A 57,671-nucleotide genomic window follows, 5' to 3' on the forward strand; every position below is an offset into this window, starting at 1 on the left:
TCTTAGTAACAATTAAAGAGTTACTAGAAGACCCAACGCGTCTGCTTTTAGATATTTAATTACTAAGCATAGTTATTCAGCTTAGTTACTAAATATTATTTAGATCGAGACTATAGTATTAGCTCTAAGGACTACCGTCCTTAGAGCTTTTGTACTATAATCGGTCGACTTTTCACGGTGGTGGCTTGAAGACCAAGGCGCTACCATAATCATTCACAAGTAAATGGATAAAACACCATGAATTTGCATGAGTATCAAGCGAAGCAATTATTCGCTGAATATGGTTTACCAGTTTCTGAAGGTTTCGCTTGCGATACCCCTCAAGAAGCTGCTGAAGCTGCTGACAAAATTGGCGGCGATATGTGGGTTGTCAAGGCACAGGTTCATGCCGGTGGCCGTGGTAAAGCTGGCGGTGTTAAGCTAGTTAAATCTAAAGAAGAAATCAAAGAATTCGCACAACACTGGTTAGGTAAAAACTTAGTTACTTATCAAACAGATGCGAATGGTCAGCCAGTTGCTAAAATCTTAGTAGAAAGCTGCACAGACATCGCTAACGAACTATATTTAGGTGCGGTTGTTGACCGTGGTACACGTCGCGTTGTATTCATGGCGTCTACTGAAGGCGGTGTTGACATCGAAACAGTAGCGGAAGAAACTCCTCATTTAATTCACAAAGCGGCGATCGACCCATTAGTAGGTCCTCAAGCTTACCAAGCACGTGAATTAGGTTTCAAATTAGGTTTAAACCCTACACAAATGAAGCAATTCGTGAAGATCTTCTTAGGTCTTGGCAACATGTTCATCGATCACGATTTCGCGTTATTAGAAATCAACCCATTAGTTATCACTGAAGCGGGTAACTTACACTGTCTAGACGGCAAAATCGGTGTTGACTCAAACGCGTTATACCGTCAACCAAAAATCCGCGCGATGCACGATCCATCTCAAGAAGATGAGCGTGAAGCACATGCTGCACAGTGGGAATTAAACTACGTAGCATTAGACGGTAACGTAGGTTGTATGGTTAACGGTGCTGGCCTTGCAATGGGTACGATGGACATCGTTAACTTACACGGCGGCAAGCCAGCTAACTTCCTTGATGTTGGTGGTGGGGCAACTAAAGAGCGAGTATCAGAAGCATTCAAAATCATTCTTTCTGATGACAACGTAAAAGCGGTATTAGTTAACATCTTTGGTGGTATCGTTCGTTGTGACATGATCGCTGAAGGTATCATTGGTGCCGTTAAAGAAGTAGGTGTTGAAGTACCAGTAGTTGTGCGTTTAGAAGGTACTAACGCTGAAGCTGGTCGTGAAGTATTAGCTAACTCTGGCTTAGCAATCATCGCTGCTGAATCTTTAACTGACGCTGCAACTAAAGTTGTTGCTGCTGCGGAGGGCAAATAATGTCTGTATTAATTAACAAAGATACTAAAGTTATCTGTCAAGGTTTCACTGGTGGTCAAGGTACTTTCCACTCAGAGCAAGCTATTGCATACGGTACGCAAATGGTTGGTGGTGTATCACCAGGTAAAGGCGGCCAAGAGCACTTAGGTCTTCCAGTATTTAACACTGTACGTGAAGCTGTAGAAGCAACTGGTGCAACTGCAACAGTAATCTACGTACCAGCGCCATTCTGTAAAGACGCTATTTTAGAAGCAATCGATGCTGGTATCGAGTTAATCGTAACGATTACTGAGGGTATCCCTACGCTTGATATGCTTGACGTTAAAGTGAAGCTTGAAGAAACTGGCGTTCGCATGATTGGTCCTAACTGTCCAGGTGTTATCACTCCGGGCGAAACTAAGATCGGTATCATGCCAGGTCACATTCACAAGCCAGGTAAAGTAGGTATCGTATCTCGTTCAGGTACATTAACTTACGAAGCAGTTAAACAAACAACTGACGCTGGTTTCGGTCAATCAACATGTGTTGGTATCGGTGGTGATCCAATCCCTGGTACTAACTTCATTGACGTGTTAGAAATGTTCGAAAACGACCCACAAACTGAAGCAATCGTAATGATTGGTGAAATTGGTGGTACAGCAGAAGAAGAAGCAGCTGAGTACATTAAAGCAAATGTTACTAAGCCTGTAGTTTCTTACATCGCTGGTGTTACTGCTCCTCCAGGTAAGCGTATGGGTCACGCTGGTGCGATCATCGCTGGTGGTAAAGGTACAGCTGATGAGAAATTCGCAGCATTAGAAGCGGCTGGTGTTAAGACTGTTCGTTCTTTAGCGGATATCGGTGTAGCGCTTAAAGAGAAAGCGGGTTGGTAAGCTAACCGCCTTGCGACGTTAAGTCGTCATTCCGTACTTGATACGGAATCTCAAGATTTGAAAAACCCGCCTTTAGGCGGGTTTTTTGTGTTATAAATTTGAGGAAACACTCACGCTAGGGATATTAGGAAAATGGATGCTATTAAGCTTTTGGAGAATATTCAAACTAGTGAAATAATAGTCGAAGCTCTTGAAGTTGATTATAAAAATCGACCTTTATATGTTCTTAACCCTATTTTAGATATAACTTTTTCTGTTAATCGTTGCGATGGAGGAGACTACGAACGGGTTGTACTAGATAAAAATTTGCTTTGGCATTGGGAACACAACGAACATTATCCAGAATATTATGTAGCTCAACATTGGAGAGATAATTATCCAGAATGTCTTAACTGGTGGCACAGTGGTCCGCCATCAGATTATCATGGTTGGATTAGTGATGAATGTCCCATTTATGGCAAAGATGTTAACTCTCTGTGCTGGTATAAACATTACAGTTCATTTTTTCGACTCTTGGCTGACAATCAAATCTATGCAGAAAAAGTTATCAAAGAAGGAGCTATTTTTATTAATGGGCAGAAAGCTATGTCCTATGAATTGAAAGCATTTGTTAATAATGATGTTAAACAGTTTTCGCCAAGTAAAATTATTTGTTGTGAGACTTTATCTCGACCTGAACGTGTAAGAAAAGGTTATAAGCACTGGTTAAATGTTGGAACTGAAGAAAGTAACCCATTAATCAAAGTTTACTACCCATTGAATGCGGATAAGGATATTAAAGTTCTTACTAGCTTTAAAGGACAAGATAAATATTTTAACTGGTATCATGGGCGGTTGGGACTTTTTTCTGAAATATATTCTTATTATCGTGATAAAACGCCACTTTTAGAATTTTGCTCTGATGAGTTTAAAAGGCTGGTATTTAAAATTTGTATAGATGTGGAGAAACATTACAAATTAATGGGTAAGAGTAAATAATTTCTTAAAATACTTTTAATCGTCGGTTTTATCTTTTTTTATTGTCGAGGGTGCTCGACGGCACCCAAGAGGACGGTTATAAAATACATCGATGTATTTTACCTTTCAGGCCATCTTCGACGTTCAAATTCGTTCCAGACGAATTTGTGCGCCGCTGTCCCCTTGGAATCCCATGGCGCTGCTCGCAATTGCTGTTCTTCATTCAATTGATTTAACTTCGATGTAACAGCAATGAACGCGCGTCCTGCGCTACATTGCTTTTGCCATCATCCGTGATGGCAATACATGGTTAAATCAATTTAATTCAGGCAGTTGCTAAAGCAGATTTATGCTTCGTTCGAGTGTGGAGTAGACTGGCGATTAATTTCGATGTACTTGATTTTTGGGGTACGTCATTCCGGCGCAGGCCGGAATCTCATAATAATTAGCCGAGGTTTTGGTTTAGCGGTAGGAGATCCCGTGTCGTAGAACGGGATGACGCAACTTTTCAGATATCTAAAAAGAAGTGAGCCTTGAATTTAACAGTTGCTAAAGTAGATTAATGCTTCGTTCGAGTTTGGTGTGGGCGGTGGCTGGTTTCTCTGTATGTTGTTTTTAGTAACGTCATTCCGGCGGAGGCCGGAATCTCATAATAATTAGCCGAGGTTTTGGTTTAGCGGTAGGAGAGCCCATGTCGTAGCACGGGATGACGTTACCCATCAAAGCTTAGTTTATAGAAAATAAAGTGAGCGTTGAATTCAACACCAGTTCCCATCTCAGCATCGAAAGTGAAATTTAGAAAGCGGGTTGGCGACGCGAGATTGGACATCGAGCGCTTGCGCTAAGGTAGGACGCCTTATCGCAAGGCATCGGCATAATCGCCTAAATTTCACTTGAGGATTTATGCTGAGCTGGGCGTCGGTGGGATTCCAAAGGGCGGCACGGCGATACGCCGCCCTTTGGGTGCTGCGGCCACCGCCGCAATCTAAAGTAACAAAAAGCCAAATCTGAAAGTATTTCCCCAAAAAAAGACACTACTATCCAAAATAGGAATTCAGTAAAATACTAACCACATAAACAATTCCTAAAGGCCAATCATGAAACGTGTTGTTTTATATATCACCGATAAATGCCCTCACTGTAAAGAAGCGCAAAAGTACCTTGACGATAACGGCATTCAATACCGATTAACCAATGCAAAAATGCAACGAGGCAGAAAAGAACTCGACGCTATTGGCGCGCGCTCAATACCGGTACTTAAAATTGGCAATGAGGTGATGATAGGCTGGAACTTGAAAAACTTTAAAAAACTATACGATTCGAAATAGCCTTGATTGGTTTTAACTACCTAATTTAGATGACGTTATGAAACGCTTACCAAGCCATTCGATAATAAAAACACTCAGTAGTTGCTTGTTGGCGCTGTGTTTACTGAGCAGTTGTGGCGGTGGAAATGGATCAACTGTAAGCGATTCGGATAACTCGAACAACAAAACGCTAACGGTAGAGCAATTGCTGAGTAAAGCGGTTGATGATGGGGTAAATGGCATTTTGGTTTATGCGCAAAAAGGTGACAGTGCAGCAACGGTTTATCATGCTGGTGTTGATGACAGAGTGCAGTAAACCCCGATAAACCCAGAGGCATTACTTAAAATTGCCAGTATTAGCAAACTGTTTATTGCCGTGAGCGTAGTCAAAGTACATCACCAAAATCTATTGTCGTTAGACGATAGCTTAGCATTTTGGTTACCAGAACTTAGCAGTCAAATTGCCAATGCCGAACAAATCACCATGCGGATGCTGGTGCAACATTGTAGCGGTATTACTGATTTTGATAGTCAGCAAGGTTTTAGCTGGGAAAATCCGCATACTGATATTGATGAAACATTAGTCTTTGCCCTTGATAAACCCGCTAATTTCTCGCCAAATGCCAAGTACGAATATTCCAATACCAACTATTTACTGCTAGCAAAAATACTCGCTAAAGCGCTGGGTTATGATCATGGCATTTTTATTAGAGAGCAGATTTTAGTGCCGCTAGAATTAACCAGTACCTATGTTTACCCGAATGAAATTGACTTATCGTTGTTGGCTAAAGGTTATTGGCATAATATCGAGCGCAGTGAGCAAGCTTACATGATCCCAGGTGGCGCTATGATATCAACCATTGATGATATTGGGAGATTTATTAGGGCGCTGAATAAAGGTGCATTATTAAGCGATGAAGAACGGGCGACGTACACACAGGTTTATAGCTTTGATCATTCAGGTTGGTTACCCGGCTATCAAAGTATTGCTCGTTATTATCAGGCGAAAGATTTGGTGCTTGTACAATTTGTTAATACCACGGGTGGTAGCAGTGAACAAATAGCTAGCGACACGTTTGCGGCTATTTATCAGCGTTTGTAGTTAGTTACTTTTACAGTTTAAAAGCCCTTAAAAAATATCCGCTTAAGGTTAAATTTATCCATTAGTTTATTCATTAATTCTAGGTCTGATACGCGATCATCTAACATTTCCATTTTTAGTTCATGGCTTACCAGCTTTTTATCTTGTACGCGATCTAAACCACCACTGGCGATAAAATTGCGGATACTCTGTAATTCGTCTTTATCTAACCAAATTCCGCAATGCAGACATGAATCAATCAATACGCCAGAGATGGATTTAAAATTACGTCTCGACATCATTTGCTGGCAATTGGCACAAGGTAGGTATGCTTCACTTTTAGGCAAGCCTGGTCGGCTAAATGCTGGATTACTGGTATCATCGCGATAAACATCAAACTCTGAAGTTAATACCGCAAATTCATCGGGCTGTAGCCACAAACCTTCACATTGCTCGCATTTATCTAGCTCATGGTTCCGATAGTGATGAATGGTTAAGGGGATTGCACAACGAGGACATTTTTTCGCGTTACCTTGCTTGGTGCTATTTTGTTGAATAACCGTCATGCTGCCATTGCATAGTGGGCAATGGCGCACTTTACCTTTTACCGTGTGCTGGCAAGCACTACATTGAGACTCAACCATAAAAATCCTTATTGGCAACTAGAACTATTAGTTTTCTACTATAGGGTATTTTGCTGGGGTGTTGCTAGAAAAGCATAAGGCGAGTTAATTTTTCGTCTTAAATAAAAACTCGACCGTAATTAGCTAGTTGCCAATTTAACTAAATTTAAGCTGAGACTAGTTAATAAAGCTATCGAATAATTGCGATTACTGCAGTAATCGCACTTAATGCTAGTATCCATTTGCGGGCAAGGTGTGCTTGAATTACTCCTTGCATTTTAGTCGATGTATAAAGCCCTAAAACAACGCCCGGGGCGGCCAAGCAAACAATCACTATGGTTTCTAAGGTAATTTGCCCAACAGCAATCAAGGTTACTATGGCTATAGCGTTTAGAAATAAGAAAAATGCGGTTAAGTTGGCAACAATATTTTTAATGTCGCCATGTTGGTAAAGCAACGCAATTGGTGGGCCACCAACTGCAGTTAATGTGCCCATTAAACCTGAAGCAAAACCGGCAATGGTATTAGTGAGTTTATTTACTTTAGGTTTAATTCCTAAAAGTGAAATTAATACGGCAATTAGAATTAAAATGCCAAAGCTGAGCTCAAATTGCTCTTTTGTTGCAATGGTTAATATAATACCGGCTAATATGACACCAACCAGCCCGCCTTTCATCGCCCATTTAATTTGATTGAACTGTAGATGACTTTTATCTCGAAGCATCATCAAAACGGTTAACAGCGACGACATTAAAATTAATGGCGCTGGGACTAAACTGGGGTTAATTAAAAACAATAGCGGTGCGCAAAACATACCAATGCCATAGCCAATAAGGCCTTGCAGCAAGCTGCCAAAAAATACAACAATATTGATAAGTAAAATGGTTACAAGGGTATATTCCAAAATTTGGCTCTTAGTATTTTTGCAAGAGATTTTTTGCTTCGTTTTACATTAACAATAAAAGAAACATTTGATTAAGCTGTATATTTTAACAATTCAATATAGCTTACTAAAGCGTTAAGTCTTTACTTTCAACAAATCTAGCTTATTGCTTGGCTACATTAGTTAGTTTCGTCTGTGACTGAGGTAGCAGGTTTCATTCTTTCCAGTCGTTGCTTAATAAACTCATTAACAGGCGGTTGATCTTCGCACTCAATTGTTCCCCCTAAAAGTCCACTAACGGTAGCAATACCTTTATTTACTGCGCTAGTGCATACAACGTTGATTTTCTTGACTATTTTCTCTTCATTGAATTGGCTTTTTGAAACGGGAATTTGCTGTTGTTGTGAAATTCGATTTTGATTAAAAGTTTCGGCGGCAATTACTTGATTTTGTGAAGCGATATTAGCGCGTAATTGCGACAAACTTTTATTGGCATCAATCGTTACTGGCGCTTGGCGTTCTTGGGTTGAAATTGGCTGAGCCGGAAGGTTATCAAAGGTGGTACTACTGGCGACTTCACGCTCCAGCGGCTTATCGGTGGTGTTTTCAGTTAATGGTTCTACTACTATATCGTTATGTACTAAGCGGGGCCCAGTATTATGACTATCAGTGGTTACTATTTGTGCTGGAGCCGGTGTTGGTGTGTTTTTGGTTGCACTATCGGCAACATCTAATTTTTCTTCTTTTATTGAGCTTTTTACTCGGTCGTTAGTAGGGGGTTGATACAAGTAACTGTTTACGACTTTCGTTTTTGTTTCTGTTTGGCTTTTAATATTAACTTTTTGAAAACTCAGTGCAATTAACAAAGCCAAATGAAGCATTATCGAAATGGTAATGGTATTTAAGTACTTAGCAGACACAAAGTTATATAAATTATAAGATCAGAGAAATTTATAGACTGTAAGTAACTTATTTGGTTCAAGTTTAATTGGGTTCAATTGTTTGTCGACCTGAATATTTACCTATGCCTAAATGAAAAAGTGATTAATCCAGCAAAATACGTTCAGTGGTAGCATAGCGATATCATTAAATTGTCTTAAATTTAAACTTGTTCATTTATAACTAGTTACAGTTAAGTGCTTGAAAACTGCTTGGCTAGGGCATATAACTAAGGTATCGGTAGTAGTACAAAGGCATTTGTTAAGGCATAAGCGTGTTCCGATTTATTTTTGCTAGTTTATTATTGTTATTGTCAGCAACTGTGTTTGCTGGCGGTGATGATTTTATTGGCGAAAATGCGCAAATTGCCAATATTAACGGCTATGCTGATATAACTGCCGATGAACTTGATAATGATGATACGTTTGATCTTGCCGTATTTAGTAGTCCGTTCGAGTTATCAAATCAGCCATTGGTTGTCGATGTTGTGCCAAGCAGCTCGAATAGCCAGCACCTTCGATTAACACCACATCAAAGAGCACCACCAACGGCAAATGTAATTTAACCCCATTTTTTTAATTACATTGATCCAGCAGAGGTTGCTATGAAAACACTAAATTTATTTGATATCGAACAAGTCGATCATATTATTTCGCCTGAAAAATTTATCCAAACTACATTAGACTCACCAGCTACAGACGTTTTTACTGATTTTAAAAATCATCGAGCACTGGTTATTGAAGGTAATACTTCTGCGGCAGTTGCTTTAGAGATGATGAAACAAGAACACGTAAAAATGAAAATTGTTATATCACCATCTGAAGAATTTCTTGGTGTTATTAGCACCAACGAGTTGACCGAGCGTCGCATTGTCAGTGAAGTGGCAAAAGGTACTTCGCGTAATGATGTGTTGGTAAGTGATTTAATGGTACCACGTGATGAGCTAAGAGCTTTTGAGTTTAAAGAGCTACATCATGCCAAAGTAAGTGAGGTAATACAGGCACTTAAAGATAATGGTTTAAGACATTGCTTGGTAATAGATCGTAGTTATCACCATATTCGTGGTGTTATATCTTCAAGTGATATTGCTCGTAAGTTACATTTACCTATTGAAATTGATTCGGTTGTGTCATTTAAGAAAATATTTGAGGTGGTACGCGGTTATCGCCATGCCAGCTAACATTATTAATTTTACAGATGGCTAATGGCTCAATTAAACCCAGATAATATTTCGGTATTATTTGGGTTTTTGTTTTTGGCGTTAATAGTTACAGGTAAGGTAGATATTTTAATTAAGCTGCAGTACCTAAAAATAAGCACCCAAAATATAAGTAACCAAAAAATAAGTAACCAAAAAGATAAGTACCCAAAAATAAGTAACCAAAGAGCGGCAACTAAAGCTGCAGTAACAAGTTAAATATCGATATACTATCGCTTTGTGACATAAATTAACGGTAGTTGTAATTACATGAATCCAATTATTGAATTACTTAAAGAACAAAATATCAGCCAAGAGCAAACGGCAGCAATATTTAAAGAGTTAACCGAAAATCCATTAATGGCGATGAATACTATAGCAAGTCTTGGTATTGCACCTGAAAAGTTGCAAGCGGTGATGATGCAGGTGATGACCAATCCGACATTAATTAAAGATGCGGTAGAAGAGCTTGGTTTAGACTTTTCAGCAGTTGAAAAAGCTAAACAGCAAATAGACCAGCAAAAATAACTAAAACAGTTATTGAGTTGTTATTAAAAAGCGAGCTTATGCTCGCTTTTTAATTCAACGCCCATGGTTGTAAAAATACCGATATAAAGTAGACGCACCTTAAGTCAAATTTAACTTACTTTAACTGACTTTATTTAGGCATTGCGCTAACCATTGCTTCATTTGCATAGGGTTTAATGCCCCTGAAATACGCTCAATCTCTTGCCCTTGGTGGAAAAATATTAGCGTTGGAATACTGCGAATATTAGCATTTGCTGAAATTTCTTGTGCTTGCTCGGTATTAAGTTTTGCAAAGCGAATAGCGGTGGTGCTGGCGGCAAGCTCGTTAAAGACCGGTGCCATAGTTTGGCAAGGGCCGCACCAACTCGCCCAAAAGTCTATGACAATAGGTAGGTCATTACGCTCAATAAATGGGTAAAAAGTATTGTTGGCCAAATTTATTGGCTGTGCTTGGTAAATAGCTTGTTTGCATTTACCACACTTTGCTTTTGTAAAGTCTTTATCTGCTGGAATTCTATTGGTGGTAAAACATTGGGAACAGGTGATATTCATAAGTGCTCTTGCAGTTTAATTTAAATTATTGATGATGCCGTATTGCGTTTTTAATTTAGTGTAATCTTCACTTTTTTGATAGCGGGCAAACGCTTGATTAAATAGCGGTACATATTCGTGGTTTTTAAAGGCAACATGATAATCTGACTGAGGAAATATTGTGTGTATGTTAACGGATGAATTATCTATGTCACTAGCATAGTGTGACAGGTAGTAGTTGAAAATATTAATGTCCATAATAATGACATCCACCCGTTTCTTAACCAACATATCAAGTTGTATTTTCTGATTAGCGACCTGAATATAATTAGGGCTATTTAACGCTGCCTGTGCAAATTCACCACCTAAGATATGATGTGCAGACTGAAATGTTGCTAACGAATAGCGGCTAAGATCTTTGATTGTGTTTATCTGCAGCTGGCGATCAGCCAGAGAAATCGCAACATTTTGATAAACGATATACACATCCGTTAATGCCTTTTTATCTTTAATTATGTTGCTATTGGCCGTTAAAATTGCATCAATTCCTTCTGTTCTTAGCATTTTTTCTGAACGCCCAAACGGTACAAAAATGTAGTTGGGCGAAGCATTCATCATATTTAGTACATTACGAACCAATTCTAATTCAAAGCCATTCTTTTGATTTTCAGCAACATAGGGCGGTTTTGCTAAGCCCACAACCACATCAAGCTCGGTTTGAGCATATACAACATGGCTAACTAATAAATATTGAAGTAAAAGCGTTGAAAGTTTGAATGAAATGTTTTTGAAGAAATCCATAATACCGCCGGATGCTGAGGTTTACTGTGCTTACAAAAGTTGTGCAGATTTAATGCTTTCGGCATAAATCAGCAAAGCTTTAGCTAACCGTAGGCCGAAACAAGGAGTTTATTTGTTGCGCCTTTACACCCTTATAATAACTTATTGTGTGGCCATTGCTAAATACACCTGAAAAATTCACAGTTATAAATAACGCGATTTAATGATTTTTTATAGTTAAAGTGGGCGGTTTAAAGGTTAAGTTGGCTGCGTAAGTAGATCAGCCAAGAACTTTGAAATCGTTTAATTTTATTAAATATTTATAATAAATATCATGTTATGAATTTATTTTGAAATATTTTTAATTGTCATAAACATGTAATAAAAATATGCTAACGCCATAAAGTGTAGCTTTGATAATATAATCCTACATTAAACTTAAAGGGTATGAATATGTTAAAAGCTATGCTAAATGCTAAGTTAAAAACATTAGTGACTGTGGTAGCCACTTTAAGTGTCAGTTTAGCGGCACAAGCGGCTAATAATGATATTTGGCAGTGTGTGGATGCTAAAACATTAAATGCTGAGCAACAATGTGTTGCTAGTACGTTAGAAAATAATGTTGATAACGCTGAGTTTTTTAAAGAGCTTGCCCACAAGGATTTTACAGCAGAGCGTCCAGTGTTTGCTACGGTTACTTTATATCAAGAGCGTCACTTAATTGAAGTCGTGGCACTAGAAAAAGCTGAAACGGCCGGATTAACGGCAAGTCGATAGCTTGGCGAGTCTTTAATCTGTTACAAATAAAAAGCGCTAATGTTGATTAGCGCTTTTTTAGTTTTAATAGTTTGTAAGTTTATTGCAAATTGGCCGTTAAATTCGGCAGCTAATTGGTGCATGTGATATCGCATCAATTTAACAATAATTTTGCTACTAGCATTGCTCCAGCGCAAATTATGCGAGTTCAATGATAGTCAAATAAAAATCAAATACGCTATAATTGCCAGCCAGTTTATTAATGCATGTTGTTAGCCCATGAAGTTTCCCGGTCGTCGCCAACATAAACACTATTTTCCTGTAGATAATAAAAACCCATTAACTAACCAAATTAATGTGCCTGACTTTTTGGTGAGAAATTACATTGTTGGGATTGATCAAATTCTTGTTGATATAGAAGCGAAGGTGGATCAAGCGTTTTTGGATGAATTTGATCTGCAACGGGGCATGTCGCAAGTCATTTCAGATGAAACCACGGAAAAGCTGTACCAGCGTATGAAAAGTGAGTCGTTAGTTAATTATGAATTTGCTGGCGGAACGATTGGCAATACCATGCATAACTATTCTGTTTTAGCTGATGATAGATCGGTTTTATTGGGGGTTATGTCTTCTAATATACAGGTTGGTGATTACGCCTATCGTTACTTAAGTAATACTTCATCTCGAGTCGATTTAAACTACCTACAACCCGTTGATGGGCCAATTGGTCGGTGCTTTACCTTAATTGATGAAACAGGAGAGCGTACATTTGGCATTAATGCCGGTTTAATTAACCAATTACACCCTTATTCAATTGATGAGTCTTTGATCAGCAATGCTTCTGCGTTAGTTATCAGCTCTTATTTGATGCGCACACAAGCTGGCGATACCATGACCGAGGCAACAATAAAAGCGGTTAAAGTAGCTAATGAAGCTGGCGTGCCAGTAGTGCTTACGCTTGGCACTAAACATTTAATTGAAAAAGAACCTGAGTTTTGGCGAAAGTTTGTGCAAAAGCACGTCAATGTGCTTACCATGAACGAAGAAGAGGCTGAGGCGATTACCGGTATTAGTGATCCATTGCAGGCCGCCGATAAGTGTTTAGATTGGGTTGATATGGTGATTTGTACTGCCGGGGCAGAAGGGCTTTATATGGCCGGCTATGTTGATGACGTATTTAAACGAGAAACAGAATATCCGTTATTATCAGGCGCTATCACTGACTTTAACCAGTATGAATATTCTCGCCCTATGTTGCTGAAAGATTGCCAACAACCATTGCGAATCTATACTCATACTGCGCCATATATGGGGGGGCCTGATAGTATAAAAAATACTAATGGTGCGGGTGATGCCGCGCTGGCTGCGGTATTACATGATTTAAGTGCCAATGTTTATCATAAACACAATGTCGCAAAATCCAGTAAACACCAACAACCGGCATTAACTTATTCATCGCTTTCTCAAATGAGTAAATATGCTAACCGTGTTAGCTACGAAGTGTTGATGCAGCATTCACCGCGATTATCACGTGGTTTGCCTGAGCGCGAAGACAGCTTAGAGGTTGCTTATTGGGCTAATTCTTAATTTTGTTTCAAAACTCAGATTTTCTAGAACAAGCGTTTTTAAAATCAAGAGTTTTTAAATTAAGAGTTTTCAATTTCTAGCGCTTAAATATCTAGCGTTAAAATATAGTTGCAGCTTAGTAGGCGTATTTTGAAAGGGATATCGGCGAACATAAATACTTGTTCGCCGTTTTTATAAACCTAGCTATCAGAGCAGGTTTAGCGGTTAGGCCTTACTATTTTCTGTAGCTTGTATTGATTTTGCTACCGCTTGAACATCATCAAGTACCCTGAGTAAATTGCCACCCCAAAGCTTTTCAATATCTTGTTCACTGTAACCACGTTTGACTAATTCTAAGGTCACATTAAAGGTTTCAGAGGCGTCATTCCAACCATTAACGCCACCGCCACCATCAAAGTCTGAACTTATACCAACATGGTTAATACCAATCAGTTTGACCATATAATCAATATGATCGACAAAGTCACTGACATTAACTTGCGCGATACCTTTGCCTAGCTCTTGAACTTCAGGCTCTGCTTGGTTGGCAATTTCTGTTACTTTTGCCCAGTAAGTTTCTGCGTCGGTTGGCGAAAGCTTTTTACGCTCGGCTGGTGCTAATATTTCAAAATCTTGTTGTTGGGCTATTTTTTTGTAAACCGCCATTTTGGCATCAGCAAATGCTTTAGATTTTTCACCATCAATATACGAACGAAATGCAACGGTTTGTATAACGCCGCCGTTTTTCTTTAGCGCCAATAATTCTTCATCATCTAGGTTACGGCTGTGGTCATACATGGCACGACTTGCTGAATGCGAAGCAATTACTGGTGCTTTTGATAATGCCATGGTTTGCATATTGGCGGTTTTAGACGGGTGGGAGATATCAATCATAATTCCCCATTTGTTCATTTCTACAATTACTTGGCGACCTAGGTCACTTAAGCCATTGTGCAGCCACTGCTGTTCTTTATCGCCGGTATTGGAGTCACTTAACTGACTATGGCCGTTATGAGCTAGTGACATATAACGTGCCCCAAGATCATAAAACTTTTTAACATTACTAATGTCAGTGCCAATAGGGTAGCCATTTTCAACACCAATCATTGCCACTTTTTTACCTGACTTGAGAATGCGTCTAACATCATCCGAGCTAAGTGCTAGCTCAATTTTATCAGGTGCTATCTCTGTGGTTAATCGATGAATCGCATCAAATTTTGCCATGGCTTGCTGATAAGCTGTGGCGTAACCTTCAGTGGTTAGTTCGCCTTGGCCGGTATAAACAATTAACCAAGAAACATCTAAACCACCTTCGTCCATTTTGGGTAAGTTCACCTGGCTTTTCAGGCGCATGGTATAGTTTTTATCTTCAGTAAAGTTGGCAACGCTAAAATCGTTATGGGTATCTAACACGATCACTTTTTCGTGAATAGCTTTCGCTTTTTTTATTAAACTTGGGCTGAGCTCAGTATTGTTAACACTAGCGGCATTGACGCCAATACTAGTGAATGTGAGGAAAGGTAAAGCAACAGCAATAGCGCTTTTCTTAAGAGGTTTTAGTTGTTTTTTTGTTGTTATCATTTAGCCGTTACTCACAAAATTATTTATTTAAAGAATTTAGGGTTTGTTTATCTTTCAGTTTATAACTCTGTTGTTTTTGAAAAAGCGGTCAATCGCGGCGCTTAATATAAAGTTTGGTTGTTCCAAATGCAGATTAAGCAACAAAGAGTGATAATTTTTCAAAACAACCCAAAAGGCTATGGCTAATTTTCAACCTAACTGCGTTGAAAATCGTTAATGTAGCATAACTACATGACACTCAGTTCGCCTTGTCACCTTAAAAATTAGCCTATAGCAGAGACTAAAATGAAAGATCAACAGACCCTAGAGTCATTAAGCTAGCACATTCTTTTCTTTAATTTTATCTTTTTAACGGCTGTATTTTTCTGCTTTAGATATTAAATCCTACTAACAACAGGTGCTAGCGTTAACGCGGTGAATTTGCATAAGGATCGCTGTTATCACTACTAGCAGCTTGATCAGAGGCCTTAGTTTTCGCATTAGTAGAGTGTTGCGACTTTTTATCGGGACTACCAGCAGTACTTTGTTGATTGCGATAATTACCAAAACTTTTAGGTTGACCCTTTTGATCTGCACGATCTTTAGGGATAGGTGCCTGACCTAACTTAAGATTTTTAGGTTGGCCTGGCTTATGGTGACTAGGAATTATTCTATCACGCGGTGGTACTTCAAATTCATCAAATGGTGCCGGTGGTAAATTTTTAAACTCATATAAATAAAAACGCTCAATTTTTTCACGTGCCCATTGAGTTTTCTTAAAAAACTTTAAACTTGATGCCATGCTAGGGTTATTTTTAAAGCACTGAATACGGGTATATTCCGCCAAAATTTCCCAGCCGTAATGTGTGACTAACTGCTCAAGCAAGTCTTCTAGTTTTAAACCATGTAATGGGTTATTTAAATAATCGATCGATTCTGACATAGATATATTCTTAAAATTTTAAAACGCTTAGTGCCGAAAAGGGCAATCGCTAATCGTTAAATGAGTCTTGCCGTTATTATACACTAGGGTAAAACAGAGGTTGTGGTTTTATTGGCAATGTAATGCTTTTTTGAGCTAAAAGTTCGGTATTGCTAACAAGTTGATTTTAGATATTTTGTATCTGTCTTTTAGCTGAGTTTTAACTTGACGACAAATTATCGAAAATAACCCGGTTTTACGCTATCTAAAACGTAAGAGCTATTGCTATAATGCCGCCAATTATCTTTTTATTTTCTTTGTTTAGAGGTCTTATTGGATGTCGGAAGCAGAAAACCGTCCAACTAACTTTATTCGTCAAATTATTGATGCCGATTTAGCCAGTGGCAAACATGATCATGTCCAAACGCGATTCCCACCAGAGCCAAATGGCTATTTACATATTGGTCACGCGAAATCAATTTGCTTAAATTTTGGAATAGCTCAAGATTACAACGGCTTATGTAATCTGCGCTTTGACGACACTAACCCTGAAAAAGAAGATATCGATTATGTACGTTCTATTCAGGAAGATGTGAAGTGGTTAGGTTTTCAGTGGGCTGGCGATATTCGCTATTCATCTGATTATTTCGACCGTCTTCATGGCTATGCCGTTGAATTAATTGAAAAAGGTTTGGCGTATGTTTGTTTCTTAAATGGTGAACAAACTCGCGAATATCGCGGCACGCTAAATGCGCCAGGTAAAAATAGCCCATACCGAGATACATCGGTTGAAGAAAATCTTGCGCTTTTTGCCAAAATGAAAAATGGTGAGTTTAAAGAAGGCGAGTGCTCTTTACGTGCAAAAATCGACATGAGCTCTAGCTTTATGTGTATGCGCGATCCGGTTATTTATCGTGTTAAGTTCGCTCATCATCACCAAACTGGCGACAAGTGGTGCATCTACCCTATGTACGACTTTACCCATTGTTTATCTGATGCCATCGAAGGAATTACTCATTCATTGTGTACGTTGGAATTTCAAGATAACCGCCGTTTATACGACTGGGTAATTGATAACGTCAGCATTGAAGCTAAGCCTCATCAGTATGAATTCTCGCGTTTAAACCTTGAATACACGGTAATGAGTAAACGTAAACTAAATACGCTTGTTGAAGAGAAGTTGGTTTCCGGCTGGGATGATCCACGCATGCCAACCATCGCAGGTTTCCGTCGTCGTGGTTACACTCCGGCATCAATTCGTGAATTTGCAAAGCGTATTGGTGTCACTAAAATGGATAACACCATTGAAATGGGCGTGTTAGAAGCGTGTATTCGTGAAGACTTAAATGATACTGCTCCGCGCGCAATGGCGGTACTTGACCCGATTAAACTAGTGATTGAAAACTATGATGAGGGGAAAGTTGAAGAGCTTGATGTGAAAAATCACCCAAGTGATGACAGCCAAGGTAGCCGCATTGTACCGTTTAGCAAAGAGCTTTATATTGAAGCGGAAGACTTCCGTGAAGAAGCGAATAAAAAATACAAACGTTTAGTATTAGGTAAAGCAGTGCGCTTACGTGGTGCGTATGTGGTGACGGCAACTGGTTGTGATAAAGACGAGCAGGGCAATATCACCACAGTGTACTGTCAATATGATCCAAATACGTTAGGTAAAAACCCTGAAGACGGCACTAAACCTAAAGGCGTTATTCACTGGGTAAGCGCGGAACAAGCGATTAACGCAGAAGTGCGCTTATACGATCGCTTATTTAATGTGCCAAACCCTGGTGCTGCTGACGATTTTCACTTGGTATTAAATCCTGAATCTTTAACGGTCATTAGCAATGCGAAGGTTGAACCGTATTTAGCTCAGGCTAAGCCAGAAGTGGTATTTCAGTTCGAGCGTCAAGGTTATTTCTGTTTAGATAACAAAGATGCGACTGAAGGTAAATTAGTGTTTAACCGTACCGTTGGTTTACGTGATACTTGGGCAAAAATTGCTGACTAGATATTACTAGGGCGTGTTGATCTTTTCTGTTTGATTTTTGTTCGAGATAAAAGCGTTTTAATCGCGGCGTGAGGTGTGACGCCTAGTCATCTAAGCAAACCACCTCACAACCTTTTCTTTTAATAAAAAGAGTAAAACGCTTTTAGCCGAACCTTTTAGGCAGCGTTTGTTGTCATTTCTACTGTGTTAGCACTTTATCATGGGGAATCACCACACATCAAAAGTGCTGTCGTGTATAAATTTCCAATAAGCTGCTGCAAAAACAATTTTGAAAGATCAACACGCCCTAATCTTATGTAAATAAAAAGCCCGCGATTTGCGGGCTTTTTTAGTTGTTCATTTAAATGTTTATTTAAAAACGTATGAACTAAGTAGATAGTTTATTGATTCTCTTTACGATAAATCTCGCAAGCTTCTTGATCTTCACACTCGCCATACAAATATAAACTATGGTTGGTTAGTTTAATATTGTGAGACTTGGCAATATCTAACTGGCGTTGTTCGATAGTTTCATCTTCAAACTCAACTACTTTTCCACACTTTAAACATACTAAATGATCGTGATGTTTTTTATGGGAAAGTTCAAAAACGGATTTGCCGCCTTCAAAGTGGTGGCGAGTAACAATGCCCGCATCATCGAATTGGTTTAATACGCGGTACACAGTAGCAAGACCAATTTCTTCTTGCTGTTCTAGTAGGATTTTATAAACATCTTCTGCACTAATGTGCTGATTATTAGGATCTTGCAAGATGCTTAAAATCTTCACTCGAGGTAACGTTATTTTTAGACCGGCGCGTTTTAATTCTTCGTTTTGTTCGGACATATTTCTCACGTTCTTAATTTCAATTGGCAAAAATTATAGAAGTTTATTGCTCATGTTGAAAGCCCTAGTTAATTACTCGGGTAATTTTCTTTGCAATTTTAATAAAATAGCTGAATAATTAACTGGTACGATGTGTTGGTGATTATGTTAAACATCAGTATTTAGTTGGTTTATTGAGCACTTGTTTAGAGTAGTAGTATGAATTTAATGTTTTCTAGGGCTTGGCTATTTAAGTTAATGATTAATTTATGGCCGCCACTATTTTTTGCCCGCATCAAATTAGTTTCACTAAGTGACGATTTTCGAGAAGCAAAAGCACAAATGAAATTAAGTGCATGGAATAGTAATGGTGTCGGTACCTTATTTGGTGGTGCCTTGTTTTCAATGACCGATCCGTTTTATATGTTAATGCTAATGGCACGGCTAAGAGATGAGTATATTATTTGGGATAAACAAGCCGATATTGATTTTATAAAGCCTGGCAAGGGGAAAGTCACCGCGGAATTCTTAATTACTGATCAGTTACTTGCCGATATCGAGCGCCATACTGCTGACGGCGATAAGTATTTGCCGGAAGTGATCACTTATATCAAAGATGAATCTGGGGATGTTGTCGCTAAAATTAATCGAACGTTATATATTCGCAGGAAGAAACGCTTTCGCTAATACGACTAAGGTTGATTAAATTTGACTTCCAAACGTTAGATAAAAATCGTTTAAATAAGCAAATAAAAAGACCAATAGGTAAAAACGTTATTGGTCTTTTTTGTTATTGCTCGGAGCTTTCTAGTGCGTCCAAAATGCTAACAACTAAAGTAGTTGTCATTGTATTTAACCAGTTATAACTTAAAGCGTTTTACCTGTTCTTCAAGGGTATAGGCTAATTCTAATAAGTGTACGCTGACGGTTTTCCCTCGAATAACATCTTCGCTCGATTGCTCGGCAATATCTTTAATATTAACAATGTGCTGATTAATTTCTTCAGCGGCTAGATTTTGCTGTTTAGCCGCGCTATCTATTAAGCAGTTCATGTCATCTAATGCAGATATTTGCTCGGTGATTTCAATAAGTAATGTCGCAACATTATCAACATCTTCAGCTTTGAGATTCGCGGTTTCACAAGTTTGATTCATCGAACTTACCGCGTCTTCGGCATTAGTTTGTAAGCTAGAGATGGTTTGTTGGATCTGACCAATGGCATTTTGTGTGCGAATAGCGAGAGATCGCACTTCTTCAGCAACTACTGCAAAACCGCGACCTTGCTCTCCGGCACGCGCCGCTTCAATTGCCGCATTTAACGCGAGCAAATTGGTTTGTTCGGCAATGCCAGTGATCATATCCAAGACAATATTAACTTCTTTAGTTTGATCATTAAGCTGCAAAATCATCTCGGCATTGACGGCAATTTGGTCTTTAAGTTGGTGAATACCTTGATTGGCATTTTGCGCGAGTGTATGACCTTGTTTGGTTAAATTATTGGTATCGAGTGCCTGTTTTGCCGCATTGGTGGCATTAACTTCAATTTCTGATGCTGACATATCAAGCTCATTGATTGCAGCCGCAACCGACTCAGTCGCTTGCTTTTGAGATAGCACGGCGTTTTTACTAATGTCAGCGATATTATCCACTTCTTGAGCTGAGTTAATCATATTCTCAGCAGCCGAAGAGACGGTCTCAAAGCTTGATTTAAAGTTAGACATCATATGATTAAGTGCTTGGCTGACTGAGCCTAATTCGTCATGGTGATGAACTTTGATTTCGGTACTTAAATCTAAATTATCGGCAAAGCTGTTAATGGTATTGCGTAAACGTTTGAGCCTAAACAGTACCAGTTTATAAACCACTAAGCCTAGTGCGCCAAAACCAAGCACTGAGATGATGATTTGAATAACGGCAGCATGTAACATCGACGAGAAAATATCGCCATCAACCTCAGAGAGGTCATAGCTAATTTTAACCGCGCCGAGAATGTCACCCTCGTTTGCTTGGTGGCAACCTAAGCAATTGGTGCCGCGGTAATCTTCACTTGCTTGAATGGGCATAACATATTGCATTAACCGTTTATTGTCTTTGGTAATAACTTCGATAATGTTTTCACCTAACAACCCGCGTTTTTCTGCGTCAGTAGAAGGTGCTTGATCGTCAAAACCTGGGCCATATACATCAATGACTTTTTGACCGCGGATAATACGTGCATCGACAATACCATCTTGCTCTTTTAATTTATGTTGAACAATTTGTCGGTTGGCGATGGTGCCGGTTAACATCATGGTATTGACGGCATCAAAATAGCTTTGCGCTGTACTGGCGAGGTTTTTTTCTATTAATTGCTCAGCAAGCGCTTTTTCATCGCGGTAAATAAAGGTCAGAGTTGCAACTAGTAGGGTAATACTTGTTATAACAATAGCGCTATATGTTTTCTGGGCGATAGTTAAGTTCATTGGCTAGCCTTTATGCTTAGTAATTCTGAATGAGAGTGTAGTTCTTGTATTTGTTTAATTAAGCTGTCGGCATCAACAGGTTTTCCATATAGGTAGCCTTGATGGTGCTTACAGTGATTATTGGTCAAAAATGCCTGTTGAGCTAAATTTTCGACCCCTTCAGCTAACACATTTAACCCCAAACCGTTGGCCATATTAATAATGGTTTTAACCAACTGACAGTCTTTGACATTATTTGGGGTGCCGTAAATAAAACTGGCATCAATTTTTATGGTGTCAATGGTGAGCTTGGTTAAGTAACTTAATGAGGAAAACCCTGTACCAAAATCATCGAGCGCAATTTTTATCCCTAGTTGCCTAATTTCATCTAACGTAGCCTTCGCTTCATCAATATTCTCTATAAAACATGATTCAGTGATTTCTATTTCGAGGTATTCAGCGGGTAATTGAGTGTTAACAAGCGTAGTTTTAATCGATTCAACTAAGTCACCATTAAAGTGCATCGCCGATACATTTACCGCAATACGACCTAACGATAAACCTTTGTTTAGCCAAATTTTTCGTTGCATACAAGCTTGATGCAATACCCACTTTTCAATATCTACCATCAAACCTAGTTCTTCGGCTAATGGAATAAAAGCCGCCGGTGAAACACTACCTAACTCGGGCTGATACCAACGTAATAAGGCTTCAATGCCAACAACTTGCTGGTTATCACTATTGACCTGAAGTTGATAGTTAAGCGTAAACTCCTGTTGCTTTAGTGCCATTCTCAACAAGTTTTGTAATTGTAGCTTACTATTGTGTTGTTCGTTCATTTGGTGATGATAAAACAGGTAGCCATTTCGCCCTTGTTGCTTTGCTTGGTACATAGCGATATCAGCATGTTTGATTAATTCATCAGGCTCAATGCCATCAGTTGGGTAGACCGCAGCGCCAATTTATGCCGTTACATAGTTTGTAAGACCATTTAGTAAAAAGGGCTCATTAAAAGCATTAGCAATGCGTTTGATAACCGATTCAATATCATTGGCGCTATTCATTTCTGTTAACAAGACTACAAATTCGTCGCCACCAAAGCGGGCAACTGTGTCACCTTCTTTTACTGATTGTTCAATGCGAGTAGCTGCAGATATTAGCAGTTCATCACCAAACTTATGGCCTAAGGCGTCATTAATTTGCTTAAACCTGTCTAAATCAAGAAATAGAACAGCGGCAAGTTGCTGATTTCTATGGGCGGTTGAGATTGCGATATCGAGACGATCTTGAAATAACCGGCGATTAGGTAAATTGGTGAGGTCGTCATAAAAGGCCATTGAACGAATTTTGGCTTCATCTCGCTTTCTGTTGGTGATATCGGTGAAAATACCGGCGTAATGAATTTCATTGTCAATATCGTTACCAATTTTTATTATGGTTAACCATTCAGGATAAATTTCACCTGATTTTCTACGATTCCATATTTCCCCTTGCCACTTTCCAGTTTCCTCAATGGTTTGCCACATTTCTTGATAAAATAGCTTGCCGTGATAACCGGAATTTAAGACATTGGCATTTTTTCCGATAACTTCTCTGGCTTTGTAACCCGTTACTGCAGAAAATGCCGGATTGACGGAAATAATATTGGCTGATTTATCTGCCACCATCACTGCATCTAATGAGTATTCGATAACTTTTTCAGCTAAAAATAGGTGTTTTTGCGACATCATTAATGCTTTGTCGCGCTGAGAAATAATTTGCTCTAACTCTTGGAAATATGAATGCTCGACACCGGATAAAATATTTTGCTGGGCTAAAACACCGACCAATTCGCCTTGGTTGTCGATAACGCCTAAATGGCGTATACGATACTGCTGCAGCATTACAAAGCCTTGTAACAACGATTCATTGCTGCCAATTGTAATGAGTGGATGCGCGGCGTATGTCCATAGTGGCAGTTCGGGGCTTTCTGCTTTGGCTAAAATTTTTAATAAATTACGCTCGGTAATAATGCCGTATTCATTAGTTACGTGGTTTTTAATTAATACCGAAGAGTGTTTCTGTTGAGCCATGGCTTGCGCGACATCATTTAAGCTGTCAGAAGCATTTAAAATTGGCACAAGAGGGTTAAAATTGTCTTCAACCGTTCTTAATTGTAAATAATGTTCAATACCTTGGCGCTTTACGACATCCGTTTGGCTGATGATACCAATAACTTGGTTTTGCTGTTTTACCAGTAAGTGTCGAACCTTGTACTGGCTAAATGCTCTAATAATATCCTTATATTCAGTATCATGAGCAATTGAAATTACCGGTGAACTCATAAATGCTGAAATAGGGCGATTAAACACCTGCTTATCAACAAATTGAATTCGGGTGCAGTCTGCTTCCGTTAAAATACCAATAATGTCATTTTCTTGTTTAATCACGATTGAGCTGGTTTTGTGTTTACAGATGAGTTCAGCTGCACGACTAATAGGGGTATTTGGCGGACAAGATAAAATATCTGTTTGGATAATATCGGCAGCAATGATTAACTTTTTGAAAAACAAGGTAAGAATTCTTAGCTATTCTTAAAATTGGCGTACTTATAGCAAATAGCACAGGGTAAATATTTGATTTGAATCAAGACAAAGTAGCTTTCAATGAATGCTAATAAATTATTAACGCTTTTGTTACAAAGATATCGAAAACAATTGATTCATTGACTAAAAATTATATAGCGGTAATTTGCCTTGCGAAGGTGATTAACGTTTTTTGGTGGCATAGGTTTAAGTGTCATTGCCCTTCATAGATAACGTATCGAAACAATAGAAAACACCAATGCTGAATAAGTTTGCTTTATGGTAAAAATTTTATCGTTAATACCCGTTATAATTACCACTATACGCCACTTTATGATACAACGACTATCCGAGGTTTTAGTTGTATTTTGGAGGTAACCCTATGGCACAAACGCTTAAGTCACTCACTTATGAGGATGTTAAATTATTTTGTGAGCAATCCCTCCAAGCAGATCTCCCGGTTACTTTAGAACGTTTGCTTGCAGAATTTCCTGAAGACTCGATTGATGTTGTTGCCTATTTTCATCAGTGGCGCCAAGATCGAATGAGCCAATCATTAGCCACTTCTTCACAAAGTTCAGAAAATAAACCTGTAATTCCGCCTAGCATTACCCAAATACTGCAAGAGGAAATAGCTAAGCTTCAAGCCAGCCAAGCTAAAGAGCAACAAACCTTACTTGCTCAGCAACAAGATATAGAACAATTTCTAATTGCTAAAAGCCAAGAGCTACAGGCAAACCTCGACAGTCAATCGAAATTTGCTGACGAAACTAAGCAGCAACTTGATCAACAATCGCTGCAATTTCAGGAGCAATTGCACCAGGTAATTAATGACCATGGCAATGAAATTGAAGCATTAAAGCAACAACATCAACAGTCGTTAATTGCCCAGCAACAAGAGCATCAATCAGCCATTGAAATTGTGATTAATGAAAATGCCGCGCAACTCGCAAGCTTAAGCGAACAGGTAACGACATTAATTGAAAGTAATACATTACTAGAGGCACAAGCTGAGCAATATTTAGCAAGTCAGCAGCAATTGGGTGAGTTGCAATCAACAATTACACAACTTGAACAGCAACTAGCAGAAGAAAAAACGCAGCAAGCACAATATATTGAAGCGGCCAAAAAACAGTATCAAGGAAACCTCAATACATTGCGTGAGACACAGCAGCAGGAACTCGTTGAATTACAATCAACAATTACACAACTAGAACAGCAGCTAGCAGAAGAAAAATTAGATCAAGAACACGATATCGCAGCAGCTAAAAAGCAATATCAAGAAAACCTCAATACATTGCGTGATGCACACCAACAAGAAATAAATGAGTTAACCGGCGCTCACCAAAATGATATTGCTCAACAATTATCTCACAGTGTGCAACCAAGCGATGATAGCCGTGAGCAATTGAGCAAAATACAACAAGAAAATCAAATTCTCGAACAACAACTCGCACAAGAACAATCAAAATCTGCTCAGTTACAAACTCGCCTTGTTAATGTCAGTAACGACGCTAACAAAGACAAGGAAACTAATATTAAATTAGTGGCATTGCTAGAGAAAGCAAACACTAAAACTACAACTTTAGAGCAGCAATTATCTCAACAAAAAACCGGCTTAACCCTAGAAAGTGATTTAAATGCCCTTGAAAAAGCTGAGCGAATGATCACGGTTTTACGCAGTGAAAATACCAAATTAGCTAATCAACTTGATCTGATCAAAACAAATTCAATTTCGACAATTGAACGGTTAACAGATAAGTCTGACCAAGCAATGACCCGGATTAAAGAGCTTGAATCTCAGCTGAGTTTAGAAGTAAGTGCAAATAGCTCGGTCAAAGAAGAAAGAGCAAAACTCAAAGAACAGCTAGAGTTAATGAGACATAATCAAGTATCAACTTTTGAACGATTAACCAACAACGTCGAGAAAGCCAATGCAAAAATAAAAGCGTTAGAGCAACAGCTTGCTGAGGTTAAGTCTTAAGCGCCTAACGTATTAACGGCATAACGTGGCGCAGTTCTGTTATTAGGTTTAGCTCTATTATTAGGCGCAGAGTAATCAATTATATATAAATACCTAAACTTGAGGTTGCATGAAGTCGCCGACTGTACTTCATGCAACATATTTTCATCTTTTGTTTAACTTGGAGCTTATTAGGCAGCGCTTTTACCAAGTACATATCGCTTAAAAACATATCCCCAAGGCACTGCAAAAATAGGTAAAATAACCAAAGCAAATGCAAAAACTGTTTCTTCAGTACCCGAACCAACAAGCTCGTTAGCTTGCCAGAGTGGGTATGCAACCAATATTAGCCACAGCACTTTGTAGAAAATTTCCAGCAATAGAATGGGGATCATTTCAACTGTTCTGAATATTCCCAATAGCGCTAACGCAGAAAATGCTGCCCATACGCTCCAAGCCATCGCCTCGTTTTCATCCCAGCTGCCAGAATAAGATAAAATATAGCTCAAGACATCCTTTCCTAAAACAAAGAACATTAAAATATAAATCAGCCGCATGAAATAAATGTTTATCGGCCTGATGCCATCAAATTTTGAATTCTTGGTAAATAAATTTTTTAACATTATCGAAACATCCATATTAATATTTTCGTTTAGCTGGTTTGGCCTAATCATCCACTTTATTTATAGCCCAATACTGCCTTTAAGGTTAGGTCGCAACTTCAAAGCTAAAATCTCATATCAGTAATAAGCTCATACATTTTACGCATGCTTAGATGTCATATCCTGCTTGTAGTATTCACGGTACTTGCTTTTTATTTACGTCATTCCGACGTAAGTCGGAATCTTTTAATCATTTGCTTGGGTTGGTAATATTTCCGATAGATTCCACATCAAGTGTGGAATGACGAGGTGAGGTGTGTAGGCGCTATAAACATTTAGCAGTAAAGCTTGGTGTCATTGGTGGTGATTTTCGCGGTACTTGCCTTTTATTAATGTCATTCCGGTGTAGACCGGAATCTTTTAATCACTTTCTTGGGCTTGTAGTAGTTGGCAGGTTCCACTTCAAGTGTGGAATGACTAGATGTGTTGAACCGGCTAGCGTTTAAACGTTCAGTTTAAGCATTGAGAGTAAATCGTCGAACACTTAGATATATTCACCCATTTGCTAATGTGCTTTGTCACCCTCTGTGATGGCAAGCATTGTTACTTTGTTGATATTCGGTGTTATTTTAAGCAGAGCTCTGCAATGTTCAGGCTTGGTGTCATTGGTGGTGATTTTCGCGATACATGCTTGTTATTCACGTCATTCCGGTGTAGACCGGAATCGTTTAATCACTTTCTTGGGCTTGTAGTACTTGGCAGATTCCACTTCAAGTGTGGAATGACGAGGTAGGGAGTGTAGGACTGTATCAACATTTTCGTATAATAGCGAAAGAACTCATTTTGCTTATTACTATTAAATTTTTAGCATTAAATTTTCACTATTAAACTTTTAGCATTAAACATAGCCCATAAAAAAGCCGACGTAATTGTCGGCTTTGTCGATATTGTAAATTGTTAGTTAGCAATGAATTAGTCGGCTAATTCCGCTAAACACATTTCGTCGTAAATTTGTGCAACCCATTTGTCAACGCGCTCTTCGGTTAACTCTGGTTGGCGGTCTTCATCGATACATAAACCGATAAAGGTATTTTCATCAATTAATGCTTTAGAGGCTTCAAATTCATAACCGTCAGTTGGCCACTGACCCACTAAAATTGCACCTTTTGATTCAGCAATTTCTTTAAGTGGTAACATGGCATCGCAGAAATATTCTGAATAGTCTTCTTGATCACCTAAACCAAAAATTGCCACTAATTTGTCTGTAAAGTCGATTTCTTCAAGCTCAGGTAAGAAGTCATCCCAATCACATTGGTTTTCACCGTAGTACCAAGTTGGGATACCTAGGATGATCAAATCGAATTCAGCGATTTCTTCTTTAGTGCTTTTAGCGATATCTTTTACTTCCACCATTTTCTTCCCCAGTTTTTTCTGGATCATTTTACTAACGGCTTCAGTATTGCCTGTATCGCTACCGAAAAATAAACCTACAATTGCCATTTAATTTAACCTTTAACTCAAAAAATTATAACTTGTCTTCGGCTAGCGATTTAACCAGTAAACGTTCGATCAGTTCACCACGACTCACGCCTTGTTCTTTCGCTAACGCATCTAATTGTTCAAACAAACTCGTATGAATTTTAAACTCTACGCGTTTTAATCCTTTGTTTTTATCTCTTTTAACTTGGTTGCGTTTATTAATTTTGATTTGGACATTCCGCGGGTGCGGATTGGTTTTTGGGCGTCCTGGCCGTTTGTCTTCACCAAATAAATCTATGGTTGTTAAATCTGAAGCTTCTTTGGCCATTTATCAAATTCCCTGACTTTCCCAAATCACCTGAATAATGCCTTTAGCAATAAAGCCTAAACAACCAAGAAATAATACGAAGTAGACAACCATTTGTCCCATTTTAGGAACGTCGTTTTTTTTCATGACATCGTTTATCGATAAGCCTATGAAAATAAAGATAAAAGCAAAAAACAAATTGAGACCAATAGTCTCTATTAATTCAAAATGTTCTGCTAGCATTTTACTACCCCGAAAAATCTGGCGGCACTATACCACAAGGTGGAAAAGCTATCGACTTATCTGGTTAAAAAATCTGTAACTATTTTATTAAATGCCACGGTTTTTTCTGCATGTAACCAATGACCTGCGCCGGCAATTATTTTTGCTGAGCTGTTAGGGAAGTGCTTAGTAATAATGTCACGGTGTTCACTGGTGATGTAATTTGAATTGCCGCCCTTAATAAATAAGGTCTCGCCGTTAAATATTAACGATGACTCATAGGCCTGCATTATTTGTGAATAGCAATTGGCAATATATTCTACTTGGCATTTAAAGGTGAGTTCATTGCCATTTACGGCTAAATTTCTTAATAAAAACTGACGAACGCCAACTTCTGGCACATAGTCACTTAGCAGGCTGTCTGCTTGTTTTCGGCTTTCAAGTTTAGTGTGGTAAAGCTTAAGCAGACCTTCAATAATTTTTTGATGATGGGCTGGGTAGGCAACGGGTGCTATGTCGGCAACAACTAGTTTATTGACATACTCTGGGTAGCTAAAGGCAATTTGCATGGCAATTTTTCCACCCATGGAATGGCCTAAAATGTCTGCTTGTTTAATATTCAGATGATCGAGTAGCGAAATGACATCTTGCGCCAATTCCTCATATGTCATGCTATTTTGATGAAACGAACTGCCATGGTTTCGCACATCAACACTAATGACTTGAAAATGTTCAGATAATGGCTTTGCTACCATGCCCAAATTTTCTAAACTGCCAAATAGGCCGTGTATCAGTACTAGTGGTTGGCCATTACCGCGAATTTGATGATTTAATTGGTTAGCTACGAGTGTCATTATGCCTCCTGTGCGAGCGGCGCAAATTTTCTCCAACTTAAAGACGACATGCAAGTGAAGATTATAAATAACTGGCAGAAAATTGAGTCAATTCTGGGATTTGCTCTAGAGAGATTTGGTTCAGATGAGTATAATCACCTCGCGTAGTAAATACTTATGGAATATGAATGAAAACCATCGAAATAGACGAAGAGCTATATCAATACATTGCCAGCCAAACACAATTTATTGGTGAAAGTGCATCATCCATCTTACGTCGCTTATTAGCCGTTAATACGCAAGAAAATGTTGCGGCACAGCCGTCTAGCGCATCAAATTCGGCATTATCACCAGCAGATGAAGACTCTGCCACTGTAACTAATGAAGCCGAAGTAAAACCTGCCAAAGTTAACCATCAACCATCAGGCTCAGTGTTTGATCATATCAATCGTGAAGAGTTAGCTATTCAGCGTGGCGCTGTTGGTCGTTTCTTGTTGATACTACAAGCGTTATATCGCGTTCATCAAAATAACTTTGATGTTGTTCATAACATTAGAGGCCGTGATCGTTTATATTTTGCAGATAATGAAAGTGCGTTAGCTGAAAGTGGTAGTAGTACTAAGCCACGTCAAATTCCAGATAGCCCGTATTGGGTTATTACCAATTCGAATACCACACGTAAAAAAATGATGTTAACCGAAGTCGCATTAGCCTTGGGTTATACAGAACAAGACGCTGAGAAAATACGCGAATTATTATAATGATTAATTAGAGGGAAGAACTATGGCGGTTCATGAACGCGCAGGGCAGAAGTCGTTATCGAAAGATAGAATTAATATTGCACAAGTTGTTAGTGATTATTTTTTCAAACAACCTGAAAGTGAAAATGCCGGCGAGCGTGTTAGTTTTGGCACCTCTGGTCATCGTGGCAGCTCATTGAAAAGTAGTTTTAATGAATATCATATTTTGGCGATCACTCAGGCGGTAGCAGAATATCGCAAAGCTCAAGGTTTTACTGGGCCGCTCTATTTAGGTAAAGATACCCACGCATTATCAGAACCAGCATTTAATAGTGCTATTAGTGTCTTAATTGCCAATGATGTGCCTGTAGTGATTCAGCAAGATCTTGGTTTTACCCCAACGCCAGTTATTTCCCGATTAATTATTGCCCACAATAAATCACAAGATACGGTTGCTGATGGCTTAATCATTACGCCATCACACAATCCACCGCAAGATGGTGGTATTAAATACAATCCTCCACATGGTGGACCTGCGGAAGGCGAAATCACCAAGCAAATAGAAACTCGCGCCAACGAAATTTTAGCCAATGATTTAGACGATGCTTTAGACTTGCCATTGGCTGAAGCGATGGCGTCACCATTATTAACTAAGCGCGACTTTATTAGTGAATATGTCGACCAACTTAATCAAGTAGTTGATATGGAGGCAATTGCTAAAGCGGACGTTAGTCTGGGGGTTGATCCACTTGGTGGCTCAGGCATCAACTACTGGCCAGTGATCGCTGAAAAATATGGCCTTAATATTACCCTAGTTAATGACGAGGTAGACCCTAGTTTTGCTTTTATGCCACTGGATAAAGACGGCAAAATTCGCATGGATTGTTCGTCGCCTTATGCCATGGCAGGGCTTATCTCGTTAAAAGATAAATTTGATATTGCCGTAGGTAACGATCCTGATTTTGATCGCCACGGCATTGTCACTAAATCTGGCGGTTTAATGAATCCGAATCATTATTTAGCGGTTGCCATTCATTATTTAATGACGCACCGTAGTTGGCCTGAAACAGTGAAAATTGGTAAAACCTTAGTTTCAAGTTCATTGATTGATCGCGTCGCAAAATCACTAAATAAGCCGTTAGCCGAAGTGCCGGTAGGGTTTAAATGGTTTGTTGATGGTTTGCATGATGCCAGTTTTGCTTTCGGTGGTGAAGAAAGTGCTGGCGCTTCATTTTTATCTCGCGATGGTAGCTGTTGGACCACAGATAAAGACGGCTTTATTATGGCGTTATTAGCCGCTGAAATTTTAGCGGTAACCGGTAAAGACCCTTATCAGTATTATCTTGAACTTGCTGAGCAGCTAGGCACACCGTGTTATGGCCGAGTTGAAGCGGTGGCCAATACAGCCCAAAAAGCAGTGCTTAGCAATTTACAGCCTGAATCCATTGCTGCAACTACTTTAGCAGGTGAGCCGATAATTAATAAACTGAGCCATGCCCCTGGCAATAATGCCGCTATTGGTGGATTAAAAGTTGAAACAGAAAACGGCTGGTTCGCGGCAAGACCATCGGGAACCGAAGAAATATATAAAATTTACGCAGAAAGCTTTGTTGATCAGCAACACTTACAAGCCATTATTCGTGATGCTGAGCAAATAGTCAGTGACTTATTTCAACAAGCAGGTATCTAATTAAATGACACCTAAATTAAATGCAATGGCAGAAGTGGTTGCCAAGGCTAATGACCAGTTTATGGACAAACATAAACTGGTTAACACCCTTATGGGAATAATTGATAAAAACCTACGAAAGCAGGGCATGGCAGCTGATGCAATTACCATTGATGCGGTTGAGCTTGATAAGAAAATAGTATTTTTGTTACGTGACTTAGACCAAGAGTCAGTTGAAGTAGCGTTAGGTAATAAAGCCGGCGAAATATTCTCTACTCAGCAATACTTAATCAAATCTTTAGATGTTGCTGCTGTGGTGACATTGTTCGAACAAAACTTTCTTAACTAATTAATTTCTAGGCTATTAGCCTTTGATTTATTGGTTTTTTATTGTTATAAGTTGGCAAAAAAACACATTACTTGGCCTTGTTTGTTCTCGCTTGTCATAACGAAATCACTGAATAGTTATGTCAATGTTGGGTTAGGAGCAGGTTTACACTTCTGCTGATTTTAACCTGCGCTTTTATGGCTGCTAGCATGTTAGCGCTATGATTTTTATCGTATAATTTCGCCAAATTTCTCCAATAAAGCGCTCTTGTGAATCTACAGCAACAATTACAATCTACTGGCGACTTTTTAGCACTAACTAGTGCCTATGAGTGGTCGCTACCAGAAACTTTTCAATTTACCGTTCCCCACCAAGCGACGAGCAGTGAGTCTCTAGTATCGGTATTAGATACCGGTATTATTGTCTTTGAGCCACAAGGACGAGCAACTAGCAAAGATATTGTTTTATCTAGTGCTGTCCACGGCAATGAAACCGCTCCTATTGAAATTTGTGCGGATCTTATTCAACAGCTAATTACTGGCCAGTTATACCTTGCTGAGCGAGTGTTGTTTTTATTTGGTAATCCTGCGGCAATGAATATTGGCGAGCGCTTTGTTGAAGAAAATTTAAATCGATTGTTTTCTGGCGCTCATAGCGAGGGCGGTATTAGCAATAAAGAGCGAATACGAGCTGCACGATTAGAACAAGCGGTTGCAGAATTTTTTGAACAAGGTGATAAACAAGCGGGTTCTAAATTAACGCGTGAGTCTGAGCGTGAACGTTACCACTACGATTTACATACCGCTATTCGCGGCTCAAAAAATGATAAGTTTGCCGTTTATCCGTTTAGGCATGGCAAGCCATGGAAAAAGTCACAGCTAGAATTTTTGCACGCTTGTGATGTCAGTACTATTTTATTGTCGCACTCTCCAACCACGACATTTAGTTACTTTTCATCAAATAATTTTGGTGCCGATGCCTTTACCGTTGAACTCGGTAAAGTTATGCCGTTTGGTGAGAATGATATGGGCAAGTTTGAAAAAGTGCGCGATACCTTAACGCGTTTTGTTTCAGGTCAATCGTTAGCGCTAACCCCATATCAGCCGGAAAACTTTGCGATATTTGAAATTGATCAAACCATTAATAAAACCACAGAAGCGTTTAAATTACATTTTGCTGATGATGTTGAAAACTTTACCGACTTTCCTATTGGCTACGTGTTAGCTAGTGATAATGGCGTGGAATATAAAGTTCGAACTGAGGGAGAAGCAATCATTTTCCCTAATGCCAATGTTGCCATTGGTCAACGAGCGCTGTTAACGGTAAAACCGACTTCAATTGACTAGGTAGTCGTTAATGTTAAGAAAAGCGATCGTTGAATAGAATTCACCTAAAATAACTAAATGTAACTTTCTTTACATTCCTCCTCGTAAAAGCCCCTAATTTAGGGGCTTTTTTATGCAATAAAACTGCATATGTAAACTTTTATGGGCAGTTAGAACACTTGGTTACGCCCGCTAACAGAGGCTCTCTTGAATCTAAGTTTACGTGAAGGTAAAGTCTTGGCGACTTAAAACTATCAATTAGCAAATCAGTGATTGTTGGTAAGCGCACTATAATTACAACACTTACTAAGCAATATAAATGCAGAAAAGTGCAGCGAAATTTCATCGTATGCCAGATAAAGAGAACGTTATGAACACTGAAATATATAAAGAAGGGCCTGTGGTACACTCGCCAACTTTTATTGACGGTCATTCAGTAGAGATCCCTATTTTAAAAGTCTTAAAGCAAGATGGTACAGTTTATGACAATGCAGAACTACCAACCTTGCCGAAAGAAGTGGCTCAGAAGGTCTACCGAGCATTTGCTTTTCATCGAGTATTAGATGAGCGCATGATTGCCGCTCAACGTCAGGGTCGTATTAGCTTTTACATGGCGGCATTAGGTGAAGAAGCAACTACTGTTGGTGGTGCTGCAGCGTTAGCCGATGAAGATATGATCATGGGCCAATACCGCGAGCAAGGGTGTTTAATTTATCGTGGCTTTAAATTAGAAGACATCATGAATCAGCTGTTTTCTAATGAAAAAGATTTAGGCAAAGGTCGTCAAATGCCAATTCATTATGGCTCTAAAGAATTAAACTTTATGACGATTTCGTCACCATTAACCACACAAGTACCACAAGCGGCAGGTTATGCTTATGGTCAAAAATTACAAGGCAAAGATGCCATTACCGTTTGTTATTTTGGTGAAGGTGCCGCATCTGAAGGTGATTTTCATGCGGGCTTAAATATGGCTGCAGTTCATAAAGCACCGGTTATTTTCTTCTGTCGTAACAATGGTTACGCGATTTCAACACCATCAGATGAGCAATACGTGGGTAACGGTATTGCTTCACGCGGTGTTGGCTACGGCATTAAATCAATTCGCATTGATGGTAATGATGTATTAGCGGTAATTAAAGCGATGCAAGATGCACGTAAATATGCGCTTGAACATAATGAACCGGTAATTGTTGAAGCGATGTCTTACCGTTTAGGTGCCCATTCAACTTCTGATGATCCATCGGGTTATCGTACCAAAGAAGAAGAAGCGAAATGGCATGAACATGATCCAATTTCGCGCTATAAAAAATGGCTTATCGCTCAAAACTGGTGGGATGAAGATCAGGATAAAACCTTATTTGAAGGTTTACGTGAAGAAATTTTAGCGGCAGTAAAAGTGGCCGAAAAAATTGCTAAGCCACCGATCGAAGATCTTGTGACCGATGTTTATGCCGAAGTACCTCAGCACTTAGCAAAACAATTGGAAGAATTAAAAGAGCACGTTAACAAGTATCCAGAAGCTTATCCATTTACTGCGGGGAGATTCTAATCATGGCACAAATGAATTTATTACAGGCAATTAATAACGCCCTCGATATCGCCATGGCAGAAGATGATTCAACGCTATGTTTTGGTGAAGATGTTGGTCATTTTGGTGGTGTATTCCGCGCAACTTCGGGCTTACAGGAAAAATACGGTAAAGCCCGTTGTTTCAATACCCCATTAGTTGAACAAGGTATTGTTGGTTTTGCCAATGGTTTAGCGGCACAAGGTAGTCGTCCAGTTGCTGAAATTCAGTTCGCTGACTATATCTTCCCAGCGTTTGACCAAATAGTGAATGAATCAGCGAAATACCGTTACCGCAGTGGTAATGAGTTCAACGTTGGTCGGTTAACTATTCGTACGCCATACGGCGGTGGTATTGCTGGTGGTTTATATCACAGTCAATCGCCTGAAGCTTATTTTGCTCACACACCAGGTTTAAAAGTGGTTGTGCCACGTAACCCTTATCAAGCAAAGGGCTTGTTATTAGCGTCAATTCGTGATGATAACCCAGTGGTATTTTTCGAACCTAAGCGCTTATACCGTGCATCTGTAGGTGAAGTGCCAACAGATGATTACCAATTGCCACTAGGTAAAGCGGAAGTCGTCACTCAGGGCAGTGATATCTCATTACTCGCATGGGGCGCGCAAATGGAGATCATCGAGAAAGCAGCTGAACTGGCAAAAGAAGCGGGTATTTCATGTGAAATTATCGACTTACGCTCAATTCTTCCTTGGGATGTTGAAACAGTGGCCAATTCAGTAATGAAAACTGGTCGTTTGTTAATCAGCCATGAAGCACCGCTAACCGCTGGTTTTGCCGGTGAAATTGCTGCAACAATTCAACAAGAATGTTTCTTACATTTAGAGTCACCAATTGCACGTGTATGTGGCGTAGATACACCATACCCATTATCACTTGAACGTGAGCATATGGCGGATCATTTAAAAGTGTTTGAAGCAATCAAGCGTACCGTAAATTACTAGGACATTATCATGAGCATAGATTTTATTTTACCGGATATTGGCGAAGGTATTGTCGAGTGTGAACTAGTTGAATGGCTAGTTAAAGAAGGTGAGCGCATTGAAGAAGATCAGCCTGTTGCTGATGTGATGACTGATAAAGCGTTAGTGCAAATTCCAGCTATGCATGCCGGTATTGTTGATAAACTTTATTACGCTAAAGGTGATATTGCCAAAGTGCATTCGCCATTATTTGCCATGACGCCTGAAGGTGAAGATGCTGCGGCGCCCGTAGCAGAGCAAAGCGCTGCTGCTGAATCGACAGCAGCACCACAAGCAGCGGTTCAAGCAACTCAAGCAAGCAGTACCGGCAAAATAACCGAAGACTTTATTTTACCGGATATTGGTGAAGGTATTGTTGAATGTGAAATTGTTGAATGGTTAGTCGCTGAAGGTCAAGAGATCGAAGAAGATCAGCCAGTTGCTGATGTCATGACTGACAAAGCGTTAGTACAAATTCCAGCAATGCATTCAGGTACTGTGGTTAAGCTTTATTATGCCAAAGGTGAAGTTGCTAAAGTACATGCGCCGCTGTTTTCAATGTCGCGTGTAGGTGACTCTAGTGATGCCAGCCAGCCAGTAGCAAGTGCTCCGGCTGCAGTTTCAACTGAAACCTCAGCTGTAAGCGCTGCGCCAGCATCAAACCCAGCGCCAGCTCCAAACTCTGCGCCAGCAGTTGATGCGTCAAAACCTGCAAACACAGCAGTTAATGGTAAAGCATTAGCTAGCCCAGCAGTTAGACGAATAGCCCGTGAACTAGGGGTGAATATTCATCAAGTACCTGGCACTGGCAATAAAGGTCGTGTTTATAAAGAAGATGTGGTTCGTTTCCACGAATCAGGCGGGCAAGTATCAGCTGGTCAAGCAAATGCTGGTGGCAACGCGCAAGTTGCAAGTCAAACAGCTACTGGTGGTACTCGCGTTGAACCGATTCGTGGCGTAAAAGCAGCAATGGCAAAAGCCATGGTTAATTCAGTATCAACAATTCCACATTTTACTTATTGTGAAGAAATTGATTTAACTAACTTAATTGCGCTTCGCTTAAAACTTAAAGAGCAATACGCTAAGCAAGATATCAAATTAACCATGATGCCATTCTTTATGAAAGCTATGTCATTGGCGTTAAAAGAATACCCAGTGGTTAACTCGCAAACAAATGACGATTGTACTGAGTTAACCTACTTTGACGATCATAATATTGGTATGGCGGTAGACTCGAAAGTTGGTTTATTAGTACCGAATGTTAAGCAGGTACAAACTAAATCAATTATAGATTTAGCCAACGATATTACCCGCTTAACCAATGATGCTCGCTCAGGTCGTGTGTCGCCAAGTGATTTAAAAGGTGGCACTATTTCAATTTCAAATATTGGCGCAATTGGCGGTACCATTGCCACGCCAATTATTAATAAGCCAGAAGTAGCGATAGTGGCATTAGGTAAAGTACAAAGCTTGCCAAGATTTAATGATAAAGCTGAAGTGGAAGCGCGCTCAATTATGCAGGTGAGCTGGTCTGGCGATCACCGTATTATTGATGGCGGTACTATTGCTCGCTTTAGCAACCTTTGGAAGTCGTTCCTTGAACAGCCAGATAATATGCTGGTTTGTATGAGCTAGCGATTAGCTACGTAAACGAATAGCAAAAAGCATCAGAGTATCTGGTGCTTTTTTTATGGCTAATTATGGCAAATTTGTGTCGAATATCAGCTTAAAAAATTAAAAAAAAACGCCCTACAAAGTAGAGCGTCATCAAACAGCGAGAACAAAGCTGAGATAAGTATCCAGAAAGTAGCTTCTTACCGAGTAAGCGCCAGACTTTCGCGATTGGGAATCGATGAGATGAGGGATGCTCATTCAACGAGGATAATACTAATCGTGTTTTGTGACAGACAAATGACAATTTGTACCAACCATTTAAATTTAGATGAAATATTGCCTTGTGACCTAAACTAGGTTTGTGGTTACAATCAGTAATTACAATTTATTTATAACAGCGTGATTTGTGACCGAAAAAAAGCTTCAACATTTTTATATTGCCGAAGAGCAATCTATCTACTTACTCAGTCATAAAGATGCGACAAAATTAAAAAAATGGTTTCAGTTATGTGAGCAGCAACTGAAATTAATGGGCTATCAAGACATATCTTTGGTAGGTAAAGGCGCATATGGTTTTGTGTTTGCCGGTACCGACCAAAAAGGTAGTGATTATGTGTTTAAGTTTTCAAGGCTAACATTGCCACAACATGTGCAAGATCGATTAGAAGATGAAGCGCAAATTCAACAGCAACTCAATCATCCGCAAATACCCAAAGTTAAAGAATATCGCAAAATTAAACGGCAATCGATTTTACAAATGACCCGCGCACCGGGCATTGACTTAGAGCAGTATTCGTTTTTACATGGGCCATTACCACCTGAGCAGGTTGTTAACATTGCAGTGCAACTTATTGGGATATTGCGCTACTTGCGCGATAGCAAACAGCAATTAAATGAAAAACCTGTTGTCCATGGTGATATAAAACCATCGAATATTGTTTATGATCCCAACACTGACACTATTCAACTGATTGACTGGGGCTCGGCAGTGCTGGCACAGGTTGATGTGAACGGGCAAACTACGTCCAATAATGTCATGGATTTAATGAGTAGTGACCTACAACACACCAATGCGCGTTTAGGGGATGTTTATTTTATTGGACCTGAGCAAATTAGTGGTGGCTTATCTAGCCCTCGTTTTGACGAACAAGGCGCGGCTGCGACTTTATATGCGTTGGCGTCTGGTCAATCATGTCGATACGGTAAAAACGTATTACCAGCAAGCTCTTTAGGCTTGCCTAAACCGCTTGCACAAGTACTTGATGGTATGCTGAGTGAAGACGAAACAATACGCGCAAAAGCAGGGGATTTCTTTGTTAATAATTTAACCTTATTTAAGCAGTTAGTTTTATCGGCTAAAGCGACTGAGCGAGCATTTGAACCGCTAATTCCCGTTTGGGTTAAAGCCAGTGAAGAATTGATTGATACGGTAGTTTATGGCTCGCGTAAATCATTCTTGCGAGAGCAAAGTAATGATGAGGATTTATCAAGAGTCGATGATGTTCAGCTGGAGAAATATTATAAGAATTACTTAATGGGCATGGGAGATAATGAGAAAGCGTTTATTGCCGCAGTATCGCGCTTAGGGAATTTTCCTGTTGTTGGAGGACTTGCAGTACGCTGGGAAAAAGACGGCGTTTATATTGACTCGAATTTAACCTTGTTTGAACCTTCCCTTAAAAACTCATTTCAAAGTGCGGTTAATAATATGATCCGGCTGGCACAGGGCATTTTCCGTGTCGGTATGTTTAAAAGCTGTTTATTTAATGCCCGTAATACCTTACACGTTGAACGTAAAAAGCAGGAGTTGCCGTTTAAAGCGAAGCCAGATCAATTTATTCCATTTGAAGTCAGTGTCGTCCCAGAATTGGATGATATCACTAAGCTGCATTCTTACTTTGAAGATGGCAAAGATCCGGATGAATACTTGCATTTACCAGATGAGATTATGTTAGAGCTTGCTAAGCTTAATATGATCCATCATACCGGCTGCATTATTTTTGAAGTGTTACCCACGCATTTAAAAATTCACAGCTATTTAATGCTATTAAATCACCAGAAAAAGGCCGAGTTTCAAGCCTGTTTAACGAATATTCTTAACTTATTACCGACAATTGATGGGCTTGGCATTTCTGGCTTTATGAAGCTACCCTACAAAGATACACGGTTTTTTGAGCACATTAGTCAGTTGCCAGAGCAGTATTACCCGAAAAACCCTAAATTAGTCTTATAAGTTTGTAAGCAATACGAATAGGAGGCAGTGATGGAAAACGCGAAATTAGGTGAAATAGCCTGGTTAGATATTACGGTAGAAAATGCCGATGAACTTAAATCGTTTTATCAAGCGGTAATTGGCTGGCAGGCGGCAGAGGTGTCGATGGGAGATTACAATGATTACACTATGCTTTGTGCGGCAACTAATAATGCCGTTGGTGGTATTTGTCATGCTAGAGGTCCCAATGCCGAATTGCCACCCATGTGGTTGCCTTATTTCTTAGTTGAAGATGCAGATGCTGCCGCAGCACAAGTACTAGCGTTAGGCGGCAGTTTATACACCGAAGTTAAATCAATGGGCAATGATAAGTTTGTAGTGATTAAAGACCTTGCAGGAGCTGCTTGCGCGCTTTATCAAAAAGGGGATGCGAATAGTTAAGGCTTATCGCAAACACAGATCATAAATACATATTACAAACGCTTGTCATAAAGGGTTACCACAAAATTACTGCCCAAACACTGGCTGCAACCACTAAGCTAATAAAAACTGCTGCCGAGCCAAGATCTTTGGCCAGTCCTGATAGCGGGTGAATTTCTAAGCCAACCCGATCTACTACGGCCTCAATAGCGGTGTTGATCACTTCGGTAAATAAAATAAAGACCACAGATAAAATCAGCAGCAAGCGTTCAACAGCGCTTACATCAAGATTAAACGCCAAAATAGTGGCTAAAAATAATAAAACTAGTTCCTGTCTAAAAGCCGCTTCATTTTGAATTAGCCAGTTAAAGGCACGAAATGAATTTAATGTGGCTAAATACACACGGTTTATGCCAGCTGGCTTGTTGGTATTATCAAACACTAATTAACTCGCTTATTATCTTGGTGGTGCACAGAATTAGCTCGGGCTAACGTTTCTTGTGACATGCATTGCATAAAAGGCTCCGCACCTAAGTGGTGAGCTGATGATTTAACCGACATCAAACTGAGTAGGCTGTCAAAAATGATATCTTGAGTTAAATGTTTTGGCGCAGATTTGTTCACGCAATTTAAGTCAACACTTGTGTGATATTGATCTGCCCAATAAATCATTGGCACATGGGTTTGCTCTTCTGGTGAGAAAGCATAGGGTAGGCCGTGTAAATATACGCCTTTTTCACCTAGTGACTCGCCATGATCAGAAATGTATAAAAACGAAGTGTCAATGTCGCTATTTTGAGCTAATGCTGTGAGCTGGTTGATGATTTTAGCTAAGACAAAATCAGTATAGGCAATAGTGTTGTCATACGTGTTAACAAGTTGCTCATTGGTGCAGTTTTGAATATCGCTGCGTTGGCAATCTGGTGTGAATAACCGCTGGCTTTGTGGGTAACGTCGGTAATAGGTCGGGCCATGCGAACCAATCATATGTAAAACGATAAGAGTATCGTCTTTAGTTAAATTATTTAACTTATTTGCAAGTGGCGCCAATAGAGCTTCGTCATAACAATATTCACCATCACACAGTGGGTTTGATGTGTCGGTAGAAATTTTAATACTATCTACTCGGTTACAAACGCCCTTACAACTCCCATTATTATTGCTGATCCAAAGTACATCGGCACCGGCTTGACTGATTAAATCAATAGCATTTTGTTGGGCAAGGGCAACGCGTTTTTCATAATGTTTTTTGTCTAAACGTGAAAACATACAAGGTACAGAAACAGCGGTAGCGGTGCCACAGGAGCGAACATCATTAAACGAGATGACATTAAAGTTTTGGGTAAATTGATTAGTTGGGCGCGGGTAGCCATTTAGTGAAAAGTTTTGCGCACGTGCGGTTTCCCCTAACACCATAACCGTTACGTGCTTTTTATTACTGTTTCGGTTGATATGCGGATGCGGATCTAACACCTTAAATGGCAATGGGGAATAGAAGTAATTATCTCGAATGAACTTATAAGAAGAATCAATCATTTTATAAGGTGTAATGTAGCTTACTAATTCTCTATGGTTACGGCCAACTGCTGCGTAATTAGAATAAAACAGGCTGGCGATAAAAAAGACGATACCTAAGTTGGCAGTGATCAGTTTAAAGCGATTAAAAAGCTCAAAACGAATAGGTCGTAATCGAATTTTTACTTTGTATATTAAAAATGCAGGTAGTAAACCAAATAGCGTAACAAATAATATTGCCGGAATATTTAAATAAGATAGGACCTCGGCTGAGTCGGTTTCTATGGTATTTTGGATCATGCCGACATCGAAAATGATGCCGTAATTTAAGGTGGCATAACAAAGTAGCGCCGAGAGCACTACAGTGATCATTAATATAGGTTTCGTTAACCAGCGTATGACAAATACACCTTGAATGATTACGCTTAAACTAAATAAAAATAGCGGTAGCGAAAGTAAGAAAAACAGGCTGTAGTCTTCTAGCGTAGTGATAACTTGCGCACTTTTTAATAAAAAGGGCAGGTTTAACCCTAAAACTAGATAGCTACAGGTTAGTACAATTAACTGATTACTGCTGAGCGTTATGTTTTTAGGAGTTATGTTTTTAACAGACATGTTTTTAACCGAGGTTAAACTTTTTTTCATGTGAATAAGCTTCATGTGCATAAGCCTTAAAACGATTGCTTAGTGGTGACCCGAAATTCCCAGCTATCAACATTGGGATCAGAACTAATCGGTTTAATTAAATCAAAGTGCACCACCCGCGCTTCGCTTGAATGGGTTGAATATAAACGAGCACCAATGCCGATAGATGTCATCCAAGTTTCTAAGTCTTTAGTCGGGGTAGATGGTTTAAACATACGCCCAGCATCGAAGAAGGCGGCACCGCCTAATTCAATTAACTTGTATAAGTTAATGTGTGGGTAATAGCGCGCTTCAACGGTAAATTGCGTGCTGTGATCGCCATGTTGATATTGCAAAGGGTAGCCACGAACGCCAGACTCAGCACCAAGCTCTACTGGCTTATCTAAAAATTGATGTTGGCTCACCACATTAGCGTTTTTAAAATAGCCGCCCCAAGCGTCATTAAATTTATGAAAATATTCAGCGCTGGTCTTCAATAATATGCGATCATCTTGCTGGCTATTTTGATAAACCTCACCTTCGAAACTTGCGGCAAATAGCCAGTACGCTTCGTTACCTAAATCAAGGCCTTTAGACAGATAAGACTGCCAAATTAAATCGGGCGAGTAGTCATTATTATAAAAATCGTGACCAATATTAATTGAAGCAAACCAACCTAAATTAAAATCTTCTATTTGATTGATTAAGTTAACATTTTTAAGTTCTCGATAGTCTTTTTGCAGATATTGTGCGGAGAAAAATGGGTAACTGAAATCTCGATTTGATGGTAGTTGTGCATTGGGATATAAAATATCAATATCAGGATCGCTTAGCTTTCTAAAAGTGTGTTGCTCTTCGGTATAACCTAAGCCAAAGCGTAATGTTGACTTGTTTGTATTTTTATAAAGCCAGTAGCCGCTAGCCGTAGTATAGGATTGCTTATGATGGTATTCATTGGCATCTTCACCTTGTTCATACAAGGTATCAATTTGGTTAAAATTATCAAATCCAACTTTATAGGCGTATTGCGTATCGAAACTGACGAATTTTTTTTCTAAAAATATCGCTTGCGAGCTACCATCATCATTATCGGTTAAACGGATGCGAGCATTGGTATTATTGCCCATATATAGTGGGAATTCTGATTTAAACTTGTAACCGCTACGTTGATCATCACTAAAATATTCGAGCTCTGAGTCAATGCCATAACCTAACAAGTTACGTTCTAAAATGCCGATACCAAATTTATTTTTTCCGCCCTTACGGCTGATATCTATGGTGGGCAATAATGACCAGTTATCCCATGTTTCGACCAATATTTTATTATCAGCCGATCGGGTAACAATCGCATCACGAATATATTTTTTTTTGCGTAAATGACGCTCTAGTTCTTGTAAGTCATGCTCATTGATAGTGCATTTTGATATGAAAAATGCCGATTCGTTTTCAAGGGTTTTAATATTGGTTTTATTGTGAAGAAAGTTTGCCCAGCGATGGAGAAAAATAGTGTCAGCTTCTGATAAGTTGAAAACATCATTGGTCACAAAACTGATATGTTCAGATTGATCACAGGTATTGGCGTGATCGTTAATATTGCTAATTTTAGTAATGCCAGTGTCAGCATTGGCAAAGCTGTCCAAAGATACTATGCATATAACTAAGCATATAACGGGCAGTACTACTTTTGCTTTCATAAGTGTTTTGCTTTTATAAGTGACAATACTGATTAACAGATAATATTTATTATGGCTCAAGAAACTTAAGACAAACTTAAGTTTCTTAAAAATAATAAATTTTTAACTGTTGATTGGAATATTGGACCATCAGCACCTTTAACTATGGGCATCGTTAGCTGTGGGCATCATAGTTGTCGCCATGGCTGATTGGTAAAAACAGCGTTTGATAAAGCCGAGTGGCATAGCCATCCGTCATGCCAGAAACATAATCAGCAATAATTCGTTGCGGGTTTTCACCTTGTTCACAGGCCTGTCGCCAGCGTTTAACGGTATTGGTCGGCAATAAGCGCTCAGGATCTGAAGATAGTGCTTCAAACAACTCCATAACAACTTGTTGTCCTCTGTACTCTAAACGTTGAATGGAAGGCAGTTTGATAACAAATTCAAAAACAAAGTCTTTAAAAATTTGCAGGACCTGAGCGGCTGCTATTGGTAATTTAGCATTAAATTTCAGCAAATTTTCTTCAAAGGTTTGGCTTGGCGTTTCAACTTCTAAAAGCTCAATTGCGGTGATCAGGTAGTTTACTAAGCCGCCAATGGCATCTTTTTGTTTATGGTGATGCTCAGAAAACAAATTATCGGTTAAATTAGCGCAATATTCTGTCAGCCAGCTATCGCCAACATTGGCTAAGCGCTTAATAACGTGTTGTTCAAAGTCGTTGCGATTTACCACACCAGTGACTATGGCATCTTCGAGATCATGTATGCCATAAGCTATATCATCGGCGAGTTCCATAATTGAACAGTCAAGCGATTTATATAGCGTTTTAGCGTGTTGTTGTTCTTTGGTTTGAAAGCTTTGAAATAGCATTCGATCGGCGTCTGATAGTGGCGCTAAAATCCAGTCTAAAATATCGCAGTCATCGGCATAAATGCCTTTGGGAGGATGCCAGTCACTGGCTTTAAGTTGACGATAATGCACCGGAGCGCAATTGGCTTTTTTATAAATCAACTGGTCAATAGTTTGCGGATACTTCAGTAGCCCCAACAAAGTACGACGCGATAAGTTCATGCCATAGCCTTCACTAAATGGCTCTAAACGCGCAACTATACGTAATGTTTGACCGTTACCTTCAAAGCCGCCATGTTTTCGCATCATATAATGTAACGCTACTTCGCCTCCATGGCCGAAAGGGGGATGACCAATATCATGGGCTAAGCACAGGGCTTCAATTAAGGTATCGTCGTCTGGGAATAATGCTTTGGCCAATGTCGGGTATTTCGAGCGTAATTGTGCGGTGATACCAGAGCCAATTTGAGCGGCTTCTAATGAATGAGTTAAACGGGTGCGATAAAAGTCACTTTGACCTGAGCTTATTACTTGTGTTTTAGATTGTAGCCGTCGAAATGCGGCAGAATGAAGAATTCGGGCACGATCCCTTTGGTATGGCGTTCGGTGATCTTGTTGGCGTTTGCTCAGTTTTGTTAAGCGTCGTGCTAACCAGAAATTATCCATTTGACTCCTTGTTACCTGATTCTTATTTTACTTATTTCGTTTGAGATAAAAATTTATCTGAAAAAATAATATTTTTATTGAGTAGAATTACTCATTTATGTATAGAATTGCAATAGAAGTGTTCTTTTTATCTGGAAAGAATTAGTGGTAAGTTTTCGCCTTAAGCATTATTTAACCTTTGCCTTAGTGCTAATGTCTTCAGCACAACTGAGTGCGAAGCAAAACGATTTCGAAATCGCTCTAGAAAAAGATAAGCTCAAAGACAGTGGTACCATAGAAATGGTTGCTGGCCTGCCAAAACCGCCTTTTATCATAGAAGAAAATACGTCAGGCATTCAGCTGGAAATTATTAGGGAAGCACTGTCCACCGAAAATATTGAGGTTAACTTTAGTCACTTACCATTAGGGCGCAATATCACTGGATATCAACAATGGCATATTGATGGTGTCAGTATTTTGCTGTCTGACTTTCAATATCCAGGCTTATTTGTCTCTCGCCCTTATATCACCTACGAAAATGTTGCCATTACATTGGAAGATAAAAATATTACGCTGGAGAATTTCAAACAACTTAGCGGTAAAAGTGTTATTGCCTTTCAAAATGCCCGTAAATTTCTGGGTGAAGAATATGGCAATACAGTTTCATATTTAATTGATTATCGAGAGCTGGCGGATCAACAGCAACAAATAGCCATGTTATTTGCTGGCCGCACCGATGTGATTATTTTAGATATTAATATTTTTCGCTATTTTATGAAAAATCATACAGATGATAGTTACAACAAGCTATTTACCGTGCATCACTTGTTTGAAAAACGACATTATGCGGCTGGGTTTAAATCTGAGGCATTAAAAAGCGCATTTGATCGCGGCGTGCAATTAATTAAAGACAACGGTACTTATCAATATGTTTTAGATAAGTACCTGATGAATTATTAGGGTCTGTTGATCTTTCATTTTAGTCTCTGCTATCGGCTAATTTTTAAGATGACAAGTCGAAAAGCGTGTAATGTAGTTATTCTACATTAACGATTTTCAACGCAGTTAGGTTGAAAATTAGCCATAGCCCTAAGGGTTGTTCTGAAAAAAGTGTCACTCTTTGTTGCTTAAAATGCATTTAGAACAACTAAACTTTATATTAAGCGCCGCGATTGACCGCTTTTTCAAAAACAACAGAGTTATAAACTGAAAGATCAACAGACCCTAATACCTAGCTGATTTATTTATGTTAACATTGGCTACGCGTAACTTTTTGCACTGAAATATAGTGTTATTTTTTGGCAATAAAGATGGCTCGCTGCGGCGCAGGGTAACCTTCAATAGTTTTGCTGGCGTCACTTGGGTCTAAAAAGTCACTTAGCGATTCGGTATCAATCCATTCGGTTTTTCGTTGCTCATCAAAATCAGTAAAGTCACTATTAACCATTTTAACATTGGAAAAACCACAGCGTTCAAGCCAAGCGCACATCGATTTGCCACTCGGTAAGAACCAAACATTACGCATTTTTGCGTAGCGCTCGCCCGGTACTAATACCGTATTTTCATCGCCATCAACAATTAAGGTTTCTAATACCAGTTCACCACCTTTAACCAGCTGAGCTTTTAGTTGATATAAAAAGTCGATAGGTGAGCGGCGGTGGTATAACACGCCCATCGCAAAAACGGTATCAAAAGCGTTTAGTTCAGGTAGCTGCTCAACGCCAAGTGGAAGCAAATGTACTGCTTGGTCTTGGATAAAATGTTGAACCGCATTAAATTGCATGACAAAAAGTTGGGTTGGGTCGATACCAACAACAAATTTAGCGCCAGCACCGCGCATTCGCCATAAGTGATAACCACTGCCACAACCGATATCTAAGACGTATCTATTGGTTAAATCACTAATATGGGGGGCAAGACGATCCCATTTAAAATCTGAGCGCCACTCAGTGTCTATATGTAAGCCGTGAATATGATAAGGGCCTTTGCGCCAAGGTTTAAGTTTTTTTAATAAATGCTCTAAACGTTTGAGCTGACCGGGCTCAATTTCCTCTGGTTTGCCAACCGAAACACTATTGGTTAACTCAACGAATTCAGTATTAGTTACCGGTAATTGATCGAGTGCTTTTTGCCATTGCGCAAACTCGCCGTGCAAATGATTATTTTGCCAGTCGGTTAATTGTGCCGGTAGCGTGTTTAACCAATGGCTTAAACGGTTGGCGGCAATCGCTTGGTAAAAATTATTATAAAAACTCATTTAAATGCCACCATAGATAAAAAGTTAAAGCACTGAAACCATTGAGTAATATTTACAAACCCCACTTCAGTTAAACGATTGATATGGCACTCTAACGCATCTGGACGCATGACATTTTCAAGTGCGGTACGTTTTTGGGCAATTTCCAGTTCACTGTAACCATTAGCACGTTTAAAGTCGTGATGAAGGTCTATCAATAATTCGTTTGATTGAGCTGATTTGTGCGCAATTTTTTCAGAAAGCACCAAAATGCCGCCTGGTTTCAAGCCTTGATAAATTTTATTCATTAACGCCTGGCGTTTTTCTTTTTCGATAAACTGCAAAGTAAAATTGAGTATAACCATTGACGCATTTTCAATGGTGATATTCTCAATATTCTCTTGAATGATAGTTACTTCACTTTTTCCTTTAAAAGCAGCAATGTGCATTTTACAACGCTCAACCATAGCCGCTGAGTTATCAACACCGATGATATGAACATTGTCTTGATTTATTGCTCGGCGCATTGCAAGCGTTGCCGCGCCCAAAGAACAGCCCAAGTCATATACATTTGATTGCGCTTGGGCGTAACTTTGGCTGAGACGGCCAATAGTATCAATAATGGTGTTATATCCCGGCACTGAACGACTGATCATATCGGGAAATACTTCGACAACTTGAGCGTCAAAGGTAAAGTCTTTTACTTGGCTTTGTGGATTGGAAAAGATCAGATCGGTTTCAGTTTTTTGCATGAGTTACAGGAAACAATGGAAAAATTGACCTTATTTTAACTGAACAGATTGATCTTGATAAGATAATATTGCAATGTTGGTAACATTAGTGCGGTATTGGTTAAGCGTTTTAATGTGTGGTAACTATTTAAAAATCAATTGGTTGTTAGTTTTTTGTACGCTTGTTTGCAGCTCTGTGCAAAGCATGCCAAATATGCAAAGTGTGCAGGGAGCGCAGGCTATTGCTGAACCGACTACTATTTCCCCACCCAAAAAACAATTTAATATTGCTTTTAGTACTGATTCTTACCCTTATCAATTTATTGATGATCAAGGTAAGCCCGCAGGCGTCATGAAAGATGTTTGGTCACTTTGGGCGAATAAACAAGGCGTTGAAGTTAATTTTGTTACCGGCAACTGGCACCAGACATTAGAGGCGGTACTTACCAGAAAAGTTGATTTTCATGCTGGCCTTATTATTACTGATGAACGGCGACCAGTTTTTGGCTTCACTGATAAGATTTTTCCTGAATATAGTTTTATTTATTTGCATAAATCACTGACCCTTATAGACAATGTTAAGCAGTTAACTCCCTATAAAGTAGGGGTTATTAAAGGCTCAAGCCATAATGCAACTTTGGTATCAGCCAATAACAAAATAAAGCTAGAACTATTTGAAGACCGTCAAGCCTTATACGAAGCCGCGCTGAATAATGAGCTGATGGCTTTTGCTGACTTAGACAGCCCTTATAACGGCTACGATAAAATCACTCAGTTAAAGGCATTATTTCCAAAGTTTAGGCGCTTACATTATTTTTCCAGTGTGTATGTAGGTGCGGTATCAAAGCGTAATCAAGAATTGTTACCATTTATTAATCAAGGTTTAGCGCAAATAACGTCCAAAGAGCTAAGCGAAATTGAAGAGCGTTGGTTGAAAAGCGATAGGGTAGAAAACACCTTAAACTTGGGTTTTGCGGTGAGTTTATCGCCTTACATGGATTACTCTAATTCCGGCCAAGCTCAAGGATTATTTATTGATATTTGGCGTTTGTGGTCACGTTACAACGATATAGAAGTCAATTTTGTTGGTGACACTATGGCGAGAATAAACGAGCTGGTAAAAACCGGCGGCTTGGATGTTCAGATTGCGTTACCTGCCAGTGATATAACATTGCCTGGGCTTACAAAAGCAATAAAAATTTATCAATCATTATCGAAAGTTTTTGTATTAAACGATTACCCTGATATTACGTCGATGGAACAACTTGGCGGGCATACCGTTGGGCTTTTCCAAACATCGCCATACATAGAAGAATTAAAAGCTAAATATCCGCAAATTAAATTAAGTTATTTTGCCGATCATCGAGAAATGCTTCGCGCTGCGGAAAATAGACAAGTGTCGGCAGTTATTGCCGAAGTTGAAAATATGCAAGTCAAACTAGTTAATGCTAATTTACAGTCGTTATTCCATATATTAGACGCGCCAGTTTTCGATATTGATATTTTTAGCTTAGTTACAGTTGATAACCCCAAATTGGCAGAATTTATTCAAATTGGCTTTGATAAAATTCCCGTGGAGGAGCTGCAAAAACTTGAAACTGCTTGGCTCGCCGATGGTAAAGATGGTTACTTTCAAGCACAAAATACCGATATCGAACTAAGTCCTGAGCAAAAATCTTGGCTTAGAGCGCACCCTATACTAACGGTTGGAATTTCCAGTGATTGGGCACCCATGGAGTTTATAGATGAACATGGCCAGCAACAGGGGATTAATAAAGACATTATTGAAACCGTGGCTACTAGTGTTGGTTTAGGGCTTGAGTTTAAAGCGTATGACAATTGGAATTCATTGTTTAACGCATTCAGGCAAGAAGACGTAGATGTTTTACTTGGCATTTCTTCGGATGAAGATCGCAAAGCGTTAATGGAGTTTTCTGATGTTTATTGGCAAATGCCATGGAGCATTATTTATCCGCAATCTTTTAATCAGGTAAAAAGCCTAAAAGAGTTCTACGGTAAATCGTTAGCCTTGGTTAGAGGTTATCGACTGATAGAGTGGCTAAAGGAAAACCATCCTAATATTGCTATTTCAATCGTCGATAATGTTGAACAGGGCATATTAGCGGTTCAGCAAGGACTAGTTGATGGTTTCGTTGAAGCTTTACCCGTTGCAGCAAGGCATGTTAAGCGTGAAAGTATTGTGCCGCTAGCTATTGCTGTGGTGCCAGAAATACCACCAGAAAGTAACCGTATTGGTGTTCATAAAGATGATTTAACACTGTTAAGCATTATTAATAGCGGTTTAACGGTGATCTCAGATAAAACTCGGGCGGAAATATTTAATCGCTGGTTTGATGTTAATATTCAAACTGGGCTTGATCAGCGATTTGTCACAAAAATTGCCGCACAAGTTGGCTTTGTGATTTTTATTGTGATCATCATTGTGTTGTTTTGGAACCGTAAGTTACACCAAGAGGTTGCCGCAAGGAAAAAGCTTGAGTTAAAAATGAAGCATATGGCGACACATGATGAATTAACAGGCTTGGCAAACCGAACTTTAATGAAGTCGCAAATGGCAACGGCAATTGCTATGCATCAGCGCCAGTCGTTAAACTTAGCGGTGTTATTTGTTGACCTTGACGGTTTTAAAGCAATTAACGATGCTCATGGCCATGAAGTGGGCGATAAAGTGCTACAGCAGGTATCAACACGGCTAATTGAATGCGTGCGAAAATCGGACACTGTTTGCCGATTCGGTGGTGATGAGTTTGTTATTTTATTAACTGGCTTAAATAGCAAAGCTGAAGCGGCGTACATCGCCGAGAAGATTATTGAAAGTATCGAACGGCCCTTTGAAGTCTCAGACACTAGCTCATACTTAGGTGCAAGTATTGGCATTGCAATGTTTCCTGATGATGGTGATTCAGCAACAGAGTTGTTAAAAATTGCAGACACCTTAATGTACCGAGTGAAATCTAGTGGTAAGAATAACTTTATGCATAGGTAAAGTTATCAGTTTATATCAGCAATTTTCGGTTAAAATTATCAACAATCTAACGTGCTGACAGGTGACTTTACTTGTCAGTTCTATATAATATCGGCAATTTTATGTTTTATACCAATTTTATTAAATATTTAACCAGTTCAGAGCTACGTCAGGGAAGTTAGAACAAAGCAAATTGTTGCCGGTGTAGTCATTCTCCATCAAGACAATTTGTAAAGTTATCACTTTCCTGAAGAGCTGCCGAAGGGCGAGTTTAAACGGCTTATATCCTGCGTTGCTGATTTTGATAAGGGAATAACCATTACCTGCAATCAAAGCCACGCCTTCATGGATGTAGGTGCTTAGGTTTTGCAGGAGCATCAAACCTGTGCCTATAAGCGGTTTAATTCTCGCTGAAAGATCAAATATTTAATTCAATTGGTATTATCCCGCATATAGCGGGTTTTTCATTTCAGGATAATAGTTAAATGCGTAGTCTTTACTGTGGTGAGGTTAATGAATCTCACATCGGACAAGAAGTCACTTTATGTGGTTGGGTTAATCGTCGTCGTGACTTAGGTGCGGTAATTTTCTTAGATTTGCGTGATCGCGAAGGCATAGTGCAAGTGGTTTATGATCCAGACTTGCCAGAAGTATTAGAAAAAGCCAATACCTTACGTAATGAATTTTGTGTCCAAATTAAAGGTAAAGTACGCGCGCGTCCTGAAGGTCAAATCAACAAAGATATGGCAACGGGTGCGATTGAAGTATTGGGTTTAGAGCTTAATATTTTAAATAAAGCTGCGCCATTACCGTTAGATTCAAATCAAGAAAACTCAGAAGAACAGCGCCTAAAATACCGTTACTTAGATTTACGTCGTCCAGAAATGACTGAACGTTTACGTTTCCGCGCGAAAGTGACATCGGCGGTACGTGAATCATTAGAAGCTCAAGGCTTTATGGATATTGAAACGCCTATTCTTACTGCGGCAACGCCAGAAGGTGCGCGTGATTATTTAGTACCGAGCCGTACGCATAAAGGCAGTTTTTTCGCATTACCTCAATCACCACAATTGTTTAAGCAATTGCTGATGATGTCGGGCATGGAACGATACTACCAAATCGTTAAATGTTTCCGTGACGAAGATTTACGTGCTGATCGCCAACCTGAATTTACTCAAATCGATATTGAAACTTCGTTTATGTCGGCTGATCAAGTGATGGCAGTAACGGAAAAAATGATCCGAGAATTATTCATCAAATTACTTGATGTTGATTTAGGTGAATTCCCACGTATGCCATATTCTGAAGCGATGTCACGTTTTGGCTCAGACAAGCCTGACTTACGTAATCCATTAGAAATCGTTGATATTGCTGATATCGTTAAAGACGTTGAGTTTAAAGTTTTCTCAGCGCCTGCTAATGATGAAAAAGGCCGTGTAGCAGTAATCAATGTACCAGGTGCCGCGAAAGATTTTTCTCGTAAAAATATTGATGACTTAACCAAGTTTGTTGGCATTTATGGTGCTAAAGGTATGCCTTGGCTAAAAGTGAATGATATTGATGCTGGCTTAGATGGTTTACAATCACCAATACTAAAATTCTTATCGGAAAAGGCGGTTAATACCTTATTAACGCGAGTAAACGCTGCAACGGGTGATATTATTTTCTTCGGCGCTGATAACTACACAACTGTTTCAGAATCACTTGGCGCCTTACGCTTGAAGTTAGGTGAAGACTTAGGTTTAACGACTAAAGAATGGAAGCCGCTTTGGGTGGTTGACTTCCCAATGTTTGAAGAAGTTGATGGTCATTTACATGCTATCCACCATCCGTTTACGGCACCAACAGGTTTAACTCCAGAAGAGTTAAAGGCAAATCCAGCCGGCGCCTTATCTGATGCCTATGATATGGTATTAAATGGATGTGAATTAGGTGGTGGCTCAGTACGTATTCACGACCAAGCGATGCAGTCAGCGGTATTTGAAATTCTTGGTATTGGTAAAGAAGAAGCACAAGAGAAATTTGGCTTCTTACTTGAAGCGCTACAATATGGTGCGCCACCGCACGCTGGTCTTGCTTTTGGTTTAGATCGCTTAGTGATGTTAATGACCGGTGCTAGTTCTATTCGAGATGTTATGGCATTCCCGAAAACTACGACGGCGGCGTGTCCATTAACTAATGCACCAGGGCAGGCAAATCCTGCACAACTGGCTGAATTAAGTATTGCGACAATTAAAAAAGAGCAATCGGAATAATCACTAACAACCAATAAAGCGCGCACTTAGCGCGCTTTTTTATGAGGTGTCTTTTGTCAATTATATTAGGCATAGATCCAGGCTCTCGCTTTACAGGTTATGGTGTTATCCAGCAACATGGCCGAAAGTTTACCTACCTTGGTAGTGGCTGTATAAAAGCGCTATCTGCCGGTGAAGACTTAGCAAGCCGCTTGCAAACAATATTTGCTGGCGTTTCTGAATTGATCATTCAATTTCAGCCGGATTTATTTGCTATTGAACAAGTATTTATGGCGACCAACCCTGATTCGGCGTTAAAACTAGGTCAAGCTCGCGGCGCGGCAATTGTTGCTGCAACCAATGCTGGACTACCGATTGCGGAATATTCCGCCAGACAGATTAAGCAGTCGGTAGTAGGAACAGGGGCTGCAGATAAAACTCAAGTGCAGCATATGGTTAAATCTATTTTAAAATTACCCGGTACCCCACAAGCGGATGCTGCTGATGCGTTAGCCGTAGCACTTTGCCATGCTCATAGTCATGACTCATTATCGAAAATGGCAGGTCAAGTCACAAAAACTGTTCGTGGTAGGCTTCGCTAATAAAAATCGTTTACTGTATATTTATCTAGTGTTAAGCTGTGGCAAACTGATTAACGGAACAAGTTGTGATTGGACGTTTACGCGGTACATTAATCGAAAAATTACCACCTGAAATACTGATAGAATGTAATGGCGTTGGTTATGAAGTTCATGTACCAATGACCACACTTTATGCCTTACCTGAGCTAAATCAAGAAGCAATTTTATATACCCATTTTGTAGTGCGAGAAGATGCACAATTATTGTATGGCTTTGCCAATAAGGTTGATAGAAAACTATTTCGTTTATTGATTAAGGCCAGTGGTGTTGGTCCTAAATTAGCGATTGCCATTTTATCTGGTATGTCAGCTGAGCAATTTGTTAGCTGTGTAGCCCACGATGATGCCTCAACAATTGTAAAAATACCTGGTATTGGCAAAAAAACTGCAGAGCGCTTACTGATTGAAATGCGCGATAGAATAAAAGATTGGCAGCACGAAACGAGCTTTAACCCAACAGAAACACCAGATTTAGCACTTGTGAGTAGCAATGCTATGTTAATGAGTGATGGTAAAGGTGATGCAATTAATGCATTGGTGTCACTTGGCTACACTCAATCGCAAGCTGATAAAGCAATTAATGCGGTGTTTAGCAAAGAAAAATCTAGTGAAGAATTGATTAAGCAAGCGCTAAAGGCAATGATCTAGAGAGCCAGCTAGAAAAATCATATCAAAAGATAGTAAGAGCAGATTAATGATAGAAGCAGATCGACTAATACAACCCGCAGCCACTGTTGAAGACGAAGGAGTCGATCGCGCTATTCGTCCTAAACTACTGTCTGATTATACTGGCCAAGACCACGTTAAAGCACAGATGGAAATATTTATTCCTGCGGCCAAAAATCGCGGGGAGCCATTAGATCATTTGTTGATATTTGGTCCGCCGGGTTTAGGAAAAACCACGTTAGCCAATATTGTTGCTAATGAAATGGGCGTTAGCATTCGCACAACTTCAGGGCCTGTGCTGGAAAAAGCAGGAGATCTAGCCGCGTTATTAACTAACCTTGAAGAAAATGATGTGTTGTTTATTGATGAAATTCACCGGCTAAGCCCTATGGTTGAAGAGGTGCTTTATCCGGCGATGGAAGATTATCAATTAGATATTATGATAGGTGAGGGGCCAGCTGCACGATCGATTAAATTAGATTTGCCACCATTTACTTTAATTGGTGCAACTACTCGCGCTGGCGCGCTAACTTCACCGCTAAGAGATCGGTTTGGTATTGTCCAGCGCTTAGAGTTTTACTCTAGTAAAGACTTAACTGATATTGTTTTACGCTCGGCGGATTACTTAAATTTAACCATAGATGAAGCAGGAGCTTTAGAAGTGGCTAAGCGTTCTCGCGGTACTCCACGTATTGCTAACCGTTTACTTAGACGTGTGCGGGATTATGCGGATGTTAAGACCTCAGGCGTGGTAAATCTAGAAAGTGCGAGTAAAGCATTAGATATGCTTGAGGTTGACCATGAGGGCTTCGATATTATGGACAGAAAATTGCTGCAAGCGATTATCGATAAATTTATGGGCGGACCAGTAGGTTTGGATAACCTCGCGGCAGCGATTGGTGAAGAGCGTGAAACCATCGAAGATGTATTAGAGCCATTTCTTATTCAACAAGGTTTTTTACAGCGAACGCCTCGTGGCCGTATAGTGACTGAGCGTACATATCAACATTTTGGCTTAATTAAGCCTGAATAGCTCGGACTGAGTAACTCGGACTGAGTAGCTCGGTTTTACTGGCTATGCCTTTAGTGCGTAGGTGAAAGTGGCTATGGCAAGCCCATACGCATAACAAGCCCATGTCCATAAGTAGTACCGCCTAATTATTTTGCCTAAGTTGTTTGCTTAAGTAATTCACTAAAATAACTACACCCACACTTAAACAATGAAGCCCAAACAAATGTTTGGGCTTCATTGCTATATTTCTATTGATAGCAACTATTGGCCTTGCCTTACCCAAATACTATCTTTCATTTCATTTAGTGATTTACGCTGACAAGCCCCCGTTAACGCACAATCTTCGCCTATGCGTGAACCGGTAGTGCTGTTACGGCCTCTAAAATTTTTCAACAAGGTATCAAATCCTGACTCAAGCGTGCTACCGGTAACGGTAATGCGCTCATATTGTACTGGCTCAAAATTGGTTAATTTACCTTTTACTATAAATTGATTTTGTTCAATCAGGTGATTGTGCATTTGTGGAAAGTTTTGTTCGGTAAAAACGCCAATGCTGACTAACTGCTCTATAAGCTCTGGCATTTTGTAGTAATTGCGCTCAAGCGACTCTACTAGCCATTTATCTGCCTCTTGATAATCTTTATTGCCATCAATATTGGCAGCAAGTGATTTACCTAACAAAAAACCAGCATGCTTATGGCCATTTAATGCTGCGCGCTCTAACCAATATAAGCCTTGTTCAATTTCATTTAATTCAGGGTGAGTCACATAAAGCAAACCGGTCATATACTGCGCTTCCTTTATGCCTTTAACTGCCGCTTTGCGGTAGTATTTTAGCGCTTGCTCATCATTTTGTTCGGTGCCATAACCGTAATAATAAAATTTAGCGGTATTGTATTCTGCCGAAACAAACCCTTGGCGAGCCGCTTTTTTAAACTTTTCAAAATAGCTAACACACTGTTCGGTATTGCAGGAGTCAAATTTTGCAGCGGGGGCAACATTGCTTGCTAGTAGCAATGACATGGCAACTAGAGTTGGAATAACTTTCATATAGACTCCTTGTTATTGAAAATTAATATTTACCGAAGTGGTTATTAATTAACCCTACAGCCTATTGTTTGAAAGTCAAATAAAAACTACGAAGAAGTAGGTAGTTTTAAATTGCTATTAAAATATTTTAACTCTAAGTACATGAGAAATAGTGAGAAAATGAGATAAAAAAAAGCCCGCATCAAGGATGCGGGCCAACTTAGTAAAGTTGATAGAAGGAAGTTAAAAATTCCAGGAAACATGTCAGAGAGAAGAGATGGCAATCACCACCTTTTCAAAGTATCTGTGCTGTGTGAGCTTTCTCACTGCGCTAGCTCAGAAAACAAGAGTATTTTATAAAAAGGGTAAGTAATCGACAAACTAATAAAATTGAAATTTGGCATTAGAAAAACTAATGTAACTAATTGTGAACCTATATTCACCTATTTGCTATATGCACTAAATATAAAGGGTGTGTTAATTATGAATATTTATTTCATTAAATTGAATAGATTTTTTGTCGTTAAATTAAGTATGGCTAAATTAGCTGAATTGTTTATTTACTAATCTTTTACAAAATAATACGTATTTATTTATTGCTAGCCCTTGTTAGATAAGGGCAGACTGATTAAGATAACAGCCATAATAATAGTCTATAAGCATTTCATAAGTAGTCATGACGCAATCGTCTTTTACATTTCCAATACGGGTTTATTACGAAGATACCGATGCAGGTGGCATAGTCTATTATGCGAATTATTTAAAGTTCTTTGAACGAGCGCGTACTGAATGGTTAAGAGACTTAGGCATAGAGCAAGCTAATTTTCTCGAACAATCGAT

General features: G+C 39.3%; 55 protein-coding genes and 1 pseudogene (2 of these 56 cut by a window edge). 32 read left to right on the plus strand and 24 right to left on the minus strand.

What is annotated here, in order from left to right:
- The 7 genes from odhB to ACOB82_RS06875 form a co-directional block, all read left to right on the plus strand.
- Positions 1-59, plus strand: partial view of a 2-oxoglutarate dehydrogenase complex dihydrolipoyllysine-residue succinyltransferase gene (gene odhB / locus ACOB82_RS06845; protein ID WP_448212220.1) — the final stretch only. Its footprint begins 1,426 nt before the window's first position; 59 of the gene's 1,485 nt are visible here — the last part of the coding sequence; the start codon falls outside the window, past its left edge; its stop codon occupies positions 57-59.
- Between the two features lie 178 nt (positions 60-237).
- Entirely contained in the window at positions 238-1,404 is a 1,167-nt protein-coding gene (gene sucC / locus ACOB82_RS06850; protein ID WP_448212221.1) for an ADP-forming succinate--CoA ligase subunit beta, read from the plus strand.
- Entirely contained in the window at positions 1,404-2,276 is an 873-nt protein-coding gene (gene sucD, locus ACOB82_RS06855) for a succinate--CoA ligase subunit alpha (protein WP_448212222.1), read from the plus strand. Before sucC ends, sucD begins: the two co-directional genes overlap by 1 nt.
- A 132-nt stretch (positions 2,277-2,408) precedes the next feature.
- Positions 2,409-3,254: a hypothetical protein gene (locus ACOB82_RS06860; protein WP_448212223.1), complete on the plus strand. Its 846-nt coding sequence runs from the start codon at positions 2,409-2,411 to the stop codon at positions 3,252-3,254.
- Positions 3,255-4,330: 1,076 nt separating this feature from the next.
- Entirely contained in the window at positions 4,331-4,561 is a 231-nt protein-coding gene (locus ACOB82_RS06865) for a glutaredoxin family protein (protein ID WP_448212224.1), read from the plus strand.
- Between the two features lie 37 nt (positions 4,562-4,598).
- Positions 4,599-4,856: a hypothetical protein gene (locus tag ACOB82_RS06870; RefSeq protein ID WP_448212225.1), complete on the plus strand. Its 258-nt coding sequence runs from the start codon at positions 4,599-4,601 to the stop codon at positions 4,854-4,856.
- Positions 4,857-4,862: 6 nt separating this feature from the next.
- On the plus strand, positions 4,863-5,642 hold the full coding sequence (locus tag ACOB82_RS06875) for a serine hydrolase domain-containing protein (RefSeq protein WP_448212285.1): 780 nt from the start codon (positions 4,863-4,865) through the stop codon (positions 5,640-5,642).
- A gap of 17 nt (positions 5,643-5,659) precedes the next feature.
- On the opposite strand, the gene ACOB82_RS06880 is transcribed toward ACOB82_RS06875, so the two are convergent.
- From ACOB82_RS06880 to ACOB82_RS06890, 3 genes are all read right to left on the minus strand, one after another.
- A complete protein-coding gene (locus tag ACOB82_RS06880) occupies positions 5,660-6,265 on the minus strand; it encodes a zf-TFIIB domain-containing protein (protein ID WP_448212226.1) in 606 nt (201 codons plus the stop codon).
- 169 nt (positions 6,266-6,434) lie between these two features.
- Positions 6,435-7,148, minus strand: coding sequence for a sulfite exporter TauE/SafE family protein (locus ACOB82_RS06885; protein ID WP_448212227.1), 714 nt, complete (start codon positions 7,146-7,148; stop codon positions 6,435-6,437).
- 158 nt (positions 7,149-7,306) lie between these two features.
- The gene (locus ACOB82_RS06890) at positions 7,307-8,047 is read right to left on the minus strand and encodes a hypothetical protein (RefSeq protein WP_448212228.1); all 741 of its coding nucleotides are present in this window, start codon (positions 8,045-8,047) and stop codon (positions 7,307-7,309) included.
- 293 nt (positions 8,048-8,340) lie between these two features.
- Here ACOB82_RS06890 and ACOB82_RS06895 point away from each other — a divergent pair, with 293 nt between their 5' ends.
- The 4 genes from ACOB82_RS06895 to ACOB82_RS06910 are packed head-to-tail and all read left to right on the plus strand — an operon-like array spanning position 8,341 to position 9,792.
- Entirely contained in the window at positions 8,341-8,631 is a 291-nt protein-coding gene (locus ACOB82_RS06895; protein ID WP_448212229.1) for a hypothetical protein, read from the plus strand.
- Between the two features lie 39 nt (positions 8,632-8,670).
- Positions 8,671-9,246 (plus strand): CBS domain-containing protein, encoded by a 576-nt coding sequence (locus tag ACOB82_RS06900; RefSeq protein WP_448212230.1) that lies wholly within the window; start codon positions 8,671-8,673, stop codon positions 9,244-9,246.
- Positions 9,247-9,270: 24 nt separating this feature from the next.
- On the plus strand, positions 9,271-9,483 hold the full coding sequence (locus ACOB82_RS06905; RefSeq protein ID WP_448212231.1) for a hypothetical protein: 213 nt from the start codon (positions 9,271-9,273) through the stop codon (positions 9,481-9,483).
- 51 nt (positions 9,484-9,534) lie between these two features.
- Positions 9,535-9,792, plus strand: coding sequence for a DUF2999 family protein (locus ACOB82_RS06910; RefSeq protein WP_448212232.1), 258 nt, complete (start codon positions 9,535-9,537; stop codon positions 9,790-9,792).
- Between the two features lie 120 nt (positions 9,793-9,912).
- On the opposite strand, the gene trxC is transcribed toward ACOB82_RS06910, so the two are convergent.
- Both trxC and ACOB82_RS06920 read right to left on the minus strand, forming a co-directional pair.
- Entirely contained in the window at positions 9,913-10,344 is a 432-nt protein-coding gene (gene trxC / locus ACOB82_RS06915) for a thioredoxin TrxC (RefSeq protein ID WP_448212233.1), read from the minus strand.
- A gap of 15 nt (positions 10,345-10,359) precedes the next feature.
- Positions 10,360-11,124, minus strand: a complete 765-nt coding sequence (locus tag ACOB82_RS06920) for a substrate-binding periplasmic protein (RefSeq protein WP_448212234.1) — start codon at positions 11,122-11,124, stop codon at positions 10,360-10,362.
- Positions 11,125-11,556: 432 nt separating this feature from the next.
- Here ACOB82_RS06920 and ACOB82_RS06925 point away from each other — a divergent pair, with 432 nt between their 5' ends.
- Together ACOB82_RS06925 and ACOB82_RS06930 are read left to right on the plus strand one after the other, a co-directional pair.
- Positions 11,557-11,880, plus strand: coding sequence for a hypothetical protein (locus ACOB82_RS06925; RefSeq protein ID WP_448212235.1), 324 nt, complete (start codon positions 11,557-11,559; stop codon positions 11,878-11,880).
- A gap of 258 nt (positions 11,881-12,138) precedes the next feature.
- Complete coding sequence (locus ACOB82_RS06930) at positions 12,139-13,446, plus strand: inosine/guanosine kinase (protein ID WP_448212236.1); 1,308 nt, start codon at positions 12,139-12,141, stop codon at positions 13,444-13,446.
- A 204-nt stretch (positions 13,447-13,650) separates the two neighbouring features.
- Here ACOB82_RS06930 and ACOB82_RS06935 read toward each other — a convergent pair whose 3' ends face one another.
- Positions 13,651-15,006: a dipeptidase gene (locus ACOB82_RS06935; RefSeq protein ID WP_448212237.1), complete on the minus strand. Its 1,356-nt coding sequence runs from the start codon at positions 15,004-15,006 to the stop codon at positions 13,651-13,653.
- A gap of 406 nt (positions 15,007-15,412) precedes the next feature.
- Positions 15,413-15,928, minus strand: a complete 516-nt coding sequence (locus ACOB82_RS06940; protein ID WP_448212238.1) for a VF530 family protein — start codon at positions 15,926-15,928, stop codon at positions 15,413-15,415.
- A gap of 316 nt (positions 15,929-16,244) precedes the next feature.
- On the opposite strand from ACOB82_RS06940, the gene glnS reads away from it, so the two are divergent.
- Positions 16,245-17,915, plus strand: coding sequence for a glutamine--tRNA ligase (glnS, locus tag ACOB82_RS06945; RefSeq protein WP_448212239.1), 1,671 nt, complete (start codon positions 16,245-16,247; stop codon positions 17,913-17,915).
- Positions 17,916-18,295: 380 nt separating this feature from the next.
- On the opposite strand, the gene fur is transcribed toward glnS, so the two are convergent.
- The gene (gene fur, locus ACOB82_RS06950) at positions 18,296-18,739 is read right to left on the minus strand and encodes a ferric iron uptake transcriptional regulator (protein WP_448212240.1); all 444 of its coding nucleotides are present in this window, start codon (positions 18,737-18,739) and stop codon (positions 18,296-18,298) included.
- Positions 18,740-18,937: 198 nt separating this feature from the next.
- Here fur and ACOB82_RS06955 point away from each other — a divergent pair, with 198 nt between their 5' ends.
- Positions 18,938-19,405, plus strand: coding sequence for a DUF4442 domain-containing protein (locus ACOB82_RS06955; RefSeq protein WP_448212241.1), 468 nt, complete (start codon positions 18,938-18,940; stop codon positions 19,403-19,405).
- Between the two features lie 173 nt (positions 19,406-19,578).
- Here ACOB82_RS06955 and ACOB82_RS06960 read toward each other — a convergent pair whose 3' ends face one another.
- From ACOB82_RS06960 to ACOB82_RS06970, 3 genes and pseudogenes are all read right to left on the minus strand, one after another.
- Complete coding sequence (locus ACOB82_RS06960; RefSeq protein WP_448212242.1) at positions 19,579-21,180, minus strand: methyl-accepting chemotaxis protein; 1,602 nt, start codon at positions 21,178-21,180, stop codon at positions 19,579-19,581.
- Entirely contained in the window at positions 21,177-22,052 is an 876-nt protein-coding gene (locus tag ACOB82_RS06965; RefSeq protein WP_448212286.1) for a putative bifunctional diguanylate cyclase/phosphodiesterase, read from the minus strand. Before ACOB82_RS06965 ends, ACOB82_RS06960 begins: the two co-directional genes overlap by 4 nt.
- Positions 22,035-23,711, minus strand: a pseudogene (locus ACOB82_RS06970) (diguanylate cyclase domain-containing protein); the annotation flags it as partial. The pseudogene ACOB82_RS06970 and the gene ACOB82_RS06965, both read right to left, overlap by 18 nt.
- Positions 23,712-24,105: 394 nt before the next feature.
- On the opposite strand from ACOB82_RS06970, the gene ACOB82_RS06975 reads away from it, so the two are divergent.
- Positions 24,106-25,707 (plus strand): hypothetical protein, encoded by a 1,602-nt coding sequence (locus ACOB82_RS06975; RefSeq protein WP_448212243.1) that lies wholly within the window; start codon positions 24,106-24,108, stop codon positions 25,705-25,707.
- Between the two features lie 170 nt (positions 25,708-25,877).
- On the opposite strand, the gene ACOB82_RS06980 is transcribed toward ACOB82_RS06975, so the two are convergent.
- The 5 genes from ACOB82_RS06980 to ACOB82_RS07000 all read right to left on the minus strand — a co-directional run bounded on the left by ACOB82_RS06980 (position 25,878) and on the right by ACOB82_RS07000 (position 29,150).
- On the minus strand, positions 25,878-26,309 hold the full coding sequence (locus ACOB82_RS06980; protein WP_448212244.1) for a hypothetical protein: 432 nt from the start codon (positions 26,307-26,309) through the stop codon (positions 25,878-25,880).
- Between the two features lie 951 nt (positions 26,310-27,260).
- On the minus strand, positions 27,261-27,788 hold the full coding sequence (fldA, locus tag ACOB82_RS06985) for a flavodoxin FldA (RefSeq protein WP_448212245.1): 528 nt from the start codon (positions 27,786-27,788) through the stop codon (positions 27,261-27,263).
- Between the two features lie 25 nt (positions 27,789-27,813).
- Positions 27,814-28,095, minus strand: a complete 282-nt coding sequence (gene ybfE / locus ACOB82_RS06990) for a LexA regulated protein (RefSeq protein ID WP_448212246.1) — start codon at positions 28,093-28,095, stop codon at positions 27,814-27,816.
- Between the two features lie 3 nt (positions 28,096-28,098).
- A complete protein-coding gene (locus ACOB82_RS06995) occupies positions 28,099-28,317 on the minus strand; it encodes a DUF2788 domain-containing protein (RefSeq protein WP_448212247.1) in 219 nt (72 codons plus the stop codon).
- A gap of 56 nt (positions 28,318-28,373) precedes the next feature.
- Positions 28,374-29,150, minus strand: a complete 777-nt coding sequence (locus ACOB82_RS07000) for an alpha/beta fold hydrolase (RefSeq protein ID WP_448212248.1) — start codon at positions 29,148-29,150, stop codon at positions 28,374-28,376.
- A 167-nt stretch (positions 29,151-29,317) separates the two neighbouring features.
- On the opposite strand from ACOB82_RS07000, the gene seqA reads away from it, so the two are divergent.
- The 9 genes from seqA to ACOB82_RS07045 all read left to right on the plus strand — a co-directional run bounded on the left by seqA (position 29,318) and on the right by ACOB82_RS07045 (position 40,008).
- Entirely contained in the window at positions 29,318-29,890 is a 573-nt protein-coding gene (seqA, locus tag ACOB82_RS07005; protein ID WP_448212249.1) for a replication initiation negative regulator SeqA, read from the plus strand.
- 22 nt (positions 29,891-29,912) lie between these two features.
- Entirely contained in the window at positions 29,913-31,559 is a 1,647-nt protein-coding gene (pgm, locus tag ACOB82_RS07010; protein WP_448212250.1) for a phosphoglucomutase (alpha-D-glucose-1,6-bisphosphate-dependent), read from the plus strand.
- A gap of 4 nt (positions 31,560-31,563) precedes the next feature.
- Positions 31,564-31,887 carry a hypothetical protein gene (locus tag ACOB82_RS07015; RefSeq protein ID WP_448212251.1) on the plus strand — a complete coding sequence of 108 codons (324 nt, stop codon included), beginning with the start codon at positions 31,564-31,566 and terminating at the stop codon, positions 31,885-31,887.
- 248 nt (positions 31,888-32,135) lie between these two features.
- The gene (astE, locus tag ACOB82_RS07020; RefSeq protein ID WP_448212252.1) at positions 32,136-33,212 is read left to right on the plus strand and encodes a succinylglutamate desuccinylase; all 1,077 of its coding nucleotides are present in this window, start codon (positions 32,136-32,138) and stop codon (positions 33,210-33,212) included.
- Between the two features lie 349 nt (positions 33,213-33,561).
- Positions 33,562-34,743 carry a thiamine pyrophosphate-dependent dehydrogenase E1 component subunit alpha gene (locus ACOB82_RS07025; RefSeq protein WP_448212287.1) on the plus strand — a complete coding sequence of 394 codons (1,182 nt, stop codon included), beginning with the start codon at positions 33,562-33,564 and terminating at the stop codon, positions 34,741-34,743.
- Between the two features lie 2 nt (positions 34,744-34,745).
- Positions 34,746-35,723: an alpha-ketoacid dehydrogenase subunit beta gene (locus ACOB82_RS07030; protein ID WP_448212253.1), complete on the plus strand. Its 978-nt coding sequence runs from the start codon at positions 34,746-34,748 to the stop codon at positions 35,721-35,723.
- 9 nt (positions 35,724-35,732) lie between these two features.
- Positions 35,733-37,376, plus strand: coding sequence for a dihydrolipoyllysine-residue acetyltransferase (locus tag ACOB82_RS07035; RefSeq protein ID WP_448212254.1), 1,644 nt, complete (start codon positions 35,733-35,735; stop codon positions 37,374-37,376).
- A 385-nt stretch (positions 37,377-37,761) separates the two neighbouring features.
- On the plus strand, positions 37,762-39,588 hold the full coding sequence (locus tag ACOB82_RS07040) for a protein kinase domain-containing protein (RefSeq protein WP_448212255.1): 1,827 nt from the start codon (positions 37,762-37,764) through the stop codon (positions 39,586-39,588).
- A gap of 30 nt (positions 39,589-39,618) precedes the next feature.
- Complete coding sequence (locus ACOB82_RS07045) at positions 39,619-40,008, plus strand: VOC family protein (protein ID WP_448212256.1); 390 nt, start codon at positions 39,619-39,621, stop codon at positions 40,006-40,008.
- Positions 40,009-40,063: 55 nt separating this feature from the next.
- Here ACOB82_RS07045 and ACOB82_RS07050 read toward each other — a convergent pair whose 3' ends face one another.
- The 4 genes from ACOB82_RS07050 to ACOB82_RS07065 all read right to left on the minus strand — a co-directional run bounded on the left by ACOB82_RS07050 (position 40,064) and on the right by ACOB82_RS07065 (position 45,318).
- Positions 40,064-40,429: a diacylglycerol kinase gene (locus ACOB82_RS07050; protein WP_448212257.1), complete on the minus strand. Its 366-nt coding sequence runs from the start codon at positions 40,427-40,429 to the stop codon at positions 40,064-40,066.
- The gene (locus tag ACOB82_RS07055) at positions 40,429-42,117 is read right to left on the minus strand and encodes a phosphoethanolamine transferase (RefSeq protein ID WP_448212258.1); all 1,689 of its coding nucleotides are present in this window, start codon (positions 42,115-42,117) and stop codon (positions 40,429-40,431) included. Before ACOB82_RS07055 ends, ACOB82_RS07050 begins: the two co-directional genes overlap by 1 nt.
- A gap of 56 nt (positions 42,118-42,173) precedes the next feature.
- Positions 42,174-43,820 (minus strand): hypothetical protein, encoded by a 1,647-nt coding sequence (locus tag ACOB82_RS07060; protein WP_448212259.1) that lies wholly within the window; start codon positions 43,818-43,820, stop codon positions 42,174-42,176.
- A 154-nt stretch (positions 43,821-43,974) separates the two neighbouring features.
- On the minus strand, positions 43,975-45,318 hold the full coding sequence (locus tag ACOB82_RS07065) for an anti-phage deoxyguanosine triphosphatase (RefSeq protein WP_448212260.1): 1,344 nt from the start codon (positions 45,316-45,318) through the stop codon (positions 43,975-43,977).
- A gap of 144 nt (positions 45,319-45,462) precedes the next feature.
- Here ACOB82_RS07065 and ACOB82_RS07070 point away from each other — a divergent pair, with 144 nt between their 5' ends.
- Positions 45,463-46,257 carry a substrate-binding periplasmic protein gene (locus ACOB82_RS07070; RefSeq protein WP_448212261.1) on the plus strand — a complete coding sequence of 265 codons (795 nt, stop codon included), beginning with the start codon at positions 45,463-45,465 and terminating at the stop codon, positions 46,255-46,257.
- 331 nt (positions 46,258-46,588) lie between these two features.
- On the opposite strand, the gene cmoB is transcribed toward ACOB82_RS07070, so the two are convergent.
- Positions 46,589-47,554: a tRNA 5-methoxyuridine(34)/uridine 5-oxyacetic acid(34) synthase CmoB gene (gene cmoB / locus ACOB82_RS07075; protein WP_448212262.1), complete on the minus strand. Its 966-nt coding sequence runs from the start codon at positions 47,552-47,554 to the stop codon at positions 46,589-46,591.
- A complete protein-coding gene (gene cmoA, locus ACOB82_RS07080; protein WP_448212263.1) occupies positions 47,551-48,285 on the minus strand; it encodes a carboxy-S-adenosyl-L-methionine synthase CmoA in 735 nt (244 codons plus the stop codon). Before cmoA ends, cmoB begins: the two co-directional genes overlap by 4 nt.
- 193 nt (positions 48,286-48,478) lie before the next feature.
- On the opposite strand from cmoA, the gene ACOB82_RS07085 reads away from it, so the two are divergent.
- The gene (locus ACOB82_RS07085) at positions 48,479-51,271 is read left to right on the plus strand and encodes a transporter substrate-binding domain-containing protein (RefSeq protein WP_448212264.1); all 2,793 of its coding nucleotides are present in this window, start codon (positions 48,479-48,481) and stop codon (positions 51,269-51,271) included.
- 120 nt (positions 51,272-51,391) lie between these two features.
- On the opposite strand, the gene ACOB82_RS07090 is transcribed toward ACOB82_RS07085, so the two are convergent.
- Entirely contained in the window at positions 51,392-51,631 is a 240-nt protein-coding gene (locus ACOB82_RS07090; protein ID WP_448212265.1) for a hypothetical protein, read from the minus strand.
- A 104-nt stretch (positions 51,632-51,735) separates the two neighbouring features.
- Here ACOB82_RS07090 and aspS point away from each other — a divergent pair, with 104 nt between their 5' ends.
- The 4 genes from aspS (at position 51,736) to ruvB (ending at position 55,823) form a co-directional block, all read left to right on the plus strand.
- The gene (aspS, locus tag ACOB82_RS07095) at positions 51,736-53,505 is read left to right on the plus strand and encodes an aspartate--tRNA ligase (protein WP_448212266.1); all 1,770 of its coding nucleotides are present in this window, start codon (positions 51,736-51,738) and stop codon (positions 53,503-53,505) included.
- 53 nt (positions 53,506-53,558) lie between these two features.
- Complete coding sequence (ruvC, locus tag ACOB82_RS07100; protein WP_448212267.1) at positions 53,559-54,086, plus strand: crossover junction endodeoxyribonuclease RuvC; 528 nt, start codon at positions 53,559-53,561, stop codon at positions 54,084-54,086.
- A gap of 65 nt (positions 54,087-54,151) precedes the next feature.
- Positions 54,152-54,772: a Holliday junction branch migration protein RuvA gene (gene ruvA / locus ACOB82_RS07105; RefSeq protein WP_448212268.1), complete on the plus strand. Its 621-nt coding sequence runs from the start codon at positions 54,152-54,154 to the stop codon at positions 54,770-54,772.
- Between the two features lie 46 nt (positions 54,773-54,818).
- Positions 54,819-55,823, plus strand: a complete 1,005-nt coding sequence (ruvB, locus tag ACOB82_RS07110; RefSeq protein WP_448212269.1) for a Holliday junction branch migration DNA helicase RuvB — start codon at positions 54,819-54,821, stop codon at positions 55,821-55,823.
- Between the two features lie 240 nt (positions 55,824-56,063).
- Here ruvB and ACOB82_RS07115 read toward each other — a convergent pair whose 3' ends face one another.
- Positions 56,064-56,852, minus strand: a complete 789-nt coding sequence (locus tag ACOB82_RS07115; RefSeq protein WP_448212270.1) for a tetratricopeptide repeat protein — start codon at positions 56,850-56,852, stop codon at positions 56,064-56,066.
- A gap of 655 nt (positions 56,853-57,507) precedes the next feature.
- Between ACOB82_RS07115 and ybgC the strand changes: the two genes are divergently transcribed.
- Positions 57,508-57,671, plus strand: the 5' end (the start) of a protein-coding gene (gene ybgC, locus ACOB82_RS07120; RefSeq protein WP_448212271.1) for a tol-pal system-associated acyl-CoA thioesterase. 247 nt of this gene lie beyond the right edge of the window; 164 of the gene's 411 nt are visible here — the first part of the coding sequence; the start codon lies at positions 57,508-57,510; its stop codon lies off the right edge, out of view.

It is taken from the genome of Colwellia sp. MEBiC06753, assembly GCF_053470325.1.

What these genes read in the sequence shown, in the direction of transcription:
- sucC (WP_448212221.1), top strand. Translation starts at nt 238, where the DNA reads ATGAATTTGCATGAGTATCAAGCGAAGCAATTATTCGCTGAATATGGT.
- sucD (WP_448212222.1), top strand. Translation starts at nt 1,404, where the DNA reads ATGTCTGTATTAATTAACAAAGATACTAAAGTTATCTGTCAAGGTTTC.
- ACOB82_RS06860 (WP_448212223.1), top strand. Translation starts at nt 2,409, where the DNA reads ATGGATGCTATTAAGCTTTTGGAGAATATTCAAACTAGTGAAATAATA.
- ACOB82_RS06865 (WP_448212224.1), top strand. Translation starts at nt 4,331, where the DNA reads ATGAAACGTGTTGTTTTATATATCACCGATAAATGCCCTCACTGTAAA.
- ACOB82_RS06870 (WP_448212225.1), top strand. Translation starts at nt 4,599, where the DNA reads ATGAAACGCTTACCAAGCCATTCGATAATAAAAACACTCAGTAGTTGC.
- ACOB82_RS06880 (WP_448212226.1), bottom strand. Translation starts at nt 6,265, where the DNA reads ATGGTTGAGTCTCAATGTAGTGCTTGCCAGCACACGGTAAAAGGTAAA.
- ACOB82_RS06900 (WP_448212230.1), top strand. Translation starts at nt 8,671, where the DNA reads ATGAAAACACTAAATTTATTTGATATCGAACAAGTCGATCATATTATT.
- ACOB82_RS06905 (WP_448212231.1), top strand. Translation starts at nt 9,271, where the DNA reads ATGGCTCAATTAAACCCAGATAATATTTCGGTATTATTTGGGTTTTTG.
- ACOB82_RS06910 (WP_448212232.1), top strand. Translation starts at nt 9,535, where the DNA reads ATGAATCCAATTATTGAATTACTTAAAGAACAAAATATCAGCCAAGAG.
- trxC (WP_448212233.1), bottom strand. Translation starts at nt 10,344, where the DNA reads ATGAATATCACCTGTTCCCAATGTTTTACCACCAATAGAATTCCAGCA.
- ACOB82_RS06920 (WP_448212234.1), bottom strand. Translation starts at nt 11,124, where the DNA reads ATGGATTTCTTCAAAAACATTTCATTCAAACTTTCAACGCTTTTACTT.
- ACOB82_RS06925 (WP_448212235.1), top strand. Translation starts at nt 11,557, where the DNA reads ATGTTAAAAGCTATGCTAAATGCTAAGTTAAAAACATTAGTGACTGTG.
- ACOB82_RS06930 (WP_448212236.1), top strand. Translation starts at nt 12,139, where the DNA reads ATGAAGTTTCCCGGTCGTCGCCAACATAAACACTATTTTCCTGTAGAT.
- ACOB82_RS06935 (WP_448212237.1), bottom strand. Translation starts at nt 15,006, where the DNA reads ATGATAACAACAAAAAAACAACTAAAACCTCTTAAGAAAAGCGCTATT.
- ACOB82_RS06940 (WP_448212238.1), bottom strand. Translation starts at nt 15,928, where the DNA reads ATGTCAGAATCGATCGATTATTTAAATAACCCATTACATGGTTTAAAA.
- glnS (WP_448212239.1), top strand. Translation starts at nt 16,245, where the DNA reads ATGTCGGAAGCAGAAAACCGTCCAACTAACTTTATTCGTCAAATTATT.
- fur (WP_448212240.1), bottom strand. Translation starts at nt 18,739, where the DNA reads ATGTCCGAACAAAACGAAGAATTAAAACGCGCCGGTCTAAAAATAACG.
- ACOB82_RS06955 (WP_448212241.1), top strand. Translation starts at nt 18,938, where the DNA reads ATGAATTTAATGTTTTCTAGGGCTTGGCTATTTAAGTTAATGATTAAT.
- ACOB82_RS06960 (WP_448212242.1), bottom strand. Translation starts at nt 21,180, where the DNA reads ATGAACTTAACTATCGCCCAGAAAACATATAGCGCTATTGTTATAACA.
- ACOB82_RS06965 (WP_448212286.1), bottom strand. Translation starts at nt 22,052, where the DNA reads ATGTACCAAGCAAAGCAACAAGGGCGAAATGGCTACCTGTTTTATCAT.
- ACOB82_RS06975 (WP_448212243.1), top strand. Translation starts at nt 24,106, where the DNA reads ATGGCACAAACGCTTAAGTCACTCACTTATGAGGATGTTAAATTATTT.
- ACOB82_RS06980 (WP_448212244.1), bottom strand. Translation starts at nt 26,309, where the DNA reads ATGTTAAAAAATTTATTTACCAAGAATTCAAAATTTGATGGCATCAGG.
- fldA (WP_448212245.1), bottom strand. Translation starts at nt 27,788, where the DNA reads ATGGCAATTGTAGGTTTATTTTTCGGTAGCGATACAGGCAATACTGAA.
- ybfE (WP_448212246.1), bottom strand. Translation starts at nt 28,095, where the DNA reads ATGGCCAAAGAAGCTTCAGATTTAACAACCATAGATTTATTTGGTGAA.
- ACOB82_RS06995 (WP_448212247.1), bottom strand. Translation starts at nt 28,317, where the DNA reads ATGCTAGCAGAACATTTTGAATTAATAGAGACTATTGGTCTCAATTTG.
- ACOB82_RS07000 (WP_448212248.1), bottom strand. Translation starts at nt 29,150, where the DNA reads ATGACACTCGTAGCTAACCAATTAAATCATCAAATTCGCGGTAATGGC.
- seqA (WP_448212249.1), top strand. Translation starts at nt 29,318, where the DNA reads ATGAAAACCATCGAAATAGACGAAGAGCTATATCAATACATTGCCAGC.
- pgm (WP_448212250.1), top strand. Translation starts at nt 29,913, where the DNA reads ATGGCGGTTCATGAACGCGCAGGGCAGAAGTCGTTATCGAAAGATAGA.
- ACOB82_RS07015 (WP_448212251.1), top strand. Translation starts at nt 31,564, where the DNA reads ATGACACCTAAATTAAATGCAATGGCAGAAGTGGTTGCCAAGGCTAAT.
- ACOB82_RS07025 (WP_448212287.1), top strand. Translation starts at nt 33,562, where the DNA reads ATGAACACTGAAATATATAAAGAAGGGCCTGTGGTACACTCGCCAACT.
- ACOB82_RS07030 (WP_448212253.1), top strand. Translation starts at nt 34,746, where the DNA reads ATGGCACAAATGAATTTATTACAGGCAATTAATAACGCCCTCGATATC.
- ACOB82_RS07035 (WP_448212254.1), top strand. Translation starts at nt 35,733, where the DNA reads ATGAGCATAGATTTTATTTTACCGGATATTGGCGAAGGTATTGTCGAG.
- ACOB82_RS07045 (WP_448212256.1), top strand. Translation starts at nt 39,619, where the DNA reads ATGGAAAACGCGAAATTAGGTGAAATAGCCTGGTTAGATATTACGGTA.
- ACOB82_RS07055 (WP_448212258.1), bottom strand. Translation starts at nt 42,117, where the DNA reads ATGTCTGTTAAAAACATAACTCCTAAAAACATAACGCTCAGCAGTAAT.
- ACOB82_RS07060 (WP_448212259.1), bottom strand. Translation starts at nt 43,820, where the DNA reads ATGAAAGCAAAAGTAGTACTGCCCGTTATATGCTTAGTTATATGCATA.
- ACOB82_RS07065 (WP_448212260.1), bottom strand. Translation starts at nt 45,318, where the DNA reads ATGGATAATTTCTGGTTAGCACGACGCTTAACAAAACTGAGCAAACGC.
- cmoB (WP_448212262.1), bottom strand. Translation starts at nt 47,554, where the DNA reads ATGAGTTTTTATAATAATTTTTACCAAGCGATTGCCGCCAACCGTTTA.
- cmoA (WP_448212263.1), bottom strand. Translation starts at nt 48,285, where the DNA reads ATGCAAAAAACTGAAACCGATCTGATCTTTTCCAATCCACAAAGCCAA.
- ACOB82_RS07085 (WP_448212264.1), top strand. Translation starts at nt 48,479, where the DNA reads ATGCAAAGTGTGCAGGGAGCGCAGGCTATTGCTGAACCGACTACTATT.
- aspS (WP_448212266.1), top strand. Translation starts at nt 51,736, where the DNA reads ATGCGTAGTCTTTACTGTGGTGAGGTTAATGAATCTCACATCGGACAA.
- ruvB (WP_448212269.1), top strand. Translation starts at nt 54,819, where the DNA reads ATGATAGAAGCAGATCGACTAATACAACCCGCAGCCACTGTTGAAGAC.
- ACOB82_RS07115 (WP_448212270.1), bottom strand. Translation starts at nt 56,852, where the DNA reads ATGAAAGTTATTCCAACTCTAGTTGCCATGTCATTGCTACTAGCAAGC.